This window comes from Microbacterium sp. KRD172 (genome assembly GCF_017168295.1).
GTDB classification, from domain to species: domain Bacteria; phylum Actinomycetota; class Actinomycetes; order Actinomycetales; family Microbacteriaceae; genus Microbacterium; species Microbacterium profundi.
Map to the genome: position 1 here is coordinate 820,788 of NZ_JABFAS010000002.1, position 55,756 is coordinate 876,543.

Sequence of the window (55,756 nt, forward strand, 5' to 3'; positions counted from 1 at the left end):
GGTGTCGTTTCGTGCCGCTGCGAGGGCGCGGATGCGGCACGGAGAGACACCGCCTCGGCGCGAAGCGACCCCTCCTCGGCGCGAGTCGACGGTGCGTCGGCGGGAGGTGTCGCTTCATGTCGGGTGGCGGAGGTTGGAGCGGCGCGAAGCGACCCCTCCGGCTGGGGAGGGGCCGGGGTCGCGCGCCGGAGCAGGTCGTGCGCGAGCAGAGTCGAGCCCGCGACCGCCGCCGGCATCGTCACGATCGCACCGAACGGGACCAGGAAGCACAGCTGGGTGGCGACGCCGAAGCCGATGACTCTGGCACGTCCGGCACCGAGCATCTCCGAGCGCATGGAGGGCGTGAGACCGCGGGCGTCGAAGGCACGACCGGTGAGTTCTCGGGCGAGCAGGCGACCGGTGAGGACGATGCCGGTCACCGATGCGAGCACACCGCCGACGAGGGGGAGCAAGCCGATCACGAGCGTGAGCAGCGCCACCAGGATGCCGAGCACGACCAGTCGCAGGCCCTCGCCGATCGTGGTCCACAACCCTGTCTTGCCGGTGGGTTCGTCGCCGCCGAGCGAACGCTCGACACCCTGCCAGATGCGCTGGTAGAACGGGTCGCCGATCGTGAGGGTGAGGGCGGTGAACACGGCGCCAGCGAGAGCGAGCGCGGCGATGAAGATGACGAGTCCGAGACCTATGCGCAGCGTCTCACGCCACGGGCTGCCCCAGCCGTCGGCGAAAGGGGTTATCCAGTCGGTGATCGGGCCCAGTGCGAAGCCCAGCGGGATGAGTGCGGCCAGCAGCACCGCCCACGCGATGAAGGCGGGGATGAGTCCCAGCGACATGAGCTTGGTGTGGGTCTTCCACATCCGGAAGCCCTTCAGCAGGGTGCCGACGCCGATCCCGAACTCACGCAACATGGCTAAAGCGTATCCATCTGGTCAGACCGCCTTGCTGATCAGATCACCTTGCGCAGGGTGAAGCCGCGCGGTGTCGGTACGAATCCTGCCTCTTGCAGCGCGGTGGCGAACAGGGTGCCGTAGATCGGCTCGCCGTTGATCTTCTCCACGGTGAGCGTCTCGAGCCTGCGTGCACGGGAGGTGGCTGCGAGATCGGATGCCGCAGCGCGCAGCACTTCCGGATCGTCGTCGAATGCCAGAACAGTGCGGCCTCCGCGTTCGAGGTACAGCACGAGCGCGCCGTCGACGAGCACGACGAGTCCGCCGGCCTTGCGGCCGGGTCGATGCGAGATTCCGTCGCGACGTGGCCAGCCGAGAGCTGCGCCGTAAGGGTTCGCGGGGTCGGTCGCAGCCAGCGTGATCGCCCGCAGCGGTGCGGGATCGGCGAGATTGGCGAACGTGCGAAGGCGATCGACGGTGGCGGATGCCGCGAACTGCGCAGCGCCCAGCTTCTCGATCACGTAGCCGCGGCGGCAGTGCCCCGCCTGCTCGAAACCGGCGAGGATCCGGTATGCCTGGGCGAAGCCGCCGGGCACGCCCTCCGCCTGCACGGCGCCGCGCGTGACGACGCCGTAGCGATCCAGCAGAAGTCCGGCGGTGACGGTGGCGCGACGGGCGGCTTCCGCAGCATCCGCCGCCGAACCCGTCTGTGGCAGCACCGACCAGCGTCCGCCGGTGATCGTCGGACGCTGGGGCGTCTGCCCGGCGAACGACACGCCACGGAACGTGCGCGTGCGCGGAGCGCGACGGACGGACTTGTGCGCCTGCGATCCGCCGGCGAGCAGCTGACGCACCGGTGAGAAGGTGTCGTTCGTGACGCGCCCCGCCCAGGTGAGCGTCCACAGGGCATCGAGCACTGACTGCTCGTTGTCTGCGCCCACGCGTTCGCGCAGATGGGCGGCGAACGAAGCGCCGCCGCTGCTGAGCGCCTCCAGCAGTCGCCCCTCGAGCGAGTCGGCGGCGATGTCCGTGCCGAGATCGGCGTCGGGCTGCGGCAGGGTGAACGGCGCCAGATCCACCGGATGCAGTGACACCCACCCGTCGCGACCCGGCAGAGTGCCGTGACCTGCCCACACCACTTCGCCGCTCGCGGTGAGTTCGTCCAGCAGTGCGGGGGAGTAGTCGCGCACGCGCGAGGGCAGTACCAGCGATTCCCACGCGCTCGCCGGGACCGGTACACCGGCGAACTGCTCGATCACCGCGAGCACGCCGTCCACGCCCTCCAGCGGCCGCGTCAGATGCTGCCAATCCGGCAGGAACCTCGCGTACGCCTCAGGAGCGACCGGCTCGACGCTGCCGCGGATCGCGGCGAGTGACCGCATCCGCAGCCGGCGGAGCACTTCGGTGTCGCACCACTCGATCTCCGACGAAGAACCGGACCCTGAGCCTGTCGAAGGGTCCGGCAGGAAGTATCCACTGGTGAGGCGCCCTGTGTTCTCCAGCCGCTGCAGCGTGTGACGGGCGACGGCTGAGCCGATCCCGAAGCGGAGCGAGACGGCATCCGTCGTGAACGGACCGTGAGTTCTCGCGAAACGGGCGACCAGGTCGCCGAGCGGATCGGCGAACGGTTCGAGGAACGCGACCGGGATGCCCGTGGGCAGCGCGACGCCCAGCGCATCGCGCAGGCGCCCGGCGTCTTCGATGGCTGCGACGCGGGCGGTGCCGGCGATCGTGACCGGGATGGCGCGGCGGGCGGCGACGAGGTCGTCGAGGTGCTGTTGCGCGATGGCACCTGAGGCGGATTCGGGGGAAGCTTCGTCTCGCTGCGCTCGCTCAGCCCGTTTCGTCTCGCTGCGCTCGCTCAACGACCCGTCGGCGCTGCCCGACTCCGCACTCGGATCCTGCAGCCGCTCCGCGACCTCAGCCGGATCGAGCGGTCCCAGCATCCGCAGCAGATCGGCGACGCCCTCGAGTCCTCGCACGTGTCGCTCGGGGTCGAGGCGCTGCGCCTCGCGCTCGAACTGCGTCAGCACGTCGGGGTCGAGCAGCTCTCGCAGCTCCACCGTGCCGAGCAGTTCGCCGAGCAGCGCCGGATCCACCGACAGCGCGGCGGCCCGGCGTTCGGCGAGCGGCGAATCGCCTTCGTACATGAACGCGCCGACGTACCCGAACAGCAGATCGCGCGCGTACGGCGATGGCTGCGCGGGTTCCGTCTCGACGAGTCTGACCTTGCGCTCGGCGATGGCGGTGGTGAGGCGGCGCAGCGACGGGAGGTCGTACACGTCCTGCAGCACTTCGCGCAGCGTCTCGAGGATCACCGGGAAGGTCGGATGCCTGCGAGCCACTTCCAGCAGCTGCGCAGAGCGCTGACGCTGCTGCCACAGCGGCGTGCGCTTGTTCGGATTCATCCGCGGCATGAGCAGCGCGCGCGCCGCGCATTCGCGGAAGCGTGAGGCGAACAGTGCGGATCCGCCGACTTCCGCCGTGACCAGATGCTCGATCTCGTCAGCGTCGAAGACGAACAGCTCGGCGCCGGGCGGTTCGGCCTCGGCATCCGGAATTCGAGCGATGATGCCGTCATCGCTCGCGACCGCCGATTCCTCCACACCGAGCCGCTCGCGGACGCGTGCGTTGACCGCCAGAGCCCAGGGCGCGTGCACCTTCATGCCGTATGGGGAATGCAGGATGATTCGCCAGTCGCCGACCTCATCACGCCCTCGCTCGACGGTGAGGGTGCGATCGGTCGGGAGGGTGCCGGTGGCTTCTCGCTGCTCGTGCAGATGGGCGAGGAGGTTCATGCGCGCCTGCTCGTCGAGACCCGCCTCGATGAGGCGCTGCGCCGCCTTCTCCGGCGTCGCCGCGGCCACCTCGCGCGAGAACGCGCCGAGTGCCTCGCCGAGTTCGTACGGCCGGCCGATGCCGTCGCCGTGCCAGAACGGCACCTTTCCCGGCTGCCCGTATGCGGGCAGCACGTTGACGCGGTCGTGCGTGATCTCGGCGATTCGCCAGCTCGTCGTGCCGAGTGTGAACACGTCTCCGACGCGCGACTCGTAGACCATCTCCTCATCGAGTTCGCCGACGCGTCGTCCCGCGCCTTCGCCGGCGACGAAGACGGCGAACAGTCCGCGGTCGGGGATCGTGCCGCCGCTGGTGACCGCGATCCGCTGCGCACCGGGCCTGCCGGTCAGCGTGCCGGCATCCCGATCCCAGACCAGGCGTGGCCGGAGCTCCGCGAACTCGTCGGAGGGGAATCGGCCGGCCAGCAGGTCGAGCGTGGCCTCGTAGGCGGAGCGGGGCAGGGATTGGAACGGCGCCGATCTTCGCACCGTCTCGAACCAGTCCTCGACTCCGATCGGTGCCAGCGCGCAGGCCGCGACGGTCTGCTGCGCGAGGATGTCGAGCGGATTGCGCGGCACGGCGATCGCCTCGATCTTGCCGGCCAGCATCCGCTCGGTGACGATCGCGGTGTGCAGCACGTCGCCGCGATGCTTGGGGAACAGCGCCGCGCGGCTGATCTCGCCGACCTGGTGACCTGCGCGGCCGACGCGCTGCAGGCCGGATGCCGCGGACGGCGGCGCTTCGACCTGGATGACGAGGTCGACCGCGCCCATATCTATGCCGAGTTCGAGGCTGCTCGTCGCGACGACGCAGCGCAGGATGCCGGATTTCAGTTCTTCTTCGACGAGCGCCCGCTGCTCCTTCGAGACCGAGCCGTGGTGCGCCTTGGCGAGCACTGCGTCCGCGCCTGCGGTCGATCCGGCCTGCGCCATCATCGCGGCGGGCGGGCCCGCCCGCTCTGGGACGGGCACGCTCGGTTCCTGAGCCTGTCGAAGGGTGCGCTCGGCGTAGATCTCGTTGAGCCGGCCGGTGAGGCGCTCGGCGAGGCGACGCGAGTTCGAGAAGACGATCGTGGACTTGTTCTCGAGGATGCGGTCGACGATCGCCTCTTCGACGTGCGGCCAGACGGATCCCGTCACTTCGGTGTACTCGGCCGGGTCGTCGCTCGCGGGCGGAGCGCCGGCTGTCTCTTATACACATCTCCTGTCTCATATACACATCTCCCAGCCCGGGTTGGTCATGTCGGCCATCGGCACGACGACCGAGAGGTCGAAGGTCTTGGATGCCTTCGGGGCGACGATCTCGACGGGCTCGGATCCGCCGAGGAAGCGGGCCACCTCGTCGATGGGGCGCACGGTGGCTGAGAGGCCGATGCGCTGCGCGGGGGAGGTGTCTTCGCGACCGGCTCGGCGGAGGGCATCCAGTCGCTCCAGGCTCACGGCCAGGTGCGCACCGCGCTTGGTCGCGGCGACCGCGTGCACCTCGTCGATGATGACGGTGTGCACGTCGCGCAGGGTCTCGCCCGCGCGACTGGTGAGCATCAGATACAGGGATTCGGGCGTGGTGATGAGGATGTCGGGTGGGTCGGAGACGAGCTTGCGGCGGTCGCTCGAGGTGGTGTCGCCCGAGCGGACGCCGACGCTCACAGACGGGGCCGCCAGCCCTAGCCGACGAGCGGATTGCCCGATGCCGACCAAGGGGGAGCGCAGGTTGCGCTCGACGTCGACGCCCAGCGCCTTCAGCGGTGAGATGTAGAGGATGCGCGTGCGCGCTGTGCCCTTCGCAGGGGCGGCATCGCCGGCATCCGTTCTCTCGCGGAAGACGCGGTCGATCGCCCACAGGAACGCCGACAGCGTCTTTCCCGATCCGGTCGGGGCGACGACGAGCGCGTGCCTGCCGGCTGAGATCGCGTCCCAGGCGCCGGCTTGCGCCGGGGTGGGCGCGCTGAAGGCGCCCCTGAACCAGTCCTGTGTGGCAGGGGTGAAGCGGTCGAGCACCCGGTGCGCTGAGCCTGTCGAAGCGTCGCTCATCACTCCATCATCGTCTGTGGGTGGGACATCGGGGCTGACTGCTCCCACCGCACGAGTGAGATTCGCGGTGGAGTCGAGGGCGAGCTCGGCATGCAGGCTGGTGGAAGTTGCCAGCCAGGTGCCGCGGCGGTGAAGCGCTGATTGGCTCAACTGCATCTGGGAATCGATATCGATTGTGGCTGATGGTAGCTTTCATCGCTCTCGGTCGGCATCATCGATGGATGGCGATGATGCGTCCTCGGAAGTTCGACGGGAAGGCGACGGCGCTGGTCTGGCCCAATCGACGGTGAGCAAACATCTCAGCTTCCTCCTTGAGTGTCGGCTCGTGTCCGTTCGTCCCTCTGGCAGGTCGTCATGGTATTCGCTTTCCGAGCCAGCGGCGATCTCCGCGTTGATCGGCGCTGCGGAGGAACTCTTGGACGCGACAGGTACTAGGGCCGAACTGTGCGCGCATCTGCGCGGTCTCGGTGAGAAACGAAGAGAAGAAATGGAGACCCTCTGATGGGTGCAGGACATAACCACGGGCCGGCTGTTGACGAGAAGGCGGGCCTTCCCGGCGACTACCGACGGAAGCTGTGGATCGCCTTCGGCATCACGGCGATGATCGCCGTCGCGCAGGCCGTTGGGTCAGTCGTGACTGGTAGCCTCGCGTTGCTGACCGATACGGCTCACGCGATCACGGACTCCTCGGGTCTCCTGGTGGCTCTTATCGCGGCAACTCTGATGCTGCGGCCCGCAAGCTCCAAGCGGACATGGGGATTCCGGCGCATCGAAGTCATCGCCGCGCTTGGTCAGGCCGCCCTGCTTCTCGTGGTGGGCTTCTACACCGCCATCGAGGGAGTCCGCCGCCTGTTCGAGCCCCCGGAGGTTCCGGCGACGGAGCTCCTGGTGTTCGGCGTCATCGGACTGACTGCCAACATCATCGCGATCCTCATCCTCTCCTCCAGCAGAGGAGCCAACTTCAACATGCGGGCCGCGTTCCTTGAGGCGCTCAACGACGCTCTAGGCTCACTCGGCGTCATCGTCGCCGCTATCGTGATCGCCACCACCGGGTTCATGCAGGCGGACGCTCTCGCGGGTCTGCTCATCGCCGCGCTGATCGTGCCACGCGCCTTCAAACTCATGCGCGAGACCGCCAGCGTCCTGATGGAGTTCACCCCGAAGGGGCTGGATCTGGATGCGGTACGAGAGCACATCTTGAAGCTTGACCACGTCAAGGACGTTCACGATGTGCACGCCTCTACCGTCGCAACCGGCTTGCCCACCCTCACGGCGCATGTGGTGGTCGAGGACGCCTGCTTCACGGACGGTCACGCCGCTGAAGTTCTCCAAGATGTGAAGGACTGCGTGGCTGACCACTTCGAAGTCTCCGTCTACCATTCGACATTCCAAATCGAGACCGAGCACATCAGCGAGCACGAATCGGAATCCGTCAAGCACGCATAGTCAATGCGCCCAGCCCGAACTTCCAAACACGGCGGACAAGACGTCCCGACGATACCCGGGCGTGTCGAACGATGCAACCGTCGGGCGTGTCGCGGTCGTCATCCGTTCACCGATCGGTCTTCAGAACGTCACGGTTCCCGGCTAGCCTGGCGCGCATGATCACGCATCGCCGCGTCCGCGCGGCCGCTCTCACAGCCCTCCTGGTCGTCGGCGTTGCCGTCATGACCGCCGTCCCTGCCGTCGCCGCACCGCCGGATCGTGCGCCGAGTGATTCCGACCTGCGCTTCGCCACTTTCAACGCCTCGCTCAATCGCGGCACCGAGGGCGCGCTCGTCGCCGATCTCGCCGCCCCTGGCAACCCTCAGGCGGATGCCGTCGCCGAGATCATCCAGCGCTCGAACCCCGACGTGCTGCTGATCAACGAGTTCGACTACGACGCAGGCGGTGAGGCGCTGCGGCTGTTCCAGGAGAACTACCTGTCGGTGCCGCACGACGATGCGAAGCCCGTCGAATACGCCTATCGGTACTCCGCCCCGGTCAACACGGGGGTGCCCAGTGGGTTCGACCTGAACAACGACGGCGCGATCTCCGGCGGCGACGACGCCTGGGGCTTCGGTCTCTTCCCCGGTCAGTACGGGATGGCGGTCTACTCGAAGTACCCGATCGATCAGGACGCCATCCGCACCTTCCAGAACCTCGTCTGGGCGGACATGCCTGGCGCGCTTCTCCCCGACGACCCCACGACGGCGGAGCCCGCCGACTTCTACTCCGCGGAGGAGCTCGCCCGATTCCCACTCTCGAGCAAATCTCACTGGGACGTGCCGATCGAGGTGTCGAAGAACAAGACCGTGCACTTCCTCGTCTCGCATCCGACTCCGCCGACGTTCGACGGTGCAGAGGATCGCAACGGCCGACGCAACCACGACGAGATCCGGCTGTGGGCCGACTACATCGCGGGCGGCAAGACGGCCTCGTACATCGTCGACGACCAGGGCGGGGAAGGCGGTCTCGGCCGCAACGAGCTCTTCGTGATCGCCGGCGACCAGAACGCCGACCCGAACGACGGCGACTCCACAGACGGTGCGATCGATCAGCTCCTGGATAGCCCTCGCGTCAACACGGCATCCGTGCCCACCAGCACAGGCGCACTGGAGGCGACCGAACTGCAGGGCGGAATCAACCTCGAGCACGTGGGCGACCCCGCGCAGGACACGGCCGACTTCTCCGAGCCTCCAGGAAACGTCCGCGTCGACTACGTGCTGCCCAGCCGCCAGATCCGGATCCTCGACTCGGGGGTCTTCTGGCCGGCATCGGATGATCCGCTCTCCCGCCTGACCGGCGTCTACCCGTTCCCCTCCAGCGACCACCGGCTCGTCTGGTCCGACGTGGACGTTCCAGGAGGCGGGCAGCGCTGACCCGCTCGAAGCGCGGCATCCGCCTCATGGGGGATGCCGCGCTGATCGACGCTGACTAGCGTGGAGTCATGCCTGATGACCGGATGAGCGGACAAGAGGCGCGACAGCGGATGAGCTGGGGCGCCGGCATCGCGCTGGGAATGGGCGTCGGCGTCGCCATGGGCTCAGCGCTCGACGACATGGGGCTCGGCATCTCGATCGGCATCGCCATCGGAGTGGCGTTCGCCATCGCGCTGGGCGCGGTTGGGCGACGCAAGCGTCCGCCAGAGGAACAGGAAGACGACGCCGACCCCGGCGGAGCGGATTCAGCCAGCTGAGGCGTCTCGCCACTTCTCGAGGAAGACGCGCACGTCGAGAAGCTCGTCTTCGGAGATGCTGTGGGTCAACCCGGGGTAGACGCGGCCGGTGAGCTCGGAGTGGTCAGGCAGCCACTGCGCGGTGTGGGCGATCAGCTGAGCCGGGATCACGTCGTCGTTCGTACCGCGGCCCCAGAAGACGCGGGGCCGCGCTTCGCGCAGCGCCTCGTCTTCCGGCAGATCACCGGGTGAGGCGTAGCCGCTGAGCGCGACCACGGCCCCGAAGCGCGCTGGATCGAGGCGCAGCGCCTGCAGTGCGACCGCGGCGCCCTGCGAGAACCCGAGCAGCGCCACAGTCGGCGCGTCGCCTGCCGCGACGTCGAGCCACCGCAGAAATGCGCGGGCGGCGATCGTCACAGCATCCGGATCCCGTCCGTTCAGACCGTCGATCGCGTACCACGACCTGCCAGGCATAGGCCACGGCGGGGCAAGGGGCGCGGCGACGGATGCCACGGCGACGCCTTCGGGAAGGAACGGCGCGAGCCCGAACAGGTCGTGCTCGTCGGCGCCGTACCCGTGCAGCAGCACGAGCAGCGGCAGACCTGCGCGTTCTTCGGGTGCCCAGCGCGTGGCAGCCGCGTCGATTCTGAGTTCCTCGCTCACGGCATCCATCCTGCCAGCCTGCACTGACATGCACCGCCGCAGAACTGCGCAGACGCAGACACTGGTAGAAATGAGACATGTCGGTGCGCACACCTGATCCTGACCCCGAGGGGGGCGACGACGACCTCTCCCGGTTCACTGAGCTGCCCGCAGACGCGAACAATCCGGCATGGCTGAGCGAGTTCGAGCTCGCAGAGGCTCGACGCCGACTGCCGATGCTCTACGTCGAGGCGATTCCCGTGCGCACTGACGGCACCGGACAGGTCGCCGAGCTCGGCATCCTGTTGCGTTCCACGCCGCTCGGCGAGATGACGCGCACGATCGTCTCCGGGCGGGTGCGCTACGGCGAGACAGTGCGCGACGCCCTCTTCCGACACCTCGAGAACGACCTCGGCCCGATGGCCTTCCCTCTGCTTCCCCCGCAACCGCTGCCGTTCACCGTGGCGGAGTACTTCCCGCTTCCCGGCGTCAGCGCGTACCACGACGATCGCCAGCACGCGGTCTCGCTCGCGTTCGTCGTCCCGGTCACCGGCACGTGCGAGCCCCGTCAGGACGCCCTCGAGATCACCTGGTTCTCTCCGGAGGAGGCGGCATCGGACGCGGTGGCCGCAGAGATGGAGGGCGGCCGCGGCACCCTCATCAGGATGGCCCTCGCCAGTCTCGGCCTGTTGCGCTGACGCAGACTACGCCGTGGTCAGTCGCCCGAGCTCCGCGATGAACGCGTCCACGTCCGACTCCTGCGTGTCGAAGCTGCACATCCAGCGCACTTCGTTGCGCGCGGCATCCCAGTCGTAGAAGCGGAACGACTCGCGCAGACGGTCGGCGACGCCGTCCGGAAGCGTCGCGAACACGCCGTTCGACTGCGTCGGCTGAGTGAAGCCGACGCCCCGGATGCTCCCGGCATCCAGCCCCGCCTCGATGCCGGCCCGCAGTCTGGCGGCCATCGCGTTGGAGTGCCGAGCATTGCGCAGCCACAGGTCGCCCTCGAGCAGCGCGATGAGCTGCGCGGAGACGAAGCGCATCTTCGACGAGAGCTGCATGTTGTACTTGCGGCCGTAGATCAGGCCTGCGGATGCTTCGGGATTCAGCACGACGATCGCCTCGCCGAGCATCGCGCCGTTCTTGGTGCCGCCGAAGCTGAGCACGTCCACACCGGCGTCGCGCGTGAACGCGCGCAGGGGCGCGTCGAGGGCGGCGGCGGCGTTGGAGATGCGTGCACCGTCCATGTGCAGATGCATGCCGTGCCCGTGCGCGTGATCGGCGAGGGCGCGGATCTCGTCGACGGAATAGAGCGTGCCGAGCTCGGTGGACTGCGTGATCGACACGACGAGCGGCTGTGCGCGGTGCTCGTCGCCCCAGCCCCAGGCCTCACGGTCGACGAGTTCAGGTGTGAGCTTGCCGTCGTCGGTGGGCACCGTGAGCAGCTTCATGCCGCCGATCCGCTCGGGCGCACCGCCCTCGTCGACATTGATGTGAGCGGTGGATGCCGTGATCACGGCGCCCCAGCGCGGCAACATCGACTGCAGGCCGACGACGTTCGCGCCGGTGCCGTTGAAGACGGGGAACGCCTGGATGCCGTCGCCGAGGTGGCCGCGGAAGACCTCCTGCAGGCGCTCGCTGTACTGGTCTTCGCCATACGCGATCTGGTGGCCGTCGTTCGCTGCGGCGATCGCCGCGAGGATCTCGGGGTGGATGCCGGAGTAGTTGTCCGACGCGAATCCCCGGATCGCGGGGTCATGCAGAGTGGTCACCGGATAAGCCTATGTCGGATGTCGGTGGTGAAGAATACGCTTTGACCCATGAAGCGCACGGCCGCAATCGGTGCTGGCCACCGGCATCATCGGCGGCGCCTACATGCTGTTCGTCGCGTTCTTCGCGATGGTGTTCGGCACGACCGGAAGCCCAGTGCGGGACCGCCACTCCTAGAGTTCGATCACCCGATCGTTGAGGTCGGCCGTATCCGATTCCCACAGCGCGACGACGGCGTCGGCGAGCGCCTCCGGTTCCAACGCCTTGGCGCGGAAGATGACGGATGCCGCGCGCAGAGGCTCCCCGGTATCCCGAGCGGTCTTCTCGAACCCGTGCGCGACGGCGCGCGCCCATGCCTCGCTCGCGGCCTTCACCGCCGCGTAGTTCGCCCCGCCCGCGAGCGGGCGCGCGACCGCTGTGGATGACACGATCGCGAAGCGCCCGGCATCCGACGCCTGCAGAGCACGATCGAAGGCGCGACTCGTCGCCCGCACGGCCTGCAGCGCAGGCAGCAGGGCATCGAAGTCCTTGTCGGACTGCCCGGCGAGGCCCCCGCCCCCTCTCCAGCCGCCGACGAGGGGGATGACGCCGTCGACCTGCCCGAGCCGCGCGGCCAGGTCCGTCATCGCGGCGAGCGATGTCGCATCCGCGACGACTACCTCGGCGCCGGCATCCGCTAACGCAGCCAGCCGATCCGTTGAGCGCCCAGTCGCGACAACCCGTGCGCCCGCCTCGACCAGAGCGCGGGTCACTGCCAGGCCGGCCGCACTCGTGGCGCCCGCAAGCACAATCGCATGCCTGTCCGCTGTCATCACGCTCTTCTTCCGATGCTCAAACTCACCGAGCCGTGCAACAACTTCGGAGAAGTGCACGTACTTCGGACGAATCGGCCCGAATTCTCCGAAGATGCTGCACTTCTCCGAAGAACGTGCACGCCGACGCTAAGCATCAGACGCTCGAATCCCCGCCGTCGACTCGATCACCGGTCGCATCTTCTTCTCGAGCGCCTCGAAGAACATCGACAGGGGGAACTCGTCGTCCAGCACCCGGTCGGTATAACCCTTCGGGAGCCCGGCGAGCACCTCATCGGGCAGTCCGCGCGCCCAGATCGACGCCGGATTCGGCGTCAGCACCGAGTTCACCAGGTCGTACGCGGCGAGCCAGTGCGCTGTCTTCGGGCGGTCGATCGAACGCCAGTACAGCTCATTCACCGCGTCGCTGAGCGCGATCACGGCATCCGGAACCTCGGCCCAGTCGAAGGCGAGCTGCGTGTCGGTCCAGTGCAGCACTCCGCGCTGATGCAGCCAGGCGAACAGCAGCTGCCCGCCGAGACCGTCGTAGTTTCGTACCCGCGAGCCGGTGATCGCGAAGCGGAAGATGCGGTCGAAGATCACCGCGTACTGCACGAGTCCGGCATGCTCGAGCATCTGCTGCTCGGTCTCGGACAGCGCATCCGACCCCTGAGCTTGTCGAAGGGCGAGAGAGCGCTCGATCGCGACCGACTCGCGGAATGCCGTCAGATCGCAGCGCAGCTCTTCCAGCGAGTACAGGAAGAACGGCATCCGCTGCTTGATCATGAACGGGTCGAACGGCAGATCTCCGCGCATGTGCGTGCGGTCGTGGATGATGTCCCACATCACGAATGTCTTCTCGGTGAGGTCCTGGTCATCCAGCATCCGCGCCGCCGGCTCCGGAAGGTCCAGCTTCGTGATCTCGGATGCCGCGCTCACCACGCGTCGATAACGGGCGGCCTCGCGGTCCTGGAAGATCGCGCCCCACGTGAACGTGGGGATCTCGCGCATCGCGACGGTCTCGGGGAAGAGCACGGCCGAGTTCGTGTCGTACCCGGGCGTGAAATCGATCAGCCGAAGCGAGACGAACAGCTTGTTGCCGTAGTCGCCGGCTTCCAGCTCGGCGATGAACTCCGGCCAGATCGCCTCGACGATGAGCGCCTCGACGAGTCGGTCTGGCGAACCGTTCTGCGTGTACATCGGGAACACGACGAGATGGCGGATGCCGTCGACGCGATGCCGTTGCGGCTGGAAGGCCACGAGCGAATCGAGGAAGTCCGGCACGCCGAAACCCTCGGATGCCCAGCGCTCGAAGTCACTGACGGATGCTGCGAGGTACTCCGCGTCGTGCGGGAAGGCCGGCGCGAGGGCGCGGATGCCGGCGATGATCGCTGCGACGTGCTCGCCTGCGGAGGCGTGTGCGGAGTCGTTCCCTGAGCTTGTCGAAGGGATCGAACCGTCCTTGACCTGCATCTCGCGGAGCGCGAGGGCGGCGTTCTTCAGCGTCCGCCAGGCGTCGCTCTTCTCGGCGCGGGCGGCGTCCTCGACGACCTCGGGCTCGCCGATGATGGCAGTGTTGTGAAGAGGAGTGGACATCGGGACCTCCGATCGATGGCTCAGCGGAAAATATCCGGCGAAATAGTGACTATGCAGATATTATTCCACCATGGAGGATGCTGTCGACCGTCAGATCATCACGGAGATCTCGCGCGATGCCCGAGCGACCCTGGCCCAGCTGTCCGACGCCGTCGGGCTCTCGAGCTCGGCCGTGCAGTCGCGGCTGCGCAGGCTGGAGTCGCGCGGTGTGATCAGCGGGTACCGTCCGATCCTCGATGCGGAAGCACTGGGCAAGCCGCTGTCGGCGTTCATCGAGATCACTCCGCTCGATCCTGGTCAGCCCGACAACGCCCCAGAGCTGCTCGAGTCGTTCACGGAGATCGAAGCGTGCCACTCGATAGCGGGCGATGCCAGCTACATGCTGTTCGTGCGGGTGGCGTCACCGCGCGCGCTGGAGAAGCTGGTGAACGAAGTGCGCCTCGCGGCGAACGTGCGCACCCACACCACCGTCGTGCTGCAGACGTACTACGAGAACCGCCCGATCGCAGTCGAGAGCGCCGACTGATCACGAGTACCACCAGGGCGACACCGATCCTCGAGCGGCTGAAGGCCGGCTGCGATCTCGGCCGCGGTCACGGCAAGGACAGCAACCCCCACCCGTAGGCGCATCGGGGCGCCGACTAAGATCTCGAGGGTGGCAGCATCCTCGAAGCGCAAGACATCGGCATCCAGACGGAAGCCGGTTCGCACCAGCGGCAACCCGGCTCGCCGGCCCATCGTCGAAGCGGCGCCGATCACGGCTCGCGACTGGATCGGCGCCGCACGCCTTCGCACACTGCCGCTCGCCGTCGCCCCGGTCGTCATCGGAACAGGTGCTGCGCAACTCGTGGATCGCGAGCTGCACTGGGTGATCGCTCTGGCGTGCCTTGCGGTGGCCGTGCTGATCCAGATCGGCGTGAACTTCACGAACGACTACAGCGACGGCATCCGGGGCACTGACGACCATCGCGTCGGTCCCGCTCGTCTCACCGCGTCTGGCCGTGTGCGTCCGCGCACCGTGCTGATCGTCGGTCTGGCGTTCTTCGCGCTCGCCGCCCTCGTCGGGCTGGGGATCGTCATCCGCACGGGTCAGTGGTGGATGCTGGCCGTCGGCGCCGTGTGCATCGTCGCGGCCTGGTTCTACACCGGCGGCAAACGACCGTACGGATACTTCGGGCTCGGCGAGGTGTTCGTGTTCGTGTTCTTCGGTCTGGTCGCGACGCTCGGCACCACGTGGGTGCAGGCGTTCCAGCTGCCCCAGGAGGCATGGCTCGGCGCCGTCGCGGCAGGGCTCTTCGCCTGCGCCGTGCTGCTCGCCAACAACCTGCGCGACATCGACCAGGACCGCGAGGTCGGAAAACGCACCCTCACCGTGCTCATCGGCCGCCGCGCGACGAAGATCGTGTACACGGTGTTCATTGTCGTTCCGTTCCTCATCGCCGCATTCATCGCGCTGCTTTATCCGATCGCCTGGCTCTCGCTGCTGGCGCTGCTCGCGGGCCTCCCGGCGATCATCATCGTGTGGACGTACCGTCAGTCACGTGAGCTCGTCGTCGCCCTCGCCCTCACGTCACTCACCGCGCTCCTGTACGCGGGCGCGCTGTACTGGGCTTTCGTCGGCTGAGAGGTCAGTCCTGCTTGGCGGAGGTGCCCGGGTTCGTGCCGGAGGCGGTGTCCGCGGCGTCGTCGAGCGCAGTATCCTCAGCGTCGGCATCCTCCGCGGCGGCGCTCGACCGACCCTGCGTCGTGCGCGACTCGCGGCGCTCATAGATCTTGGATGACGCGCCCGAGAGGGGTCCGCGCAGGAACAGGATCGAGATGCTCATGCCGATCAGCGCGGCGAAGATCACCGTGAGCCACCAGAGCTCTCGCATGATCGGGAAGAAGAACCACATCACCGCGAGTGGCACGAGGAACGCGAGCAACCGCAGCACGGAATAGACGAGGAGGGGTGGCAACTTCATCCCTCCAGTCTAGATCGCGGCGAAACGTGCCGTCATCGGGTGACTCATAGGGTTATCCCAGGCACGGTTCCTGGTCACAGATGTCACGGCCGGGTAACGTCGATGACATCGCGGCGATCCGGGTGGTCCCGGGCTCCAGTTCATACCTGAGAGCGTTGCGGGTTCGACTCCCGCCGTCGCGTCTACTTCAGACCGACCACAAAGTAGAGAATGGCGGCGGAAGGGTCAGCCTGGACGCAATCGCTAGACTTGATTCATGTCCAATCGACCCGTGAAGCAGTCAACGGGCCGGGTCGCGCTCGATCGGACCGCAGCCGAGGAACTCGCGCGCACGCTGCGTGCGGTAGCTGATCCTACGCGACTTCAGATCTTGAGCATTGTTCTCGGCTCGGCAGAAGGACGAGCTACTGTCGGACAACTCGCGGATACGCTGATGCTGAGCCAGCCGACCGTGACCCACCACGTGCGCATTCTCGTCAGCGACGGGTTTCTGAAGCGCGAGCAGGCAGGAAAACTGGGGTGGCTCTCGGTTGATCCCGGTCGACGCGCGGCGGTGGAAGACTTCTTAAGATGAACGAGCAGCCGCGGCATCGCGTCGGGCGGCCACTTGACCCGCAGGCAGCGCGCGAACGCGCCGCGCAGGTCGCGGTGCTGGGCAACCCTGACACGTTGCGGGTGCTCAGCGCAGTCGCATCCGGTGTCACCGCGGCCGAATTGGCTGACGCGCTCGATCTCGAGTTGGGCGTCGTGGAGGCCGCGATGGAGTCTCTGCGTCTGACGCGTCTTCTGCAGCGAGATGGCGACGAATGGGTTCCGTCTGCCGACGCATGGGTGCGCTTCGGTCGGTTGCTGTCTAATGACTCGGCCGACCTGCCCGAAGTGCGGCCCGCTGTGGCGCTGCCTCGAGGAGTCGCGACGGTGGTCTCCGATTTGGCCTACAGATTCAGCTCGACGTTCAGTCGCGAGACGGTGGCGAGTTATGTGGGGCAGAGCTATCTCGTGTTGGCACAGAGGACGCGAGTGCCCGAGCACCTGCTGACGATGACGGCTCGGTACGCCGCCGATCGTCTGGATGCCCTCGCCTCCGCACAGGGACTGGTCTTGCGCGATACGCCCGAAGTTCTGTTCGTGTGCGTGCAGAATGCTGGGAGGTCACAGATGGCAGGTGCGTTCCTGCGGCATCTTGCGGGCGATCGAGTCCATGTGCGCACTGCCGGTTCCGCACCCGCCGAAGCGGCTCACCCCCGCGTCGCAGCGGCGATGGAGGAAGCCGGAATCGAGCTGTGGGGCGAGTTCCCGAAGCCTCTCACTGATGAAGTCGTGCGTGCGGCCGACTACGTGATCACGATGGGGTGTGGGGACGCGTGCCCCGTCTTTCCTGGACGGCGCTATCTCGAGTGGGAACTGGCTGATCCGTTGGAACTCGACGACGCCGGCCTACGCGCGGTGCGCGATGACATCCGTGCACGGGTGCTCGACCTGATGACAGAGCTGGGAGTCGATGGTCAGGACGCGAGCCGGTAGCCTGCCACCCGCACGGTCTCGATGAGTGCTTGTGCGGGGGCGAACGCCGCCAGCCGTGCACGCAGTTTCGTCATCGCGACCCGTACCGAGGCATGGGGGTCTTCCAGGTCGGAGCCGAAGGCGAGGGCGAGGGCGTCGATGCTCACACTCTCCGGGTATGCACGAATGATCTGGTGCAGGAGCTCGAACTCCCGCGCGGGCAGGAGCAGCGCCTGGTCTCGCCATCGAAGGCTGCGGTGTGGGATGTCGAGAGTCAACTCGCCGATGGTGAGGATTCGCTCTATCGGGCCGGTCCGCGGGTGCAGCCGCGCGACGTCACGCAGTCGCTGTGGAGTCATCGGCAACCGCACAGTGCCGCGCACTCCCGCTTTCATCGCGCCGGCTATCGTCGCCGTCGCGGTGGTATCGGAAACACCGAGGAAGATAGATCCGCTGCACACAGGCTGGGCGATCTGCAGGATGGCGCTGAGCTGCGCGAAGGCTTCGCCGCCGGCGAGGATGAGCGAGGCGTCGTCATCGTGAGCGAGATCGGCGAGGGCGCCGACGATCTCTGGGTGGATTGTGATCGGCACTCCCGCGTGCCGGAATTCGGCGAAGCTGCCCCGGAGGATATCGGTGCTGTTGCCGTGTACGACGAAGCGGGCGTTGCCGGTCCGCGGGATGTCGCTCATCCGAACCGTCCACTGATGTAGTCCTCGGTGCGCTGATCCTGAGGCTGCTCGAAGATGTTCTTGGTGAGGTCGTACTCGACGAGGACCCCGGTGCGGTCGCCGGTGGTGTCATCGGCGAGGGCCGTGAAGAACGCAGTCCTGTCGGCCACGCGCGCCGCTTGCTGCATGTTGTGGGTGACGATGATGATCGTGTAGTCCTGGCGCAGGTCGTACATCAGATCTTCGATGCGGGATGTGGCGATGGGGTCGAGCGCGGAGCAGGGCTCGTCCATGAGGATCACGTCGGGGCGTACGGCGATGGTGCGAGCGATGCACAGTCGCTGCTGCTGACCTCCGGAGAGCCCGAACGCCGACTGCTTGAGTTTGTCCTTGACCTCTCCCCAGAGGGCCGAACGTGTCAGTGCTTCCTCGACGAGGTCGTCCATGTTGTCGACCTTCATTCCCGTGACCCTGGGGCCGTAGGCGATGTTGTCGTAGATCGACTTCGGGAACGGGTTCGGCTTCTGGAAGACCATGCCGATGCGTCGGCGCACTTCGATCGGATCGACGTCCTTTGCGTAGATGTTCTCCTCCTGGAAGAGGACGTTGCCTTCGACGTGGGCAGCGTCGATGAGGTCGTTCATGCGATTCAGGGAGCGCAGGAGGGTGGATTTGCCGCATCCGGAGGGACCGATGAGAGCGGTGATCTCGTTGCGGCCGAATTCGAGGTTCACGCCGGTGACGGCACGGAAGTCGCCGTAGTAGACGTTGACGTCCTCGCAGCGAATGAGTCCGCTGGGGGTTTCGGCGATGCGGCGTGAGTTGGCGGCGTGGAAGTGAGTGTGTGTTGCCGAGCTGTCTGTGGGGGTGCTCATGGTTACCACCGTTTCTGGAACTTGTTGCGGATGAAGATGGCGAGGGCGTTCATCAGGATGAGAACGGCGAGCAGAAGGATGCTGGTCGCGCCGGCGAGCTCGTGGAATCCCTCTTGTGGTCGCCCGGTCCAGTTGAAGATCTGAATCGGCAAGGTGGTGTATCCGCTGAGGAGCCCGTTCGGGTCGAAGGTGATGTAGACGAGAGCACCGAGTACGAGGAGTGGTGCGGCTTCGCCGAGGGCTCGGGACAGGGCGAGGATCGAGCCGGTGGCGATGCCGGGGACGGATGCGGGGAGCACCTGCCGCCAGGTTGTCTGCCATGGCGTCGCGCCCAGTGCTAGGGAGCCGTCGCGGATCTCGCGGGGCACGGCTCGAAGGGCTTCCCTGGTGGCGATGATGATGACCGGCAGGATGAGCAGGGTCAGTGCGAGTGCCCCGCCGATGACGATGTTCTTGTTGGTCACGCCCAGCATCGAAAGGAATGCGAGGGCGAGCAGGCCGTAGACGATGGACGGGACGGCGGCGAGGTTCTGCACGTTGAGTTCGACGAACTTGTTGAACCAGCGTTTCCGGTCGGCGAACTCTTCCAGGTGCACGGCGGCGGCGATGCCCAGGGGCAGGGTCATCACGGCGGTGGTGCCGATCGCCCAGACGGAGCCGAGGATGGCGGGGCGAGCTCCGGCTTCTTCAGGGTCGGCGGAGGGGAAGTTCGTTATGAGGTTCCAGGAGAGCTTGTTCTGTCCGGTGAGGAAGATGGTCACCAGCAGCGTGATGAGCACCGCGAACGCTACGAACAGCGAGAACCACAGCAGCAGGAGGAAGATCAGTGCGGTGGGGCGCATCTCGCCGTTTCGCCCGGTGGCCAGGGGCCGGGTCGCGTGGATCACGCGGGGCGGGGTGGTTGTCGGCGCGGACATCAGTAGGCCTCCCGGAATCGGCGCACGAAGCGGATGCTGATGAAGTTGATGAGCAGCGTGATGAGGAACAGCAGCAACCCGACAGCAAACAGCGTGTTGTATTCCAGGCTCCCGACGCGGGAGTCCCCGAGCGCGGCGTTCGCAATGAAGCCAGTCATCGTCTGTCCCTGCTCAAGCGGGTTGCTCACCATCTGTGCCTGACTGCCGGCGGCGATCGCAACGATCATCGTTTCCCCGACCGCGCGGGAGATCCCCAGAACGACGGCGGCGACGATGCCTGACAGCGCCGCGGGGAAGACAACACGGAGAGTGGTCTGCATACGGTTGGCGCCGAGAGCGGCGCTTCCCTGTCGGAGCGCGCTGGGAACGGCAGACATGGCATCCTCGGCGATCGAGGCGATGGTAGGGATGATCATGACGCCCATCACAAGGCCCGCGGCGAGCACGCTGAACGCACCCGTCGGCAATTGGAGCCAGTCGCGTAGAACCGTGCCCTGGACGAACTGGAGGGCGAAGAACCCGTAAACGACGGTAGGGATACCGGCGAGGATCTCCAGCAACGGCTTGAGGATCTTACGTACGCGGGGTTTGGCGTACTCCGCGAGCAGAATCGCGGCGCCGAGACCGAATGGCACGGCGACGAGGAGTGCGATCACGGTTGTCCATAAGGTGGCGGTCACCAGGGGCAGGACACCGAAGGAGGCGTCGGCGAATCTAGGAGCCCAGCGTGTGCCGAAGAGGAACTCGAGCACGGGCACTTCGGCGAAGAAGCTCAGGGACGGAATCAGCAGCGCGATGAGGATGCCGACCGTCGTGACGACAGTGATGCCGGCGGCCACGCGTAAACCGAGCTTGATGAGGAACTCACCGGGCCGGCGGCGCCCAGCGAATGATGCGGAGGGGGCGGGGGCCCGGCCAGTAGCCGGACCCCCTGTCCGCTCAGTGACGGTGACCATGGGAGGCGTCGTGAGCGGGCGGATCAGCCGAGTGACGCGAGCTCGTCGGCGGCCGTGGTGACCTGCTCCTCGGTGAGGGGGACGAACAGGGCGCGCTCGGCGATGTCGAGCGAGTTCGCGACGTAGAAGTCGACGAACGCCTTCACCTGTTCCTTCTCGACGTAGGAGGCGTTGTTGACGTAGATGAAGAGCGGACGACCCAGAGGAGTGTAGGTGCCGTCCTGAACGGTCTCCGTGCTCGGCATCACGCCGTCAATCATGGCGGCCTTGATGACGCCCTCGTTCTCTTCGACATAGCTCAAGCCGAGGAAGCCGATGGCGCCGACGTCGCCCGAGACGCCCTGGACGGTGATGTTGTCGTCTTCCGAAGGGCTGTAGTCGGCGCGGATCGCGCCTTCTTCACCGTTGACCGCGTCAGTGAAGTAGTCGAACGTGCCGGAGTCGGTGCCCGCACCGAACAGCGTGATGGCCTGGTCGGGGAAACTCGGGTCGACCTGGTTCCAGTTGGTGATCTCGCCCTCAGAGTCGGGAGACCAGATGGTGTTGAGCTGCTCGACAGTGAGGTCGTCAGCCCAGTCGTTCCCGGGATTGATGATGACTGAGAGCCCGTCGTTGGCGGCGACGATCTCGGTGTACTCAACACCCGCGGCTTCGCACTCCGCGGCCTCCTCGTCCTTGATCGGACGGGACGCGTTGGAGATGTCGGTCTCGTCGGCGCAGAAGGACTTGAACCCGCCGCCGGTGCCGGACGTGGCGACGGAGACGTTCACACCGGACTCCTCGTCACCAAACAGGTCGGCTGCCGCCTCGGTGAGCGGGGCAACGGTCGACGAACCGTCGGTGGTCACCGAACCGGACAATCCGCTTGCGGAGCCGCCCGATCCGCCGGAGTCGCCTTCCGCGGGTTGTCCCCCGCAGGCGCTCAGCGTGAGCGCGCCGATGACGACCAGCGCCGTGGACGCGAAGATCTTTGCTGTGGTCTTTCGCACGATTGCTTCCTTCATCTCAGATACGTGTCAGGCAGCCAGTGGACCGCCTCAAATAGATGGTTGTCTATCCGACGTATTCATAGAAGGCCATCTATGTGAACGTGAGGTGAACGAACGTGGAAGAACTCTCCTGAGTTACCGCGTCAGGAGAACCGGGCGAAGACGAGCGAGAGCGCAGCGAGGGCGACGGCGATGAGCGCCATGGCCGAGTAGGAGCCGGTCGCGACCGCGAGCAGCGGACCTATCGCGGGGCCGAATGCGCCGATGAGGGTGATTGGCGCGGCGAAGACACCGTTGATGGCGCCGTAGTTCTGAGTGCCCCATCGGTCTGCGACGGCTGAGCCCTGCACAAGGGTTTGTGCGCCGCGGACGGCACCGGCGGCGATGCCGATCGAGATGAGCAGCCACGGCGGTCCAGGGACGAGAGCGAGGAGAGCGAGGAACGCGACGCTGAGCCCGGCCGTGGCCGCAAGCGGGATCCAGGGGGCTGCGGTGTGCGGGATGGCGACATAGAGGAGGCGGCCGATCACCTGCCCTGCGCCGAGGAGGCCGAGTGCCCAGGCTGCGAGCTCATAGCTCAGGCCCTTCTCCATGAACAGCGGGATGAGGGCGAGCGTGACGCTGAACAGCGCTGCCGCCAGGGCGAGCATGGACAATTCCAGCATCCAGAAGCGCCGGGTCCGGATGACCGTGCTCACGGTATGCGCCTGGACGCCGTCGTCGTGCGCTATCGGTGTCCACGCGCGCTCGAGACCGAACCAGTGCAGTGGCACGGTGGTGACAAGCAGGACTCCGGCGAGAAGCAAGAACGTCGTTCGCCAATCCGTCACGGCGAGAAGACCGGCGACGATGGGGGCGAAGACCGTGGAGGCGAGACCGCCGGCCAGGGTCAGGATCGTCATCGCGCCACGTCGGCGCGCCCCGTACCTGCGGGCGATGACGGTGAAGGCCGCCTGATAGAGCACCGCTGATTGCGCGATGCCCGCGATGACCCACCCGATGGTGAACACGGCGAGATCCGGTGCCATCACGACGACGATGAGCCCGGCGGGACCGACGACGCTGCCGATGGTCATGATGAGTCGTGGGCCGCGCGCATCGAGCCACCGGCCGACGAACACCCCCGCGGCCGCGGATGCGATCAGGCCTGACGAGAATGACAGGGTCACCAGGGCGACGGGCCAACCTGTATCGGCTGCGATCGCAGGGGACGCGACGATGAGCGCATAGAACAGGATGCCCCAGCTGATGACCTGCCCTACGGAGAGCGCGGCCAGCCGACCACCAAGGCGGGGTGGCGCGTCCACTCCCGTCATGCGGAGCGGAGCGCGTCGGCGGCCGCTTCCAGAGCGCCGTCGTTGAGGGCGAAGTACGCCCACTTGCCACGTTGTTCCCGCGTGACGAGGCCGGCATCCGTGAGGAGCTTCATGTGATGGGAGACGGTCCCCTGCGAGAGGCCGACGGGCTCCGTGAGGTCGCAGATGCATGCCTCGCCGCCAGCGCCGGCCGCGATCAACGACAGCAGCCTGACCCGAGTGGGATCGCCGAGCGCCTTGAACACGCGTGACACCCGCTCCGCATCCTCAGCGGTGAGCGAGGATGTGATGCGCGGCACGCAGCAGGTGTTCGCTTCGATGGCGGTTGGCAAGCTCACGGGGCTAGTCTGACACGTATTGACATTCTTCGATAGATGCGGAACTCTTTTCGTATCGAAGAACTTCAATTTGAGGAGATGTGATGGATGAGCTTCCAGTTGTCGTGATCGGGGCGGGCCCGCAGGGGCTTGCCGCAGCGGCGCATCTTGCCGAACGCGGTGTGGACGTCGTTGTCCTCGAGCGTGGCGAGGGGCCCGCAGCGGCAGTATCGGAATGGGGCCATGTACGGCTCTTCTCGGCATGGCCGGAACTGACCGATGCGGCGGCACGACGTCTCCTCGAATCCACTGGCTGGAGTGCCCCAACGTCGGGGTGCCCGACCGGTGCGGAATGGGTGAACGAATACCTCGCGCCGCTCGCCGGCGTTCTGCGGGAGCAGGTGAGATACGCCACGACCGTGACGGGCATCGCTCGTCAAGGGCGCGACAAGGTCGTCGACGGCGGACGCAAGAGCCAGCCCTTCATCGTGCACGCGGTCGACCGAGACGGCAATGAATTCCGCCTGGGTGCCCGGGCCGTCATCGATGCAAGCGGCACGTGGGGTCTTCCCAACCCGGCGGGCAGCGATGGATTCCCGGCGCTCGGTGAGTCGACGGCGTCGGCCTCGATCTCGTACCGCATCCCTGACGACGTGTCCGAGCTCGCCGGGGCGCATGTCGTCGTCGTGGGCGCCGGGCACTCCGCCACGCACGCCGTGCTGCGCCTGGGGGAACTGACCAGGCGATCGCCCGGTACCCAGGTCACGTGGCTGCTGCGTCGCGGGAGCGCCACGAACGTCTTCGGTGGCGGGCTCGGCGATGAGCTCCCGGAGCGCGCCGCGCTCGGCTCTCGAGCCCGCAAGATGATCGATGAGGGTCTGGTGAACCTGGTCACCGGATTCCGGGTCGCGGAAATCAGTCAAGAGGATGAGGCGTTGACGGTCATCGCCGAGGACGGACGCGAGGTCGCGGGTGTCGCTCATGTGTTCGCTCTGACCGGGTTCCGACCGGACACCGAGATGCTGCGCGAGCTGCGTATCAGCCTTGACCCGGCTCTCGATGCCGTCGCCGGGATCGCCGCGGAGATCGACCCGAACATCCACTCATGCGGATCGGTGGGGGCCACCGGCGCCAGGGAGCTCGCCCAGCCGGAGCAGGGCTTCTTCATCGTCGGAGTGAAATCGTACGGCCGCGCGCCGACGTTCCTCGCGATGACGGGATACGAGCAGGTACGAAGCGTCACCGCGCAGATCGCGGGAGATCACGAGGCCGCCGCACGCAACGAACTCGTCCTTCCCGACACTGGCGTGTGCGGTGGATCCGGCGACTTCGACGACAACGCGGGAAGCTGCTGTGCAGCCCCGGCTCCGGCCTTGGTGCAGATCGGGTTGCGTCCCGTCACCGTCGGCTGATCGTCACGTCACGAAGGGCTGGGGTCCCCGGGGAGGAGGGCCCAGCCGTTCGTGTCCTCAGCCCGCGAGACGCGCAGCGAGCCCGCGCACGCTCTCATTGACAGCATCGCGCAGCTCGCGCACTCCGTCGGCTTCCCAGTTCGATGGATCAGGGAACGACCACTCGACGAGTTCTCCGCGCACCGGGCCTGGCAACGACAGGCCCGGCTTCATCAGTACCACGACATCAGCGGCGTCGAGATCTCCGGCCGTCACCGCACTCGGATGTGCGGCACTCGTGTCGATGCCGAGTTCCTGCAGCGATGCCGCGACCGCCGGGTTGATCACCTCGGCCGGGTTGATCCCCGCGCTTGTGGCCACCAGGTGCTTGTCTCCGACATGGGCGAGCAGGTGGGCGCCCAGCTGCGAACGCCCCGCGTTGTGAGTGCAGATGAACAGGACGGTCTTGGGCTGGGTCGTCATTTCGAGGCTTTCTCGGAGGAAGGAAGAGGGTGTGCTGCATTGGCATGATCCGCTCGTCGGGTGACGGGCAGGTGAACTCCTCTTCTGTATGGTTTGCTTTCGGTATCGACGAATGTCAATATAGACACATGTCGATTCAAGAGGTTGAGCTGGTCATCATCGGTTCCGGACCTGCCGGGTACACCGCTGCGGTCTATGCCGCTCGTGCGGGACTTGAGCCGGTCGTGCTCGCGGGTTCCGTGACTGCGGGTGGTGCACTGATGACGACGACCGAGGTGGAGAACTTCCCCGGGTTCGTCGACGGTGTGCAGGGGCCGGAGTTGATGGAGTCGATGCGAGCGCAGGCCGAGCGCTTCGGCGCACGCATCCTGCTCGAGGACGCCATCCGCGTCGATCTCGACGGCCCGATCAAGATCGTCGAGACCGGCGGCGGAGAGACGATCCACGCCCGCGCAGTCATCCTCACGATGGGGTCCGCCTATCGCAAGCTCGGACTGCCCGAAGAAGACCGGCTGACCGGCCACGGACTCTCGTGGTGTGCGACGTGTGACGGGTTCTTCTTCCGCGAGCAGGAGATCGTCGTCGTCGGCGGTGGCGACTCCGCGATGGAGGAAGCACTGTTCCTGACGCGCTTCGCATCGAAGGTCACCGTCGTGCACCGCCGCGAAGAGTTCCGCGCCTCGAAGATCATGGCGCAGCGGGTACTCGACCACCCGAAGATCGACGTCGCCCGGAACAGCGAGGTCGCAGGCATCATCGGCGCCGAGAAGGTGCACGCTGTCGCCCTCCGCGACACCGTCACCGGAGCAGAACGCGAGCTTTCGGCAACCGGGGTATTCGTGGCCATCGGGCACGACCCGCGCTCCGAACTGGTCACTGGGATCATCGACACGGACGCCGACGGATATGTGCTCGTCGAACATCCTTCCACCCGCACGAACCTTCCCGGAGTGTTCGCGGCTGGCGACCTGGTCGACCACACCTACCGTCAGGCCATCACCGCTGCGGGCACCGGATGCGCCGCCGCGCAGGACGCCCAGCACTACCTGTCCGCTCTGGACGAGAGCACCACGTTCGAACTCGAGACCGAGGAGGTGTTCGCATGAGAAGCCCCGCATCTGTCACCGACGCCACATTCCAGACCGAGGTCCTCGATGCGGATCTCCCCGTAGTCGTGGACATCTGGGCCACCTGGTGCGGCCCGTGCAAGCAGATCGCACCTCTGTTGGAGCAGCTCGCAGTCGAGTACGACGGCCGGATCAAGATCGTCAAGCTCGATGCCGACCAGAACCCGGCGGCGGTAGTGGCCGCCGGCGTCACCTCGATCCCCACCCTGAGTTTCTATAAGAACGGTGTCCGCAACGACATCCTCATCGGTGCACACCCGAAGACTGTTATCACCGAGAAGATGGAGGCGCTGCTCGCATGAGTGCTGTAACCGTTCCCGCGCCGACGTCGACGACGCGACGCCTGTCCACCCTGGACCGCTGGCTGCCGCTGTGGATCGGGCTCGCCATGGTCGGCGGCATCCTCCTCGGGCGCTTCGTTCCCGGCGTATCGCCGCTGCTCGCGAGCCTTGAAGTGGGCGGGATCTCTATCCCGATCGCTCTCGGCCTGCTGGTGATGATGTACCCCGTCCTGGCGAAGGTCCGCTACGACAAGGTCGCGGCGGTCACCGGCGATAAGAAGCTGCTCATCTCCTCGCTCGTGCTGAACTGGCTGATCGGCCCCGCGCTGATGTTCGCCCTCGCCTGGATGTTCCTGCCAGATCTGCCGGAATACCGGACGGGCCTGATCATCGTCGGGCTCGCCCGATGCATCGCGATGGTCGTCATCTGGAACGACCTCGCCTGCGGAGACCGCGAAGCCGCCGCCGTGCTCGTCGCGGTCAACTCGGTGTTCCAGGTCTTCGCGTTCTCACTGCTCGGCTGGTTCTACCTCACCGTCCTCCCCGGATGGCTGGGGCTGGACTCGCAGGGGCTGGACTTCTCCGTCGGGGCGATCGCGCTGAACGTGTTCGTCTTCCTCGGTATCCCGTTGCTGGCCGGATTCGCGTCCCGCTTCATCGGCGAGCGCCGAAAGGGCCGCGACTGGTATGAGGAGAAGTTCCTGCCGAAGATCGGCCCGTGGGCCCTCTACGGGCTGTTGTTCACCATCGTGCTGCTGTTCGCCCTGCAAGGCGAACAGGTCACCTCCCGCCCGCTCGACGTGGCGCGGATCGCACTGCCGCTGCTGGTGTACTTCGCAGTCATGTGGTTCGTCGGACTCTTCACCGGCAAGGCTCTCGGCCTCGGATACGCACGCTCATCGACGTTGGCGTTCACTGCAGCCGGCAACAACTTCGAACTCGCGATCGCGGTGGCCATCGGCACCTTCGGTGCCGCGTCCGGCCAGGCCCTCGCAGGCGTCGTCGGCCCGCTGATCGAAGTGCCTTTGCTCGTGGGGCTCGTCTACGTCTCGCTCTGGGCAGCCAGGCGCTGGTTCCACACCGATCCATACGCCGCAGCTCCATACGCCGACGTGAGGACGCCATCATGAACGTCACGTTGACCGTTGACGAGATCTGTAGTCCCGTCGCCTCGCATGCGATCGGCCAGGATGCCGCAGCCTCAGTTGCCTCCACTCTGAAGGCGCTGTCGGACCCCCTGCGTCTGAGGATGCTCTCCGCGATCGCTTCCGACCCGCGCGGTGAGTCCTGTGTGTGCGATCTCGCCGAGCTCGCCGAGGTGTCGCAGCCGACGGTGTCGCATCACCTCAAGGTTCTCAAGGATGTCGATGTGCTGACGTCCGAGCGTCGCGGCACCTGGGTCTGGTACAAGATCAACCCGAACCGGCGCCGCGCGGTCACCGCACTGCTCGAATCCTTCGCACCCGCCACCGTCGCCGCACCCTGGACGGACAACGCTGCCGATGAGGCACGCCGACCAGACTTCGACGCCCGCGTCACTCATCTCGCCGACGAGCTGGCCGCCGAGATCCCGGAACTTGACTCAGCGACTGTCCTGACCATCGTGCGGGAGTCATACACCGCCCTCGCCCGCACCGCGCGCGTGACCTCGGCGCTGATCCCGCTCACCGAGCGGTTCGCCCGTCAGCGGCTGAGTGACCTCACCCGAGACCGTGACACGGCAGTCCCGCAAGTGCTGTTCGTCTGCGTTGCCAACGCCGGCCGCTCACAACTCGCCGCCGCCCTCGTCAACCAGATCGCTGACGGCAAGGTCATCGCCCGCTCGGCAGGCTCCAGCCCCGCCGACGTCATCCACCCGCACGTGCGGTCGCTGCTCGCCGAGATCGAGGGCGATGAAGCCGCCGAGCGGTTCCCGAAGCCCCTCACCGACGATGCTGTCCGCGCGGCCGATGTCGTGATCACGATGGGCTGCGGCGATGTCTGCCCGATCATCCCCGGCGTCCGCTACGACGACTGGGCCGTCGGCGACCCAGCACTTGCGTCCCGCGAAGGCGTCGGAGCCATCCGCGACGACATCGCCGCCCGCGTCCGCACTCTCGTTGACGATCTTCTCAATTGACCACTTCTCACTACCTGGAGTCACTATGACCGACACCACTGCAAAGCCTTCCGTCCTGTTCGTCTGCGTCCACAACGCTGGCCGCTCGCAGATGGCCGCCGGATTCCTCCGCGACATCGCTGGCGACCGCATCGAGGTGCGCTCCGCCGGCTCCATGCCTGCCGACCAGATCAACCCCGTCGCGGTCGACGCGATGGCCGAAGTTGGCATCGACATCACCGCCGAAGCCCCCAAGGTGCTCACCACCGAAGCGGTGCAGGCCTCTGACGTCGTGATCACGATGGGCTGCGGCGATGCCTGCCCGTTCTTCCCCGGCAAGCGCTACGAGGACTGGGAACTCGACGACCCGGCAGGTCAGGGCATCGACTCGGTGCGCCCGATCCGCGATGAGATCAGGGCGCGCATCGAGACGCTCGTGGGTGAACTGGTCCCTTCCGGTCGGAACTGACAGCAGACAGGGCGCGAGGCCCGGAGATCACGTGGGTGACGCGACCTGACGGCAGATCCGTCCCGCGGGACACGTCAGGAGCGTTCCGTCCCGACGCGCTGCGCACCTGCCGGAAACGATCGTTTTCGGCAGACGTCTAATCAGATGGGACTTTGCATGGCGTAAGGTCCACAGTGCCTGCAGATCCGCAGGTCAGTGACATCCCCCATGTTCGGTCGCCTCGACAATTCACCATCTTGAACGCTGACCAGTCATAGCTCCCGAACTTGCCGGGCCATGCCCAGAAGATCACCGCGGAGTCTTCGAACTTCACCTCGATGCCGCTCTCGGCGAACCAGCTCCAAGTTGCAGGGCCCGAATACAGACCCCCTGTGTCGTCCCAGCAGATTCCCGAGTCGGTTCTCTCCCATTGGCCCTCCGGCATGTTCGCCAACTGGGCGTTGCCGCCGGAAGAGATCGTCAAAGACATTCTTGGCTCAGGCTCGATGGCAACCTCGTCGATTCGGCCACCGTCCCACGCCGCCGAGGGTTGTGGCCTGGATTCGGGCTCGCGCGCACCGCAGGCCACTAGTCCGATAGCCAGAAGCAGGGCGGCCGAGACAAGCGCGGCAGATCGTCGGAGCATCGCACCTTTTCTGTTCGCGGGCAGTGAGAACACCTTAAGGTGCCGATGCTGAACACACCAGAATGATCGTTTACGGCAGGACCGTGCCGAGTATCCCCGCCTCGTGTTGCGATACCCCTGAGCACCGACTTCCGGACTCGGTAGTCGAACTGCGAGACTGGCGACGTGGCGGGAATACACCATGTGGAGATCTGGATTGTCGATGCCCCCGCGCTCGCTGAATGGGGCTGGTTGCTTCGCGAGCTGAAATTTGCGCGGGAGAGCGAGTGGGAGGACGGTGAGTCCTGGGCGGCAGGTGGCGCTTACGTCACGTTGACGACGTCACCGAACCTGAGCGGGCCAACGCATGACCGGCGGGCTCCGGGCATGAATCATCTCGCGTTCAAGGCCGGCACGGCCGCCGTCGTGGATGCGATCATGGCAACCGCCACGTCACATGGGTGGCAGCCGTTGTATCACGATCGATATCCGCACGCGGGTGGAGCAGATCACTATGCAGGCTGGCTTGAGAACTCCGCGGGGTTCAAAGCAGAGGTCGTCGCGGACGAGTTCTAACTGTCGCCGAGAACCTCTGCACTGCTTCTTGAAGGCAGGTGTTGTTGCAGCCCCGGAGCCGGGGCCGCAACAAGCGGCTTGTACGTTGTCTATCGGCGGCGTGCGGTGTCCTGTTGCTGCAGCCAGCTCAGGATCGCATGGTTGAGTTCGGCCGGCTTTTCCTGCTGGATCCAATGCCCACACTCGAGAGTGACGACGTCGGCGTTGGGCACAAAGTCTGCAAGCGTCTCAGATTTCCGAATCATGTCTCGGTCACCGTAGATCATGAGGGTCGGCTGATGGACGATCGGGTCCACGTCGGCCAGCAAGTGCCAGTTGCGGTCGAGGTTTCTGTACCAGTTCACACCGCCGGTGAATCCGGAGGCTTCGAACGCGGAGACCAGAACGGCGAGTTCGTCGTCGCTCATCACCGGGTCACCGAGTGGCGTTTCAGCTCGAGCGAGATCGATGAACGCCATACCGGGCTGGGGCTGGCGAGGAGGCTCGTTCTTCCGGTACAGGTTGCGAAGGAACTGGTAGGTGTACTCATCGAAGACGGCGTCGGCGACGCCAGGCTGACGGTTGAAGTGGACGAAGTAGAAGTCGCCGCCGAGCACTGCTTCCATGAGCTCGATCCACGGCGTCTCCCCGCGTTCCTGGTAGGGCAGGCTCAAGTTGATGACCTTGTCCACACGGTCGGGATGCAACAGGGCCAGACCCCAGACGACGTTCGCGCCCCAGTCGTGACCGACGAAGGTGGCGTTGCTGTATCCGTAGTGATCGAGAAGCGCGGCGAGGTCACCTGACAGGTGCTCGATATCGTAGGCCGTCACATCGTCCGGCCGCGAAGAGTTGCCGTAGCCGCGTTGGTTCGGGACGATGACGTGGTACCCCGCGGCGACGAGGGCCGACACCTGATGGCGCCATACCGAGGCATGCCCCGGCCACCCGTGGCACAGCACAATGGGGTTTCCGGCGTTGTCTCGTCCTGCCTCGAACACTTCGAGTTCGATGCCGTTTACGGGGATGAGGGTGGGGTCGGGGAAGGCGGACAGGTTCACGGATACTCCTATGAGTTGGGTGCCAGATCGCGTTGCGGATCGGCTGCGCTCAGAACGTACGAGGCATTCTGGACACCGGACGTCCTAGATCCTCGGCAAGCTGAGATCATGCGAACGGATTCCACGGGCAGGGCCTTGCAACTGCTGTCCCTTCTGCAGACCCATCGCTTCTGGCCCTGTGCAGAACTCGCGGCTCGGCTCGGGGTGACCGAACGAACGGTGCGAAGAGACCTCGACCGCCTTCGCGAGCTCGGCTACCCGATCGATTCCATCTCGGGAAGGTACGGCGGCTACCGGCTCGCGACCGGAGCGCACGTGCCGCCTCTAATACTCGACGACGAGGAGGCCGTCGCGGTAGCGATCGGATTGCGTTACGGCGCGGAGGCCGCCGTCAGCGGGATCGAGGAGACGTCGCTCCGCGCGCTGGCAAAGATCGAAGCCCTGCTGCCCCACAGACTCCGTCGACGCGTATCCGCGCTGCACTCGAGCGTCGCATCACTGCGGCGAACAGCGAATGACGCGGTCATCCATCCTGAGTCGCTGAGCGTGTTCGCCGCCGCTTGCCGTGACCATGAGCTCGTGCGATTCGAGTACCGACAAAGCCAGGGCGAGAGCAGTAGGCGGTATGTCGAGCCGCATCAGCTCGTCACAGCCGGGCGTCGATGGTATCTCGTGGCATGGGACGGAGACCGTCGCGATTGGAGAACATTCCGACTCGACCGGATCCACGAGCCGCGACCGGTCGGCAGTCATTTCACGCCTCGCACGATTCCCGGTGGAGACGCGGCCGATTTTGTCGCGAGCTCGATCGGCCGCTCTGCCCGCGATCGCAATGCGACGCTCGCCATTCACAAACCGTTCGCAGAGATTGAGGGCGTCCTTCGGTGGACTGACCACACTCTGAGGGAGGAGCACGCAGAACACTGCGTCGTCCAGATCTGCAGCGAAGATCTCGGACGACTCGCGATGACGGTCGCCGAGATAGCGCTCACCGCTCCCGTGTCTGTCGTCGAGCCGCCCGAACTCGCGCGCGCCATCGAGCGGCTCGCCACTCACCTCACAGACCGCGAGCGCCTCGCATGATTGCTACGGAAGCCGCCCGGCCGCGGACCAGGTAGAGGGTTGGGCGTCATCCTCAGGCTAGGAGGCGACGTCGAGCCGAAGCTGTGTCAGGCCGATGAAAGGGCGAACCCGTGTGGCGACAGTTTCCGTACCGTTCTTCTTGCCCCTGTACGATGTGCGCCGCATGCAGTACGCCGTCATCCCGCGGCGGACATGCGGAATGAGGGAGTGAAGATGGCGAAGATCACCAAGGCCGTGAAGTCGGCGAACGCTGCATTGGATGCCGCGGCTGAGGCTGCGAAGGACGCCAAGCGGCTGAGCAAGACGCTCCCGAAGAAGGACGCGAAGAAGCTCCGCGCCCTCGCAGACGACGCCAAGGACGTCTCGAAGGCGAAGAAGAAGAAGGTCGAACGCAGCCCGCGCAAGGTCGAGAAGAAGGCGGTCGCCGCGATCGATCGCATCGAGAAGACCGCCGACAAGATCGAGAGCAAGCTGGCAGCGAAGGCCGAGGCCGCTAAGAAGCTGCAAGCCGAGGCTGCGAAGAAGGCGGCGAAGGCAAAGAAGGCCGAAAAAACGGAGAAGGCCGAGACGGTCGTGAAGCCCGTTTCCAAGCCCGCTGCGGAGAAGCCTGCGACTAAGCCGGCCGCGACAAAGCCTGCTGCGTCAAAGCCCGCTGCGGCAAAGCCTGCCGCTTCGAAGCCCGCTGCGACCAAGCCTGCCGCGGCGAAGCCTGCGACCAAGCCGGCCGCGACAAAGCCCGCTGCTGCAACCAAGCCCGCCGCCAAGCCTGCTGCGGCGCGCACCGCGGCACCGAAGGCCACCACTGCACCCGCAGCATCCGATCTGTCGACGCTCACCGTCGTGCAGCTGCGCGCACGCGCCGCCGCCGAGGGCCGCACCGGATTCTCCCGGCTCAACAAGGCGCAGCTGATCACCCTTCTGTCGGCTTGAACCCGCCGATGCAGGAGTATCTCGACCACTCCGGCGACGCGACCGCCTCGCGTACGTTGATCGACATCCTCCGAGCATCCGCCGAGCAGCATCCGCAGGCATCGGCACTGGAAGACGCCGACGGCGCCCTGAGCTACGCCGAATTGCTGGCGCTCGTCTGGCAGACCGCCGCACGCCTTCGCGAGAACGGCGTGGACAAGGGCGACCGGGTCGGCGTGCGAATGCCGTCTGGCGACCGCGAGCTCTACATCGCGATCCTCGGGATCATGGCCGCCGGTGCCGCCTACGTGCCCGTCGACGCCGACGACCCTCAGGAGCGGGCGGACCTCGTCTTCGGAGAGGCCGGCGTCGCCGGCGTGATCACCGGAGCAGGAGTCTACGAACCGCGGGCGTCCGCGGCATCTGAGACGACGAGAGCTCTCTTCGACGGCGACGCGCCTCACCCGAGCTCGAGCGCGATCAGCACCGCGCCCATGCCCACGGTCGACGACGACGCCTGGATCATCTTCACGTCCGGCTCGACCGGTGTGCCCAAGGGCGTCGCCGTCACGCATCGCTCCGCGGCGGCCTTCGTCGACGCAGAGGCGCGCCTCTTCCTGCAGGATGCACCGCTCGGTCCGGGTGACCGGGTGCTCGCGGGCCTCTCCGTCGCGTTCGACGCGTCGTGCGAGGAGATGTGGCTCGCGTGGCGCTACGGTGCCTGTCTCGTCCCCGCGCCCCGCGCGCTCGTCCGTTCGGGAGAAGACCTCGGGCCTTGGCTCCTCGGCCACGGGATCACCGTGGTCTCCACTGTTCCGACGCTGGCCGCACTGTGGCCTCAGGACGCCATCGAGAACGTCCGCCTCCTGATCTTCGGGGGAGAGGCCTGCCCGCCCGAACTCGTCGCTCGCCTCGTCTCCGAGGGCCGCGAGGTGTGGAACACCTATGGTCCGACCGAGGCGACGGTCGTGGCATGCGCTGCATTGCTCGACGGCGAAGGTCCCGTGCGCATCGGACTGCCGCTGGACGGATGGAGCCTCGCCGTCGTGGATGCGGACGGCAACCGCGTCGCAGACGGCGAGGTCGGCGAGCTGATCATCGGAGGTGTCGGTCTCGCCCGATACCTCGACCCCGCCAAGGACGCCGAGAAGTACGCGCCTATGCCGTCGCTCGGCTGGGAGCGCGCCTATCGGTCGGGCGACCTCGTGCGCGCCGATCCCGCAGGTCTGCTGTTCCAGGGCCGTGCCGACGACCAGGTGAAGGTCGGCGGACGCCGCATCGAACTCGGCGAGGTCGAATCGGCTCTGCAGGCGCTGTCTGCCGTCTCCGCCGCCACCGTGGTCGTGCAGCGCTCGGAAGGCGGCGTGCCGCTGCTCGTCGGCTACGTCGTCCCCGCCGAGGGCTTCGACCGTCAGACCGCCCGCGCCGAGCTCGCCGAGACGCTGCCGGCGCCGCTGATCCCGCTGCTCGCAGTGATGGATGACCTCCCGGTGCGCACGTCAGGCAAGGTCGACAAGGCCGCGCTGCCCTGGCCGCTCGAAGACACAACCGGCTCGGACTCCTCGCTGTCGGGCACCGCGGCGTGGCTCGCCGAGCAGTGGCTGGCCGTGCTCGGCATCCGGCCCGCCGACGAGAAGGCCGATTTCTTCCAGCTCGGCGGCGGCTCCCTCGCCGCCGCGCAGCTCGTCTCCCGCATCCGTGTCCGCGCTCCCGAGTTCACCATGGCCGACGTCTACGATCTGCCGAAGCTCAGGCAGATGGCGGATGCCGTCGAAGAGGAGGCCTCCGACGAGGACGACGCGGCCGCGACCTTCAGCACGGCGCATCCCACGCCGAGGATCATGCAGTGGGTGCAGAGCGTCGCGGGTGTGCCGCTGTTCATCCTCACCGGCATCCGCTGGACGCTGTGGCTGCTCACCGGCAGCTGGCTCCTGCAGCTCGTGCCGGGATTCGAGTTCCTGCCGGACGCCCCATGGTGGGTCATCGTCTTCGGTCTGCTGATCTTCGTGATCCCGTTCGGACGGATGGCGGTGTCGGCGGGCCTGTCCAGACTGCTGCTCGCGGGAGTGCGACCGGGCGACTACCCGCGTGGTGGAGGGGTGCATCTGCGCCTCTGGCTGGCCGAGCAGATCGCCCACCAGATCGATCCGGTGGGCCTTGCCGGAGCGCCGTGGGTCACCTACTACGCACGCGCTCTCGGTGCCAAGATCGGACCGAACGTCGATCTGCACGCGCTGCCGCCGGTGACGGGCATGCTCGTCGTCGCCGAGGGCGCGGCGATCGAGCCCGAGGTCGATCTCTCCGGGTACTGGATCGACGGCGACACCGTGCGCATCGGCGGCATCCGCATCGGTGCCGGTGCCACGATCGGCGCGCGGAGCACCCTTGCCCCCGGTACGAAGATCGGCCGCGATGCCGAGATCGCCCCTGGTTCGGCGGTGTTCGGCCGCGTCAGGGCCGGCCAGCGATGGGCGGGCTCTCCCGCGGTGCGCGTGGGGGGAACATCCAGCCCGCTGGCGCCGGAGCGTCCGCTCGCTCCGCGCAGATGGCTCTGGGTCTACGGCCTTTCCTCCGCGGGACTCGCCCTGCTTCCCTTCATCGCCTACGGCGTCGGCGTGCTCGTGATCGCACAGGCGATCCGGGGATCCGAATCCCTTCTCGCCGCCCTCCCTGTCGTCGCCGCATGGCTGGTTCCTGCGACGCTCGCAGCCGGTCTCACTCTTGCCGCGCTGGTGGTGCTGCTCACCCGGCTGCTGTCGATCGGTCTGAACGAGGGCATCCACGCCGTCCGCAGCCGCGTCGCATGGCAGGCCTGGTCGACCGAGAGGCTCCTCGACTCCGCCCGCACGATCCTGTTCCCGATCTACTCGAGCCTGTTCACGCCGATCTGGCTGAGGATGCTGGGCGCCAAGGTCGGCCGCGAGGTCGAGGCGTCCACGGTGCTGCTGATCCCGTCCATGACGACCATCGACGACGGCGCGTTCCTCGCCGACGACACGATGGTCGCGGCTTACGAGCTCAAGGGCGGATGGATGCGCATCGATCGTGCGCGCATCGGCAAGCGCGCCTTCCTGGGCAACTCCGGCATGGCCGGTCCCGGTCACCGGGTGCCGCGCGACGGTCTGGTCGCGGTGCTCTCGGTGGCGCCCGAGAAATCCAAGCCGGGATCATCGTGGCTCGGGTCGCCGGCGATGAGGCTGCGCCGCGTGGTCAACGACGCCGACCTCGAGCGCACGTACCGGCCGCGCGGCGCACTTCGCGTCGCCCGCGCCCTGTGGGAGCTGTGCCGCATCGTTCCCGTGGTCGTCAGCTGCGCTCTCGGCGTCGCCGTCCTGTTCGCGCTCGCCGCGATGATCGGGACATGGGGGCTGGTGGCGACCGTGGTGCTCTCCGGCGCCGCCATCATGCTCGCGGGCCTGCTCGCGGCGTTGATCAGCACGATCGCGAAGTGGGTCATCGTCGGGCGCATCCGTCCCGGCGAGCACCCGCTCTGGTCGAGTTTCGTCTGGCGCACCGAGGTCTCCGACACCTTCACGGAAATGCTCGCCGCACCCTGGTTCGCGAATGCGGCAGCGGGCACGCCGATCCTCGCGATGTGGCTGCGTTCACTCGGTGCCAAGGTCGGCCGCGGCGTCTGGACCGACAGCTACTGGCTTCCGGAGCCCGACCTCGTCACACTCGGCGACGGGGCGACCGTGAACCGGGGATGTGTGGTTCAGACGCATCTGTTCCATGATCGAGTGATGAGCACCGACACAGTGACACTCGAAGCGGGTGCGACCCTCGGACCGCACAGCGTGATCCTGCCGGCCGCCTCGATCGGCGCCGACGCGACCGTCGGACCCGCGTCCCTGGTGATGCGCGGTGAGACGGTTCCGGTCGGCAGCCGCTGGAGCGGGAACCCGATCGGACCGTGGCGAGCGGTCAAGGTCCGCGCGTACCAGGCTGCCGACCTGTGAGCGGCGACCCGTACGTCGCGCAGAGCGGCGACGCGAACATCAGCGTCGACCACTACGAGCTCGAGCTCGACTACAAGGTGACGACCAACCGCCTCAGCGGCACAGCGGTCGTGCGCGGGCACGTCCGCGCCGCGACCAGCGCGCTGTCCTTCGATCTCGTCGGGTTGCGCGCCTCTCGTGTGCGGCTCGGTTCCGGCAAGTCTGTGCCGTTCCGCCAGAGCGATCGGAAGCTCCGGGTCTCCCTCGGCACTCCGCTCGCCGCCGGAGACGCATTCGCGGTGACCATCGCCTATGCGGGTGCTCCGCGACCGCGCCGGTCCCGGTGGGGGACGATCGGCTGGGAAGAGCTGGAGGACGGCGTGATCATCGCCTCGCAGCCGACGGGGGCGCCGACCTGGTTCCCGTGCAACGATCTCCCGTCCGACAAGGCGACCTACCGGCTGACGTTCACCACCGATTCCGCGTACACGGTGGTTGCGGGCGGTACCACCTCGCGCTCGACCCGCGGCGGCAGGACGACGTGGATCTTCGATCGCGACATCCCCACGGCCACATATCTGGCGACCGTGCAGATCGGCCGATACGTCGCCACGCCGCTCGAATTCGCGGGTGTCGTGGGGGAACTCCATTACCCGCGGGCGCTGGAGAGCCGGGTCCTGGCGGATTTCGCCGACCTGCCGGAGATGATGAGGGTGTTCGAGGAGACGTTCGGCGGCTATCCGCTCCCCGACTACCGTGTCGTCGTCACCGAGGACGAACTGGAGATCCCGCTCGAAGCACAGGGTGTCGGCATCTTCGGGGCGAACCACGCCGACGGCGAAGGCGGTTCGGAGCGACTGGTCGCCCACGAGCTCGCGCACCAGTGGTTCGGCAACAGCGTCGGCCTCGCGCAGTGGCGCGACATCTGGCTGAACGAGGGGTTCGCCTGCTACGCGGAGTGGATCTGGTCCGAGCGTTCCGGCGGTGCCAGCACGCACGACGAGGCCGTGGCGCATCACCGGCGCCTCGCGAGCCTCGACCAGGACATCATCCTCGGCGAGCCCGGTCCCGATCTGATGTTCGACGACCGGATCTACAAGCGCGGCGCGCTCACCCTCCACGCCGTGCGGCTGACCGTCGGAGACGAGTCGTTCTTCCGGTTGCTGCGCACGTGGGCCGAGCGCTTCCGCTGGACGACCGCGACGACGGGCGACTTCATCGCGCTTGCGGAGGAGATCACCGGGGCGCCGCTCGCGGAGCTGTTCCATGCGTGGTTGGATGCCGCACCGCTTCCGGCGCTGCCTCGCTCGCAGCAGCGACGACCGCGACGCTGACGATGTGATCCGGAGGGCCCGGCGCAGGAGCGACCTCCATGCGCTCGAGCCGACCGGGAACGTGGACGACCCGACCGCCAGGGAGCATCGGGGAGCGCTCGCCGAATGCGACGTCCGCAGGCGGTACGCGCAGCCCCCGCCCATCTGCCTTGACGGCGGCCTCGATCTCGGTCCACTCGCGCAGCCCTGGCGGCTCGTGCGGTGCGAACAGGTGCGTGAGTTCGCGCATCGGCGAGTCGACATCCGACGTGCGGCGCTCGATGTCGATGCCGACGGCCGATGCCGCATCCAGACCCACGGCGGCGGCGACGACCATGTCGCCGGCGTAGCTGAGGCTCACGGCGAACGGCGCTCCCTCGATGCGGGGGCGGCCATGGTCGCCTCCGCATCGGTCGCACACGCTCTCGATTCGAACGGCCCCGGCCGACGGCCCGTGCACGAGCGCGGAGAGGAGTCGTCGCCCGGTGGCGAATCGGCGCGCCCGCACGGCATCCATGCTGTCGTGGCGGATCCTCTGCGACGGCCCCAGCACACGCACGGCGCCGAGAAGGTCGGCGTCGTCCACCGCGGAGGTCCAGGCGATCCGCACCGGACCCAGAGCGGCCTCCTCGATCTTCACGCCTTCAGCGTAGGCCGCCCCGAGCGCCCCGAGTCAGGAATCCACCAGCGGTTAACCCGCCTAGACTGGACCTGTGGCGAGACTATTGATCGTCGGGGGTTTTCTGGCCCTCGTCTTCTGGGTGTTCAGCATCGTCGATTGCGCAGTGCAGCCGGCGACGCGGCACCGTGGCGCGTCGAAGGCCGCCTGGATCGCCATCGTGGTGCTCATCCCCGTGCTCGGCGGAATCCTCTGGTTCGCCCTCGGGCGTCGGCGCCGCCGCGACCAGGAGAGCATTCACCAGACCGCGCCGGACGATGACCCGGAGTTCCTGCGCAGCCTCGGCAAGACAGAGCAGGACGAGCGCATCCGCCGCCTCGAAGAGGAACTCGCCCGCCTGGACGACGAGACAGACCCTCCGGCGGCTGAGCCGCGATCGTGACGGCGTCGCCGGCGTCGGATGCCGCGGCATCCCTCCTCGCTGAACTCATCGCGCGCGGCGTCCGCGACATCGTGATCGCGCCCGGCTCGCGATCGCAGGCACTCGCGCTCGCAGCCACCCGCCTCGCGAGGCAGGGCGCTGTGCGCGTGCACGTGCGCATCGACGAACGCGTCGCCGGTTTCACCGCGCTCGGCCTCTCACGCGAGACCCGGGGTCCCGCCGCCGTCATCTGCACATCCGGCACCGCGGCGGCGAATCTGCTGCCTGCCGCCATGGAGGCGTTCCACTCCGGCGTCCCGCTGCTGCTGCTCACCGCCGACCGCCCGCCTGAGCTGCGCGGCGTCGGAGCGAACCAGGCGACGATCCAGCCGGGACTGTTCGACCCGTTCGTCCGCCTGTCGCTCGATGCGCCGGTTCCCGGTGACGGCTCGTGGGACGGCCTCGGTGAGAAGGCGGTCACCGCCGCGATGGGGGCGGATGCTGCGCCCTCCGCCCTGCCGGGCGTCGCCGGGCCGGTGCACCTGAATCTCCCCTCGCGCGAGCCGTTGTCCGCCGGGCAGGGGGATGAGTCCGCGGTGATCCCTGGGCCACCGCCGAAGCGGGACTCGGGCGAACCCTTCCTGCTGACGAGGGGCCTGCGCACCGTCGTGATCGCAGGTGCGGATGCCGGAGCGGAGGCCGAGGAGATCGCCCACGCCGGCACCTGGCCGCTGATCGCCGAGATCGTGAGCGGCGCACGCTTCGGCCGTTTCGTCGTCCACGGCTACCGCGAGATGCTCCGCGACGACATCCTCGGCGGCCGTATCCAACGCGCGGTGGTGCTCGGGCATCCCACGCTCAGCCGTGAGGTCACCTCGCTGCTGCGCCGCGACGACGTCCAGGTCGTCGCGGTCCGCTCCGGTGGCGAGGAGCTGAACCTGAACGGTCGCACGGTGGCGGCGGCATCCGTCACGGTCGCCCCCGGCGAGGCCGATCGTTCCTGGATGGGGGCGTGGATGGAGGCATCCGCGGCATCCGTCGTCGACCTCAGCGAAGCCGCGCCGGATCAGGAGGGACTCGCATCGACCGACTTCGCCGAACGCCGAAACGCGGTGCGCGCCGAACTCGAGGCGGTGCGGCGTCCACTCGATCGCGAACTGCTCGTCGACGCCGTGTGGCGCGCGACGTGGCCGCACGATCGCCTGATGTTCGGATCCTCGCGGTTGGTGCGCGTCGCAGACGCGGTGCTCGGCGGTAAGAAGGTGCCGGTGCACGCCAATCGCGGCCTGGCCGGCATCGACGGCACGATCTCCACCGCCATGGGAATCGCTCTGGCCAGTCAAGCCGAAGGCGCAGCCGGTGTGACGAGGGTGCTGCTGGGTGACCTTGCATTCCTGCACGACGTCGGTGCGCTGCTCATGCCGCCCGACGAGACGGAGCTGCGCATCCAGGTCATCGTCGGCAACGACGGCGGTGGCACGATCTTCGATGCGCTCGAGGTCGCGTCATCCGCACCGCGCGAAGACCTCGACCGCGCCTTCTACACTCCGCACACCGTGCAGCTTGAGCAGCTCGCGCTCGCATACGGCTGGACCTATCAGCGGATCACGACGCGCGCCGCGCTCAACCAGGCACTCACGGCACCCGTCGGGGGCCGACAGCTCATCGAGGTGCCGCTGCCGCGCTGATCAGGGCAAGATGTACGCATGAGCACACGAGGCTGGTCAGGCGACGCATCCGAGATCCTGCGAGTGGGCGAAGGATTCCGCCTGGCAGACGTCGACCCTGACAGCCATCCCGGCTATGACGGCGACAAGAAGAGCGGCACGGCAGACCTCGCCGCCGGCATCGAGTCGCTGGGAGAGCTGCAGGAACGGCTGTACGCGGAGAGCCGCGCGGGCACCACGACCGACTCGGTGCTGCTGGTGCTGCAGGCGATGGACTCCGCAGGCAAGGGCGGGATCGTCAGGCACGTGGTCGGCGGCGTCGATCCGCAGGGGATCGCGCTCACGGCGTTCAAGGCGCCGACCGACGAAGAGCTGTCGCACGACTTCCTGTGGCGCGTCGAGCAGCGTCTGCCGGAGCCGGGCTTCATCGGGGTCTTCGACCGGTCGCACTACGAGGACGTGCTGATCGGAAAGGTGCGCGAGCTCGCATCAGCGGACGAGATCGAACGCCGATTCGGTGCGATCAATGATTTCGAGTCCAGGGTCGCGGCATCCGGTACCCGCATCGTCAAGGTGATGCTGCACATCTCGTCGGAGGAGCAGAAGGAGCGCCTGATGGAGCGCCTCGAGCGCCCGGACAAATACTGGAAGTACAACCCGGGCGACGTCGACGAGCGCCTCCGCTGGCCCGACTACATGGCGGCCTATCAGACGGTGTTCGATCGCACGTCGACCGAGGTCGCTCCGTGGCACGTCGTGCCGGCGAACAGCAAGTGGTATGCCCGGTTGGCTGTGCAGGAACTGCTGCTGGCCGCGCTGGAGGACATCGACCCGCAATGGCCGACCGCCGACTTCGACATCGAGGCGGAGAAGAAGCGCCTCGCGGCAAGCTGACCTCGTGCGGGACGAAGCCTCGCGGCAAGCTGACCTCGTGCGGGTCGTTGAGCGAGCGCAGCGAGACGAAACGGGTTGAGCGAGCGCAGCGAGACGAAGCCTCACGGCAAGCTGACTCAGGCCAGGGCGTCGACCAAGGGCCGGAACTTCACCCTGGTCTCGAGCAGCTCCGTCTCGGGGTCGCTCGCGGCCACGATGCCCGCACCAGCGTAGGCCGTGACGCCGAGAGTCTCGCCCTCGTCCGTACCGCGCAGGGATCCGACTTCGAACTGCGCGCAGCGCAGCGCGATCGCCCACTCGCCGTTGCCGTTGCCGTCGACCCAGCCCACAGGGCCCGCGTAGCGACCGCGGTCGAAGGGCTCGAGTTCGCGGATCGCGGCGATCGCAGCCTTCGTCGGGGTGCCGGCGACAGCGGCTGTCGGGTGCAGCGCCCCGACCAGGTCGAGTGCGGATGCGCCGTCGGACAGCTCGCCCTCCACATCGGTGGCGAGATGGAAGAGGTTCGGCAGCTTCAGCAGGAACGGCTGCTCGCTCGACGCCAGCGCCCTCGTGTGCGGGCGCAGCGAGACCAGCACGCTCTGCACCGCGTACTCGTGCTCGTCGATGTCTTTCACGCTGGACGACAGCGATGCGGACACGGCATTGTCCTCGTCGGCATCCGCTCCACGGCCGATCGTCCCGGCCAAGACGCGCGCGGTCACCGTGCCACCTTGCACGGTGACGAGAGTCTCGGGGCTCGCGCCGATCAGACCGTCGACGGCGAACGTCCACGTGTCGGGGTACCCCGCCGACAGCTCTCTCACGAGCCGGCGCAGGTCGCTGCCGCCTGGCACCGTCCCCGCGAGATCGCGCGCGAGCACGACCTTGCTGATCTCGCCAGCGCCGATCAGGCCGAGCGCGGCGCGGATGGACGCCTGATAGCCGTTCGGAGTCTGCTGCCCGGGGCCGAGAGTGCCCGCCCAGTGCGGTCCGTAGGGACGACGCTCGAGCGTGGCATCCGGCCGATCCTGCGGCAGATCGTCGCCCGCGGGCGCGATGCGCGTGATCCATCCTCGGCCCTTGCGCTTGCCGAGGATGACGGAGGGGACGATGAGGACGCTTTCGGAGGCGGAGTCCTCATCGAAGGTCAGCGCACCGAAGCCGACCAGCCCGGTACCGGGGAGGCTCATCGGGTCGTCGATCTCCGCCGCGGCAGCCAGATCGCGCCAGGCGTCGGCCATCATCGCCGAACGCATGGATGCCGTTCCCGCCGGGATGCGGATGAAGGTCGGCATCGCGTCGCCGGCGGCGACGATGCCGTCGCCGCGACGGAGCCAGGCCAGGGGAGCAGAGGGGTGGGCATACGCCAGAAGGTCTTCCACCGGATCGATCTCACGGGTCTGCACGACCAGGCTTCTGCTCACCGTTCCAGAATAGTTGTCCGATCCGGTGCATAGAGTGAACGCATGAGCGCGCGACCCGAACCCGGTGCCGAGATGATCTTCCAATGGCGCAAGTGGGACGGTCAGACGCACTGGCGGCACGAGTGCGTGTATCTGGGAGCAGATGATCGGGGTGACTGGATCGGCCAGCCGATCGGATGGCACAGCATCCGCCCCGGTGCGCAGTTCCATGCCGAAGCGCCGAACGTCACCCTCGTCCCGGCATCGGGCGACTTCGCTCTCACCGTGAACCGCGACCACCCCTTCGGCATGCGCGTCTACATCGACCTGGGCTGGGACATCCACTGGTCGAACGATCCGCTGCTCGCCACCGGCATAGACATGGATCTCGATGTCATCCGCCTCGAGCGGGATCGGGACCCTGCCGAAGGTCCGAGCGGCACATGGGTCGACGACCGGGACGAATGGGCCGAGCACAGCATCCGATACGGCTATCCGGCCGACGTCATGGCGCACCTCGAAGAACTCACCCTCGACCTCGAGGCGCGGGTGCGGGCACAGGTCGCCCCATTCGACGACGCGACTGCCGACGTATGGCTCGACCGCCTGGAAGCACTGCACCTCGACCGACCTAGACTGGACAAGTGACTCAGTCCAAGCGCGCCGACCTCGGCAAGGATCCCCAGCGCGTCAGCGGCATGTTCGACCAGGTCGCCGCAGGCTACGACCGCACGAACACCGTGATGACGTTCGGCAACGACGCGTTCTGGCGCGCGGCGACGACCCGGGCGGTCGCTCCGAAGCGCGGCGAGCGGATCCTCGATCTCGCCGCAGGTACGGCATCCTCATCCGCATCCCTCGCGATGAGCGGAGCCGACGTCGTCGCCGCAGACTTCTCGCCCGGCATGCTGGCCGAGGGGAAGCGTCGCCACGGCCATCTGCCGAATCTGTCGTTCGTCGAGGCCGACGCCATGAATCTGCCGTTCGCCGACCACGAGTTCGACGCCGTGACCATGTCGTACGGACTGCGCAATGTGCAGCAGCCGAAGAAGGCGCTCGCCGAACTGCTGCGCGTCACGAAGCCCGGTGGACGCCTCGTCATCAACGAGTTCTCGACGCCTCCGGGCAAGGCGTTCCGTGGCCTCTACCGCTTCTACAACGCGCAGGTGCTGCCAAGGGTCGCTCGAGTGGCCGGCACGAATGCAGATGCGTACGACTACCTGAACGAGTCGATCATGCACTGGCCGGACCAGAAGCAGCTTTCGGCCTGGATTCGGGAGGCCGGTTGGACGAACGTCGCCTACCGCAACCTCTCGTTCGGCATCGTCGCGCTGCACCGTGCGAGAAAGCCGGCGACCACGCAGGCGAAGGCCCCCGGATCGACCAAGACCTCCAAGCCGAAGAAGGCGTGAGCCCCAGGTAGGGTGGAACCGTGACTTCGAGCCCTGCCGCCCCGGGTTCGCGACTCGCGAGCCGTCTCGGCTTCAGCGACCGCGTATTCATCGGTCGCGCCGCCCGCCGTGTGGCCGACCAGATCGAACTGGGGCTCGACCTCGTCGAGAACGGCCTTGCCGAAGACCTGCGCGTAGCCGACTCCGTGGCGGATGCCGCGAGCCGGTACCTCTACGAAGCGGGAGGCAAGCGCATCCGTCCGGTGCTCACGCTGCTCACCGCGCAGCTGGGCGAAGGCAACATCCCCGCCGTGATCGACATCGCCAAGGCGCTGGAGATGACGCACCTCGGCTCGCTCTACCACGACGATGTCATGGATGGTGCCGACCGCCGACGCGGAGTCCCGGCGGCCCATGCAGTGTGGGGCAACAGCGTCGCCATCCTCACCGGTGACATCCTGTTCTCGCGTGCGAGTCAGCTGATGTCGCGCTATGGCGATCGTGCGATCCGTCTGCAGGCCGACACGTTCGAGCGCCTGGTGATGGGGCAGCTCCACGAGACCGTCGGCGCACAGCCGGGCGATGACCCGATCGAGTTCTACATCCAGGTGCTCGCCGACAAGACCGGTTCCCTGATCGCCGCGGCCACCCAGGGCGGGGCGATCTTCTCGAACGCTCCGGCCGAGTTCGTGGAGCCGCTTCGCCTCTACGGCGAGAAGGTCGGCGTCGCCTTCCAGTTGCTGGACGACGTGATCGATCTGTCAGCCAAGCCGGAGGAGACCGGAAAGGTCCCTGGTACCGACCTTCGCGCCGGAGTGCCGACCATGCCGTACCTGCTGCTCAAGGCCGAGACGGATGCCGCATCCGCTGCCCTCGCGGTGCAGATCGACGAGGGCGTCGCCCTCATCGCCGACGGTGCCGACCCCGCGATCCTCGACCAGCCGTTGGCAGAGCTCCGCGACCACGCCGTGACGCAGAAGACTCTCGAGCTCGCGCGCACCTGGACGCGCGACGCCATCGACGCACTGGCACCGCTGCCCAAGGGCACCGTGCGCGAAGCGCTGACCCGCTTCGCAGAATCACTCGCTGACCGCAGCAGCTGATCGTGAATCGATCGCCGCAGCATCCGAAAGGACACTCATGACCAAGCTTCGCCTGGCCATCGTCGGGGCGGGCCCCGCAGGCATCTACGCCGCCGACATCCTGCTGAAGACCGAGCGCTCCTTCGACGTGTCGATCGACCTGTTCGAGCGGCTGCCTGCGCCCTACGGTCTCGTCCGCTACGGCGTCGCCCCCGACCACCCGCGCATCAAGGGCGTCATCAACGCCCTCCGCGACGTGCTCGATCGCGGCGACATCCGCATCTTCGGCAACGTGCACTTCGGTGACGACATCACGCTCGCCGACCTCAAGAAGCACTACAACGCGGTGATCTTCGCCACCGGCGCCATCCGCGACACGAAGCTCGACATCCCGGGGATCGACGCCCGCGGATCGTTCGGAGCCGCCGACTTCGTGAGCTGGTTCGACGGTCACCCCGACGTGCCGCGCGATTGGACGCTGGATGCCGAATCCGTCGCCGTCCTCGGCAACGGCAACGTCGCACTCGACGTCGCCCGCATCCTCGCCAAGCATGCGGAGGACCTGCTCCCGACTGAGATCTCCGACAACGTCCACGCAGGGCTCGAGGCCTCGAAGGTCACCGACGTGCACGTGTTCGGCCGCCGCGGACCGGCGCAGGTGAAGTTCACCCCCCTCGAGCTGCGCGAACTCGGCGAGCTGCGCGACGTCGACACGGTCGTCTACGACGAGGACTTCGATTACGACGAGGCGTCGCTCGCGGCGATCTCCAGCAACAAGCAGGTCAAGGTCATCGATCGGGTGCTGCAGCAGTGGCGCACGCGTCCTTCCGTGAACAATTATTCTTCGAACCCTGAGCCTGTCGAAGGGCGAGCATCCCGCCGCCTGCACCTGCACTTCTGGGCCAAGCCCGTCGAGATCAGGACGGATGCCGAGGGCAAGGTCGCAGCGATCGTCTACGAGCGCACCGAGCCGGACGGCTCCGGCGGGCTGCGAAGCACCGGCGAACTGCGCGAGATCGCGATCGGCCAGCTCTATCGTGCGGTCGGCTACTTCGGCTCCCCGCTCAAGGACGTGCCGTTCGACAAGCGCCACGGCGTCATCCCGAACCACGAGGGTCAGGTGCTCGCGAAGGACTCGAACCAGCGGGTGCCCGGCGTGTACGCCACCGGCTGGATCAAGCGCGGACCGGTGGGGCTCATCGGCCACACCAAATCCGACGCCATGGAGACCGTGCAGCACCTCGTCAACGACCAGGGTGCGTGGTGGCAGCCGGAGGACCCGTCAGAGGCGGCGATCCCCGCACTGCTCGAGTCACGCGGCGTCAAGTGGACGGACCTCGAGGGCTGGCATCGACTCGACCAGTACGAGGTCGCCCTCGGCGCGCCGCACGAGCGTGCGCGTGTGAAGGTCGTTCCGCGCGACGAGATGGTGCGGATCTCGCGCGGCGAGTGAGGCTCTCTGCGCCCCACGGCGCCGAGGTCGTCACGAGCCACTGAGTATGGTGGCTTGCATGACCGAATGGGTGCCGGACGTGCTGGGCGACGAGTTCGCGCAGCGCACGCTTCCGCTCGGCGACGATGACGAGGGTGCTGTCGTCGCGACCCTCGTGCGAGCGCTGCCGACCGCCAACGACGCGCATCGGATGGGGCGATGGGAGCGGGCGGTGCGCAGTCTTCGCGGCCTGCCCGCACCGGCCGAAGCCGCGCCCCTGCTCGACGGCGTCGATGTGCTGTACGTGCACGGGTGGTCGGACTACTTCTTCCAGAAGCGTCTGGCACGTTTCTGGACGTCACGCGGCGCGCGGTTCTTCGCGCTCGATCTGCGCAAGTACGGTCGCAGCCTCCGCGACGGCCAGACGCCCGGATACATCGCCGACCTCGCGACCTACGATGAGGACATCGCCGCGGCGCTCGAGGTGATCGCGCAGGATGCGGATACCTCGCGCGGTCCGCGTCGTCTGGTGCTCATGGGCCACTCGACGGGCGGGCTCGTGCTGAGCCTGTGGGCATCTCGGCATCCGGATGCCGCATCCGCCGTCATCCTGAACTCGCCGTGGCTGGAGTTCCAGCTCGCTCCGCTGCGCGCCGCGCTCGCACCGGTGGTCGAGCTGCAGGCGCGGTTGCGGCCCCTCGACGTCGCGCCGCAGATCGATCTGGGCTTCTACGCCAGGGCGCAGGCTGAGTCCGCGGATCCGGATGATGCGTTCGAGACGAATCCGGCCTGGCGGCCGGTGCCTTCGATGCCGGTGCACGCCGGCTGGCTGCACGCGATCCTGCGGGGTCACCGCGCGGTCGGCGACGGCCTCTCGATCCAGTCGCCGGTGTGCGTGCTGCTCTCGGCGCGCTCGGTGATGCCGTCCCGCTGGTCGGAGGAGCTCACCTCGGCCGACTCGGTGCTGGTCGTCGACGACATCGCCCGGCGAGCTCTCAGACTCGGCTCATCGGTGACCATCGAACGCATCGACGGCGCTCTTCATGACGTGTTCCTCTCGCGCAAGGCTGCGCGAGACGATGCCTACGCGCGGCTGGAGCGATGGGTCACCGGGTGGGCTCGATCTAGCGGAAGTTGATGTACTGCAGATCGACGTCGAGGTCAGAACCCTTCAGCAGCGCGATGACCGCCTGCAGATCGTCACGGCTCTTGGACTGCACACGCAGCTCATCACCCTGGATCTGACTCTTCACGCTCTTGGGGCCCTCGTCGCGGATGATCTTGCTGATCTTCTTCGCGTTCTCGGAGGAGATGCCGTCCTTGAGCGTGGAGGCGATGCGGTACTCCTTGCCGCTGGCGAACGGATCGCCCGATTCGAGGCTCTTCAGTGAGATGCCGCGCTTGATGAGCTTCGACTGGAACACATCGAGCACGGCCTTCGCCCGCTCCTCGGTGTTCGCCTTGATCAGGACGGACTCGCCGCTCCATTCGACCGAGGCGCCGGTGCCCTTGAAGTCGTAGCGCTGCTCGATCTCCTTGCGCGCCTGGTTCAGGGCGTTCTCCGCCTCCTGGTGGTCGACCTTGCTGACGATGTCGAACGATGAGTCTGCCATGGGATCAGTCTACCGATGCGGCATCTCACCGTCGATCTTGGAAGCGCTTCCACGAAGGCCAGCATCGGCCCTCGAGTATCACGGCTTGATATCAGCGCACTCAGGCGTTGCATCCTTGGGGTGATTCGATGCATACTGTAAGCGCTTGCAGGTTTGCAGGCGCGAACGGCCTGCACCGGTGCATCCATCGGCAGTGCCGGTCGATCACGCACTGAGAGAGGCACACACCAATGAAGGTGAACATGAGGGGCATCGCCGCGTTCGGCGCGATTGCCGTCGTTTCGACGCTGACGCTGGCAGGTTGCGCCACCGGCGCCACTGACGACTCCGCAGACGCCGAAGGCGACGCGGGTTCGCTCGTCGTCTGGGTCGATGCCGAGCGCGTCGACGCTCTCAAGGGAGCGGCAGACGCGTACGAGGACAAGACCGGCGTCAAGGTCGAGGTCGTGGCGAAGGACGTCGACACGATCAAGGACGATTTCATCCAGCAGGTCCCGACCGGCAAGGGCCCCGACATCACGATGGGTGCGCACGACTGGCTGGGCGAGCTGTCCACCAACGGCGTCGTCGCACCGCTCGAGCTCGGCGACAGCGCCGAGGACTACCTGCCCGTCGCTCTGCAGGCCGCGACCTACGACGGCACCGTCTACATGCTTCCGTACGCGGTCGAGAACATCGCCGTGCTGCGCAACGCCGACCTGATCCCCGAGGCCGCGACCGGCTTCGACGACATGATCGCCAAGGGCCAGGCCGCCGGCCTCGCCCAGCCGTTCGTCGTCGAGCAGGGCGTCGAGGGCAACCCCTACCACCTGTACCCGTTCCAGACCGCGTTCGGCGCACCGGTGTTCGGCACAGACGACAGCGGATCGTACGACTCCACCGACTTGCAGCTCGGCAGCGACGGTGGCACCGCATTCGCCAGCTGGCTCGGCGCGCAGGGTGCCGCAGGCACGCTGAACACCGACATCGACGGCGAGATCGCGAAGCAGCAGTTCATCGACGGCAAGGCCGCATTCTGGCTGACCGGCCCGTGGAATGTCGGCGCCGCCGTCGACGCAGGCGTCAACGTCGCGATCGACCCGATCCCCAGCCCCACCGGTGAGGCGGCCTCGCCGTTCGCCGGCGTCAAGGGCTTCTTCGTGAGCAGCGAGTCCGAGAACAAGGTCGCCGCGAACGACTTCCTGGTGAACTACCTTGGCACTGAGGACGTCCAGCTCGCCCTGTTCGAGTCCGGCAACATCCTCCCCGCCCTCACCTCGGCAGCCGAGACCGCAGCAGCGGATCCGATCATCGACGGGTTCAAGACCGTCGGCGCAGACGCCGTCCCGATGCCGGCCATCCCAGCGATGGGGTCCGTCTGGGAGTTCTGGGGCGTCGCCGAGGCGGCTGCCATCAACGGTGCGGATCCTGCCGCGACGTGGCAGAAGCTCGTCGAAGACGTGACGGCAGCGATCAAGTAACACTGTTCCTTCTGCCGGGGTGAGGCGCACGCCTCACCCCGGCAGAACGACGATGGGCGAGAGATGACGGATACGACCACCACCACAGAGCCGCAGAAACCGCCGACCAGGCGGCAGCGGCAGGCGGCGAGCATCGCCGAGGCCGCTTCGCAGCGGATCGGATGGATGCTGCTGAAGATCCTGCTGCTCGCGGTCGTCGACGCCGTCGCGCTGTACGCGGCCTTCGTGCTCTTCACACACCAGGAATGGGTCGTGCTCGCCCTGGTGGTCGCGGTGGCGATCCTGGTCAACTACATCTACTTCTCGCGCAAGCGCGTCGCGGCGAAGTACCTCACACCCGGCATCATCTTCCTCATCCTCTTTCAGGTCTTCACGCTCCTCTACACGGGCTACATCGGCTTCACCAACTACGGCACCGGTCACAACGGCAGCAAGGATCAGGCGGTCTCCGCCCTCATGGCGTCCGCTCAGGAACGCGTCGAGGATTCGCCGACCTTCCCCGTCACCGTGGTCGAGCAGTTCGGCACGCTCGGGCTCCTCGTCACCGACCCCGAAGACGGCGACGTCTCGGTCGGCACGGTCGAGCAGCCGCTGCAGGAGGTCGACGGCGCCGAGATGGACGGCGACCGAGCGGTCTCGATCGAGGGCTGGGAATCGCTGAGCTTCGCACAGGTGATCGCACGCTCGAGCGAGGTCGAGAAGCTGTCTGTCGACTTCAGCGACGACCCCAACGACGGCGCGATCCGCACACCGGATGGCCAGAGCGGCTTCCTCTACGTCTCGACGCTCGAGTACGACGAACCAGCAGGAACCATGACCGACGTGCGCTCCGGCACCGTCTACAGCGACAACGGCACCGGTGCCTTCACCGCCGAGGACGGCGAGCAGCTGCTGCCCGGCTGGCAGATCACGGTCGGCTTCGACAACTTCGTGCGTGCGGTCACTGACAGCTCGATCCGCGGGCCCCTCATCTCCGTGACGATCTGGACGTTCGCGTTCGCTCTGATCTCGGTCGCGACGACGTTCTTCCTCGGCCTGCTTCTCGCCATCGTCTTCAACAACACCAGGATGCGCTTCCGCAACGGCTACCGCATCCTGCTCATCCTTCCGTACGCGTTCCCTGCATTCCTGTCGGCGCTGGTGTGGGCCGGGATGATGAACGAGAGCTTCGGCTTCCTCAACCAGGTGGTCTTCGGCGGAGCATCCATACCCTGGCTCACCGACCCCGTACTGGCGAAGGTGTCGGTGCTGATCGTGAACCTGTGGCTCGGGTTCCCGTACATGTTCCTCGTCTGCATGGGGGCGCTGCAGGGCATCCCGGAAGAGGTGAACGAAGCCGGCGTCATGGACGGCGCCAACCCATGGCAGGTCTTCCGTCAGATCAAGCTGCCGCTGCTGCTCGTGACCGTGGCGCCGCTGCTGATCTCGTCGTTCGCGTTCAACTTCAACAACTTCAACCTCATCTACATGCTCACCGGTGGTGGTCCGCGTTTCGCCGATGTGTCGATTCCGGTCGGGCACACCGACATCCTGATCTCGATGGTGTACAAGGTGGCCTTCACCGGTCAGACCCGTGACTACGGGCTCGCCTCCGCGTTCACGATCCTGATCTTCATCGTGGTCGCGGCGATCTCGATCATCAGCTTCCGCAAGACCAAGGCTCTCGAGGAGTTGAACTGAGATGACCGTCGCTCCCGCTCCGCTCACGCGCCGGCGTCGCCGCTCGTTCGGCGCATGGTTCGCCGACACCGGATGGCGCCATCTGGTCGCCGTCGTGGCCAGCCTGTTCGCGATCTTCCCGCTGCTGTACGTGCTCTCGGCCTCGCTGAACCCCCGCGGCACGCTGACCGGCTCCAACCAGCTGTTCTCCGCGATCGGCATCGACAGCTACGTGCGCATCCTCACCGACCCGCAGAACCCCTACGGGCTGTGGTTCCTGAACACGCTCGTGATCGCGCTCGTCACCGGATTCACGACCGTGTTCATCGGCGCATGCGCGGCATATGCCTTCTCGCGCATGCGATTCGCAGGACGCCGGGTCGGCCTCGTCACGATCGTCGTGGTGCAGATGTTCCCGCAGCTTCTGGCAGTGGTCGCGATCTTCCTGCTGATGACGACGCTGGGGGACTGGTTCCCGGCGATCGGACTCAATACGCACACGGGCCTGATCCTCGTCTACCTCGGTGGTGCGCTCGGGGTGAACACGTATCTGATGTACGGCTTCTTCAACACCATCCCGAAGGAGCTCGACGAGGCTGCGCGCATCGACGGCGCCGGTCACGCGCGCATCTTCTTCACGATCATCCTCCGCCTGGTCGCGCCGATCCTCGCCGTCGTCGGACTGCTCTCATTCATCGGCACGGTCAATGAGTACGTCGTGGCGAGCGTCATCCTGATCGATCCGGAGCAGCAGACGCTCGTCGTCGGACTCACCAAGCTCGTCTCCAATCCGCGCTACGCGGACTGGTCGGCGTTCTCGGCCGGTGCCGTGATGGCTGCGATCCCGGTGATGATCCTGTTCCTGTTCCTGCAGAAGTACATCGTCGGCGGCCTGACGGCGGGCGCCACGAAGGGCTGATCGCGCGCCGAGGCCGCGCGCCGAGGCCGCGACTGCACGAGCGCCCGAGCGTGTCATCTGCGCGCACGCGCGCGGCAGTCGTAGCGTGGAGCCATGGCACGAGTGGGCGGTCGCAATCCGGTGATGAGCTGGATCGCAGGGATCTTCTGCGCCGGCGTCATCGCGGCGCTTCTCTGGCTGGCGCTCCCGATGGGGCCGATGCTCGTCGGGTACGTCGGCGACACCCTGCGCGCGGTCGCTCCCGGCGTGGGCTGAGCCGACGCCGCCGGTCACGCGACACGTCGGCACGCCTCCGCGGAGGCGGTACCGGACGGCGATAACCTCTCACTGCACATATCCGACGAGAGGCGCCCCCATGAGTGACCCCGAGGTTCCCCAGCCCGAGCGGCCGAAAGACGTCGACGACGTCGTCGACAGCGCGAACGCGGGACTTGCCGACGCCGCTGCGGCTGGCGCCGAGGTCCCTGGTGAGCGCGACTCGGCTGAGCGCGATGCCGCAGACCGGAATGCCGTCGACCCCGACCTCGCAGCCTTCGAAGAGGCCGAGAAATCTCACCCCGGAACCTTCGCGACTCCCGAGCTCAATGAGCCGTCCGAATCCTTCGACCAGCGCGCTGACCACCGCGCGGACGCCGAAGACCGCGGCGCAGGACCTGCGGCTGCGACGGGCATGTTCGCAGGAGACCGCGCGTCGACATCCGACGCCGATGCTCGACGCGAAGACTCCATCGCCGACACCGCATACCTGCCGCCGGTAGCAGACGACTCCGAGACGCGCGTCGTCCCCTCGGAGCCGACCATCGTCGCCGCGCCGGTCACACAGCAGCAGCAGCCGATCTTCGTGCAGGCACCCGAGCCGCCCCGCGACCGCGGCAACCGTGGCACGGCAGCCGGAATCGGGCTGCTCGCGACGATCGTGTTCGCGATCCTGTACCTCGCCACCGCGATCGGGCTCGGAGCACTCGCCGGCGATGTCACCGGCGAGAACATCGGCGAAGCCGCCCTCGCCCCGCTCACCACGTGGGGCTTCTGGGTTCCGGTCGTCGTGTTCTTCATCGGCTTCTGGCTGCTCGGCGCCGTCATCAACCGCGGCCGATGGGGACTCTGGGTCGTCTTCGGGATCATCGTCGGTCTGTTCGCGTACGCCGGGCACATCCTCGGCCAGCTGTTCGAGGCGCCGTTCTGGCTGATCTCGACGTCGGAGGGCAACGAGCTCGTCGGCAGCCAGCTCCTCGCACCCCTCGCGATCGCAGCATTCGTGTTCGGCCGCGAGCTCACCATCTGGTTCGGCGCTTGGGTCGCTCGCAGCGGTGCACGCAAGACCGAGCTCAACATCGAGGCTCAGCGCGAGTACGAGCGCACGCTCGAAGCCGGCCCCACACTCTCGAGGTAATCACGGAGACCACTTCGCCAGACCCCCGCAGGCCCGTGCCTGCGGGGGTCTCGGCCGTCCTGGCGACGGCGATGACGACGATCGGCTTCTTCGCGATCGCCGTCTTCGGCCTCGGGGTGCTGAGCATCGTGACGGATGCCGAGATCATCGACGTCCCCGAGGCGGGGCAGGCACCAGGCATCGTCGGCATGATCATCGCGGTCGCCGTGTTCGCCGCCGTTCTGTACCTCGCGGTACGGATCGCTCACCCGAAGTTCCGCTCCGTCTGGGCGATCTCGGTCGCCACGGCGTTCGCGCATCTGATCGCAGCGGGAGTCGGCGCCCTGGTCGTGACCGGCGACTTCGTGAACGCGCTCGCGGTGATGGGCGCGCTGATCACCGGCGGCGCGAGTCTCGTGATCCTCGTGACCGCGGCGATCGCCGGCTGGGCCGGTGTCGCGTTGCGGCGCACACGCGCGAAGCGCCCGCGGTGGCCGTGGGAACGCGACGATCTCGATGAGAACTGATCGGCAGACGCGATTATCGTGCGGATGACCCTATTCTGGAAAACGTGCAGCGGTCGCTAGAGACGCAGGTCGACCAGGCCGTCGAGGCCTGGCTGCGCTGGGTGCCGCGTTGGGAGCCCGCCACGCATCGCGGGCGCATAGCACCGTGCCGGCGGTGTCTCGGCTCGCCCATCCTCTCTGCCGCCGGCATCGGCGCGAACGTGCCGCACGGTGTGCAGCACGGCCTCTCCACCCGCATCAAGACGATCGTGGATCACGCGGTCGCCGAGTACACTGCGCGCAATCTTCCGATGCTTCAGCAGGAGCTCGATCAGCAGGCTGCGCGCAATCGCGCGCGCAGCTATCGTCCGTCCGAAGACCTCGAGCCGGAGTTCGAGGGGCTGCCGCTCGACCCTGATCCGGTGCCTGGCGCGCCTTTCCTGTTCACGATCGCCGGCCTCGCCGATGAGGAGAGCGTCGAGCTGCCGCCGCTGCCTCCGCTGACCGACGAGGCCAAAGCCGCACTCCGTCAGGAGGTCGCCCTCGCCGACGAGTACGCGAACATGGTCGGCCGTGAGATCTGCGGCATCCTGCTGCGACACCGCCTCAACGTTCAGGCTGCGATCTCCCAGCACGTCGAACCGCAGATCGAAGCGCTGCTGGAGGAGTTGACGTCTTCGCTGGACTCGCCCTTCGACCCCGAATCTCCGTAGTCCCGCCCTCAGCCCGGTGAGACCGCGTCTGCGGCGTGAGACCGAGGCGCGCACGGTCGGTCTCATGCCGCAACGTCGGTCTCGCGCCGCACGCT

The 55,756-nt window shown here is 67.1% G+C and carries 55 protein-coding genes and 1 tRNA gene; 36 read left to right on the forward strand and 20 right to left on the reverse strand.

What is annotated here, in order from left to right; translation table 11 throughout:
* The 3 genes from J1M43_RS04200 to J1M43_RS17155 all read right to left on the reverse strand — a co-directional run.
* Positions 1–908: EI24 domain-containing protein (locus tag J1M43_RS04200; protein ID WP_206475973.1), on the reverse strand; the 908-nt coding region annotated here is incomplete at its 3' end.
* 38 nt (positions 909–946) lie between these two features.
* Positions 947–4,864 carry a helicase-related protein gene (locus J1M43_RS04205; protein ID WP_374058510.1) on the reverse strand — a complete coding sequence of 1,306 codons (3,918 nt, stop codon included), beginning with the start codon at positions 4,862–4,864 and terminating at the stop codon, positions 947–949.
* 69 nt (positions 4,865–4,933) lie between these two features.
* Positions 4,934–5,755: a DEAD/DEAH box helicase gene (locus J1M43_RS17155; RefSeq protein WP_374058511.1), complete on the reverse strand. Its 822-nt coding sequence runs from the start codon at positions 5,753–5,755 to the stop codon at positions 4,934–4,936.
* 217 nt (positions 5,756–5,972) lie between these two features.
* Between J1M43_RS17155 and J1M43_RS04210 the strand changes: the two genes are divergently transcribed.
* The 4 genes from J1M43_RS04210 to J1M43_RS04225 all read left to right on the forward strand — a co-directional run bounded on the left by J1M43_RS04210 (position 5,973) and on the right by J1M43_RS04225 (position 8,933).
* Positions 5,973–6,257 (forward strand): helix-turn-helix transcriptional regulator, encoded by a 285-nt coding sequence (locus J1M43_RS04210; protein ID WP_084595740.1) that lies wholly within the window; start codon positions 5,973–5,975, stop codon positions 6,255–6,257.
* Positions 6,257–7,201: a cation diffusion facilitator family transporter gene (locus J1M43_RS04215; RefSeq protein WP_206475975.1), complete on the forward strand. Its 945-nt coding sequence runs from the start codon at positions 6,257–6,259 to the stop codon at positions 7,199–7,201. Before J1M43_RS04210 ends, J1M43_RS04215 begins: the two co-directional genes overlap by 1 nt.
* Before the next feature lie 155 nt (positions 7,202–7,356).
* The gene (locus J1M43_RS04220; RefSeq protein ID WP_206475977.1) at positions 7,357–8,616 is read left to right on the forward strand and encodes an endonuclease/exonuclease/phosphatase family protein; all 1,260 of its coding nucleotides are present in this window, start codon (positions 7,357–7,359) and stop codon (positions 8,614–8,616) included.
* Between the two features lie 68 nt (positions 8,617–8,684).
* Positions 8,685–8,933, forward strand: coding sequence for a hypothetical protein (locus J1M43_RS04225; RefSeq protein WP_206475979.1), 249 nt, complete (start codon positions 8,685–8,687; stop codon positions 8,931–8,933).
* On the opposite strand, the gene J1M43_RS04230 is transcribed toward J1M43_RS04225, so the two are convergent.
* Positions 8,922–9,575, reverse strand: a complete 654-nt coding sequence (locus tag J1M43_RS04230) for an alpha/beta hydrolase (protein WP_234001299.1) — start codon at positions 9,573–9,575, stop codon at positions 8,922–8,924. The two genes, J1M43_RS04225 and J1M43_RS04230, sit on opposite strands and share 12 nt — an antisense overlap.
* A gap of 77 nt (positions 9,576–9,652) precedes the next feature.
* Between J1M43_RS04230 and J1M43_RS04235 the strand changes: the two genes are divergently transcribed.
* Positions 9,653–10,252: an NUDIX hydrolase family protein gene (locus J1M43_RS04235; protein WP_206475983.1), complete on the forward strand. Its 600-nt coding sequence runs from the start codon at positions 9,653–9,655 to the stop codon at positions 10,250–10,252.
* Between the two features lie 6 nt (positions 10,253–10,258).
* Here the strand turns inward: J1M43_RS04235 and J1M43_RS04240 are convergent, their stop codons facing one another.
* From J1M43_RS04240 to J1M43_RS04250, 3 genes are all read right to left on the reverse strand, one after another.
* The gene (locus tag J1M43_RS04240; protein WP_206475985.1) at positions 10,259–11,326 is read right to left on the reverse strand and encodes a low specificity L-threonine aldolase; all 1,068 of its coding nucleotides are present in this window, start codon (positions 11,324–11,326) and stop codon (positions 10,259–10,261) included.
* A 171-nt stretch (positions 11,327–11,497) separates the two neighbouring features.
* Positions 11,498–12,136 carry an SDR family oxidoreductase gene (locus J1M43_RS04245; protein WP_033106004.1) on the reverse strand — a complete coding sequence of 213 codons (639 nt, stop codon included), beginning with the start codon at positions 12,134–12,136 and terminating at the stop codon, positions 11,498–11,500.
* Positions 12,137–12,265: 129 nt separating this feature from the next.
* Entirely contained in the window at positions 12,266–13,711 is a 1,446-nt protein-coding gene (locus J1M43_RS04250; protein WP_206475987.1) for a DUF6421 family protein, read from the reverse strand.
* A gap of 70 nt (positions 13,712–13,781) precedes the next feature.
* Here J1M43_RS04250 and J1M43_RS04255 point away from each other — a divergent pair, with 70 nt between their 5' ends.
* Both J1M43_RS04255 and J1M43_RS04260 read left to right on the forward strand, forming a co-directional pair.
* Positions 13,782–14,237, forward strand: a complete 456-nt coding sequence (locus J1M43_RS04255) for an Lrp/AsnC family transcriptional regulator (protein ID WP_206475989.1) — start codon at positions 13,782–13,784, stop codon at positions 14,235–14,237.
* A gap of 129 nt (positions 14,238–14,366) precedes the next feature.
* On the forward strand, positions 14,367–15,335 hold the full coding sequence (locus J1M43_RS04260) for a 1,4-dihydroxy-2-naphthoate polyprenyltransferase (RefSeq protein ID WP_206475990.1): 969 nt from the start codon (positions 14,367–14,369) through the stop codon (positions 15,333–15,335).
* Between the two features lie 4 nt (positions 15,336–15,339).
* Here J1M43_RS04260 and J1M43_RS04265 read toward each other — a convergent pair whose 3' ends face one another.
* Complete coding sequence (locus tag J1M43_RS04265; RefSeq protein WP_206475992.1) at positions 15,340–15,675, reverse strand: DUF4229 domain-containing protein; 336 nt, start codon at positions 15,673–15,675, stop codon at positions 15,340–15,342.
* Positions 15,676–15,784: 109 nt separating this feature from the next.
* Between J1M43_RS04265 and J1M43_RS04270 the strand changes: the two genes are divergently transcribed.
* The 3 genes from J1M43_RS04270 to J1M43_RS04280 all read left to right on the forward strand — a co-directional run bounded on the left by J1M43_RS04270 (position 15,785) and on the right by J1M43_RS04280 (position 17,199).
* Positions 15,785–15,857 (forward strand) — tRNA-Met (locus J1M43_RS04270).
* Between the two features lie 74 nt (positions 15,858–15,931).
* The gene (locus J1M43_RS04275; protein ID WP_033106009.1) at positions 15,932–16,249 is read left to right on the forward strand and encodes a helix-turn-helix transcriptional regulator; all 318 of its coding nucleotides are present in this window, start codon (positions 15,932–15,934) and stop codon (positions 16,247–16,249) included.
* The gene (locus tag J1M43_RS04280; protein WP_234001304.1) at positions 16,246–17,199 is read left to right on the forward strand and encodes an arsenate reductase ArsC; all 954 of its coding nucleotides are present in this window, start codon (positions 16,246–16,248) and stop codon (positions 17,197–17,199) included. Before J1M43_RS04275 ends, J1M43_RS04280 begins: the two co-directional genes overlap by 4 nt.
* Here J1M43_RS04280 and J1M43_RS04285 read toward each other — a convergent pair.
* From J1M43_RS04285 to J1M43_RS04315, 7 genes are all read right to left on the reverse strand, one after another.
* Entirely contained in the window at positions 17,181–17,870 is a 690-nt protein-coding gene (locus tag J1M43_RS04285) for a winged helix-turn-helix domain-containing protein (protein WP_052166875.1), read from the reverse strand. The two genes, J1M43_RS04280 and J1M43_RS04285, sit on opposite strands and share 19 nt — an antisense overlap.
* The gene (gene pstB, locus J1M43_RS04290) at positions 17,867–18,724 is read right to left on the reverse strand and encodes a phosphate ABC transporter ATP-binding protein PstB (RefSeq protein ID WP_241245190.1); all 858 of its coding nucleotides are present in this window, start codon (positions 18,722–18,724) and stop codon (positions 17,867–17,869) included. Before pstB ends, J1M43_RS04285 begins: the two co-directional genes overlap by 4 nt.
* 2 nt (positions 18,725–18,726) lie before the next feature.
* A complete protein-coding gene (pstA, locus tag J1M43_RS04295) occupies positions 18,727–19,641 on the reverse strand; it encodes a phosphate ABC transporter permease PstA (protein WP_206475994.1) in 915 nt (304 codons plus the stop codon).
* Positions 19,641–20,597, reverse strand: a complete 957-nt coding sequence (gene pstC / locus J1M43_RS04300; protein WP_206475996.1) for a phosphate ABC transporter permease subunit PstC — start codon at positions 20,595–20,597, stop codon at positions 19,641–19,643. The genes pstA and pstC overlap by 1 nt, the downstream gene beginning before the upstream one ends.
* Positions 20,598–20,620: 23 nt before the next feature.
* Positions 20,621–21,586, reverse strand: a complete 966-nt coding sequence (locus J1M43_RS04305; RefSeq protein WP_307823245.1) for a PstS family phosphate ABC transporter substrate-binding protein — start codon at positions 21,584–21,586, stop codon at positions 20,621–20,623.
* 143 nt (positions 21,587–21,729) lie between these two features.
* The gene (locus J1M43_RS04310; protein WP_206476000.1) at positions 21,730–22,902 is read right to left on the reverse strand and encodes an MFS transporter; all 1,173 of its coding nucleotides are present in this window, start codon (positions 22,900–22,902) and stop codon (positions 21,730–21,732) included.
* Positions 22,899–23,240, reverse strand: coding sequence for a helix-turn-helix transcriptional regulator (locus J1M43_RS04315; protein ID WP_206476002.1), 342 nt, complete (start codon positions 23,238–23,240; stop codon positions 22,899–22,901). The genes J1M43_RS04310 and J1M43_RS04315 overlap by 4 nt, the downstream gene beginning before the upstream one ends.
* An 83-nt stretch (positions 23,241–23,323) precedes the next feature.
* Here J1M43_RS04315 and J1M43_RS04320 point away from each other — a divergent pair, with 83 nt between their 5' ends.
* On the forward strand, positions 23,324–24,631 hold the full coding sequence (locus J1M43_RS04320; protein WP_152594855.1) for an FAD-dependent oxidoreductase: 1,308 nt from the start codon (positions 23,324–23,326) through the stop codon (positions 24,629–24,631).
* A gap of 57 nt (positions 24,632–24,688) precedes the next feature.
* Here the strand turns inward: J1M43_RS04320 and J1M43_RS04325 are convergent, their stop codons facing one another.
* Positions 24,689–25,093: a low molecular weight phosphatase family protein gene (locus J1M43_RS04325; protein ID WP_206476003.1), complete on the reverse strand. Its 405-nt coding sequence runs from the start codon at positions 25,091–25,093 to the stop codon at positions 24,689–24,691.
* A 128-nt stretch (positions 25,094–25,221) separates the two neighbouring features.
* Here J1M43_RS04325 and trxB point away from each other — a divergent pair, with 128 nt between their 5' ends.
* The 6 genes from trxB (at position 25,222) to J1M43_RS04355 (ending at position 30,248) form a co-directional block, all read left to right on the forward strand.
* A complete protein-coding gene (gene trxB / locus J1M43_RS04330; RefSeq protein ID WP_206476005.1) occupies positions 25,222–26,199 on the forward strand; it encodes a thioredoxin-disulfide reductase in 978 nt (325 codons plus the stop codon).
* Positions 26,196–26,522 (forward strand): thioredoxin, encoded by a 327-nt coding sequence (gene trxA / locus J1M43_RS04335; protein ID WP_033106017.1) that lies wholly within the window; start codon positions 26,196–26,198, stop codon positions 26,520–26,522. Before trxB ends, trxA begins: the two co-directional genes overlap by 4 nt.
* Positions 26,519–27,631 (forward strand): ACR3 family arsenite efflux transporter, encoded by a 1,113-nt coding sequence (gene arsB, locus J1M43_RS04340; RefSeq protein WP_033106018.1) that lies wholly within the window; start codon positions 26,519–26,521, stop codon positions 27,629–27,631. The genes trxA and arsB overlap by 4 nt, the downstream gene beginning before the upstream one ends.
* Positions 27,628–28,620, forward strand: a complete 993-nt coding sequence (locus J1M43_RS04345) for a metalloregulator ArsR/SmtB family transcription factor (RefSeq protein WP_206476006.1) — start codon at positions 27,628–27,630, stop codon at positions 28,618–28,620. The genes arsB and J1M43_RS04345 overlap by 4 nt, the downstream gene beginning before the upstream one ends.
* Before the next feature lie 25 nt (positions 28,621–28,645).
* Positions 28,646–29,068, forward strand: a complete 423-nt coding sequence (locus J1M43_RS04350) for an arsenate reductase ArsC (RefSeq protein ID WP_206476008.1) — start codon at positions 28,646–28,648, stop codon at positions 29,066–29,068.
* Between the two features lie 790 nt (positions 29,069–29,858).
* Entirely contained in the window at positions 29,859–30,248 is a 390-nt protein-coding gene (locus tag J1M43_RS04355; RefSeq protein WP_206476010.1) for a VOC family protein, read from the forward strand.
* Between the two features lie 89 nt (positions 30,249–30,337).
* Here J1M43_RS04355 and J1M43_RS04360 read toward each other — a convergent pair whose 3' ends face one another.
* A complete protein-coding gene (locus J1M43_RS04360) occupies positions 30,338–31,288 on the reverse strand; it encodes an alpha/beta fold hydrolase (RefSeq protein WP_052166876.1) in 951 nt (316 codons plus the stop codon).
* 108 nt (positions 31,289–31,396) lie between these two features.
* Here J1M43_RS04360 and J1M43_RS04365 point away from each other — a divergent pair, with 108 nt between their 5' ends.
* The 4 genes from J1M43_RS04365 (at position 31,397) to J1M43_RS04380 (ending at position 38,552) form a co-directional block, all read left to right on the forward strand.
* A complete protein-coding gene (locus J1M43_RS04365; protein ID WP_033106024.1) occupies positions 31,397–32,371 on the forward strand; it encodes a YafY family protein in 975 nt (324 codons plus the stop codon).
* A gap of 213 nt (positions 32,372–32,584) precedes the next feature.
* Positions 32,585–33,301, forward strand: a complete 717-nt coding sequence (locus J1M43_RS04370) for a hypothetical protein (protein ID WP_206476012.1) — start codon at positions 32,585–32,587, stop codon at positions 33,299–33,301.
* Positions 33,302–33,309: 8 nt separating this feature from the next.
* On the forward strand, positions 33,310–37,239 hold the full coding sequence (locus J1M43_RS04375; protein WP_206476014.1) for a Pls/PosA family non-ribosomal peptide synthetase: 3,930 nt from the start codon (positions 33,310–33,312) through the stop codon (positions 37,237–37,239).
* Positions 37,236–38,552, forward strand: a complete 1,317-nt coding sequence (locus tag J1M43_RS04380) for a M1 family metallopeptidase (protein WP_033106026.1) — start codon at positions 37,236–37,238, stop codon at positions 38,550–38,552. The genes J1M43_RS04375 and J1M43_RS04380 overlap by 4 nt, the downstream gene beginning before the upstream one ends.
* Here J1M43_RS04380 and J1M43_RS04385 read toward each other — a convergent pair.
* Positions 38,455–39,171, reverse strand: a complete 717-nt coding sequence (locus J1M43_RS04385; protein WP_206476016.1) for a 4'-phosphopantetheinyl transferase superfamily protein — start codon at positions 39,169–39,171, stop codon at positions 38,455–38,457. The genes J1M43_RS04380 and J1M43_RS04385 overlap by 98 nt on opposite strands.
* A 73-nt stretch (positions 39,172–39,244) precedes the next feature.
* Between J1M43_RS04385 and J1M43_RS04390 the strand changes: the two genes are divergently transcribed.
* The 3 genes from J1M43_RS04390 to J1M43_RS04400 are packed head-to-tail and all read left to right on the forward strand — an operon-like array spanning position 39,245 to position 42,132.
* Complete coding sequence (locus J1M43_RS04390; RefSeq protein ID WP_033106027.1) at positions 39,245–39,592, forward strand: PLD nuclease N-terminal domain-containing protein; 348 nt, start codon at positions 39,245–39,247, stop codon at positions 39,590–39,592.
* On the forward strand, positions 39,589–41,259 hold the full coding sequence (menD, locus tag J1M43_RS04395) for a 2-succinyl-5-enolpyruvyl-6-hydroxy-3-cyclohexene-1-carboxylic-acid synthase (protein ID WP_206476018.1): 1,671 nt from the start codon (positions 39,589–39,591) through the stop codon (positions 41,257–41,259). Before J1M43_RS04390 ends, menD begins: the two co-directional genes overlap by 4 nt.
* A gap of 18 nt (positions 41,260–41,277) precedes the next feature.
* Positions 41,278–42,132 carry a polyphosphate kinase 2 family protein gene (locus tag J1M43_RS04400; protein ID WP_033106029.1) on the forward strand — a complete coding sequence of 285 codons (855 nt, stop codon included), beginning with the start codon at positions 41,278–41,280 and terminating at the stop codon, positions 42,130–42,132.
* A gap of 116 nt (positions 42,133–42,248) precedes the next feature.
* On the opposite strand, the gene J1M43_RS04405 is transcribed toward J1M43_RS04400, so the two are convergent.
* On the reverse strand, positions 42,249–43,535 hold the full coding sequence (locus J1M43_RS04405) for an isochorismate synthase MenF (RefSeq protein WP_033106030.1): 1,287 nt from the start codon (positions 43,533–43,535) through the stop codon (positions 42,249–42,251).
* A 42-nt stretch (positions 43,536–43,577) separates the two neighbouring features.
* On the opposite strand from J1M43_RS04405, the gene J1M43_RS04410 reads away from it, so the two are divergent.
* From J1M43_RS04410 to J1M43_RS04430, 5 genes are read left to right on the forward strand one after another with little or no spacing between them, the layout of a single operon-like run.
* Entirely contained in the window at positions 43,578–44,162 is a 585-nt protein-coding gene (locus tag J1M43_RS04410; protein ID WP_033106032.1) for a hypothetical protein, read from the forward strand.
* A 50-nt stretch (positions 44,163–44,212) separates the two neighbouring features.
* Positions 44,213–44,926 (forward strand): ubiquinone/menaquinone biosynthesis methyltransferase, encoded by a 714-nt coding sequence (locus J1M43_RS04415; RefSeq protein ID WP_206477319.1) that lies wholly within the window; start codon positions 44,213–44,215, stop codon positions 44,924–44,926.
* A gap of 20 nt (positions 44,927–44,946) precedes the next feature.
* Positions 44,947–46,008, forward strand: a complete 1,062-nt coding sequence (locus tag J1M43_RS04420; protein ID WP_033106033.1) for a polyprenyl synthetase family protein — start codon at positions 44,947–44,949, stop codon at positions 46,006–46,008.
* A 37-nt stretch (positions 46,009–46,045) separates the two neighbouring features.
* Positions 46,046–47,440 (forward strand): FAD-dependent oxidoreductase, encoded by a 1,395-nt coding sequence (locus J1M43_RS04425; RefSeq protein WP_206476020.1) that lies wholly within the window; start codon positions 46,046–46,048, stop codon positions 47,438–47,440.
* Between the two features lie 58 nt (positions 47,441–47,498).
* On the forward strand, positions 47,499–48,557 hold the full coding sequence (locus J1M43_RS04430; protein ID WP_206476022.1) for an alpha/beta hydrolase: 1,059 nt from the start codon (positions 47,499–47,501) through the stop codon (positions 48,555–48,557).
* Here J1M43_RS04430 and J1M43_RS04435 read toward each other — a convergent pair.
* Positions 48,544–49,032: a YajQ family cyclic di-GMP-binding protein gene (locus tag J1M43_RS04435; RefSeq protein WP_033106037.1), complete on the reverse strand. Its 489-nt coding sequence runs from the start codon at positions 49,030–49,032 to the stop codon at positions 48,544–48,546. The genes J1M43_RS04430 and J1M43_RS04435 overlap by 14 nt on opposite strands.
* A 230-nt stretch (positions 49,033–49,262) precedes the next feature.
* Here J1M43_RS04435 and J1M43_RS04440 point away from each other — a divergent pair, with 230 nt between their 5' ends.
* The 7 genes from J1M43_RS04440 (at position 49,263) to J1M43_RS04470 (ending at position 55,661) form a co-directional block, all read left to right on the forward strand.
* Entirely contained in the window at positions 49,263–50,492 is a 1,230-nt protein-coding gene (locus J1M43_RS04440; RefSeq protein WP_033106038.1) for a maltose ABC transporter substrate-binding protein, read from the forward strand.
* Between the two features lie 63 nt (positions 50,493–50,555).
* Positions 50,556–52,172 (forward strand): ABC transporter permease subunit, encoded by a 1,617-nt coding sequence (locus J1M43_RS04445; protein ID WP_033106039.1) that lies wholly within the window; start codon positions 50,556–50,558, stop codon positions 52,170–52,172.
* Position 52,173: 1 nt separating this feature from the next.
* On the forward strand, positions 52,174–53,070 hold the full coding sequence (locus J1M43_RS04450; RefSeq protein WP_033106040.1) for a sugar ABC transporter permease: 897 nt from the start codon (positions 52,174–52,176) through the stop codon (positions 53,068–53,070).
* 93 nt (positions 53,071–53,163) lie between these two features.
* A complete protein-coding gene (locus J1M43_RS04455) occupies positions 53,164–53,325 on the forward strand; it encodes a hypothetical protein (protein ID WP_200880986.1) in 162 nt (53 codons plus the stop codon).
* Positions 53,326–53,425: 100 nt separating this feature from the next.
* On the forward strand, positions 53,426–54,463 hold the full coding sequence (locus J1M43_RS04460; protein ID WP_033106041.1) for an ABC transporter: 1,038 nt from the start codon (positions 53,426–53,428) through the stop codon (positions 54,461–54,463).
* Between the two features lie 71 nt (positions 54,464–54,534).
* Positions 54,535–54,969, forward strand: a complete 435-nt coding sequence (locus J1M43_RS04465) for a hypothetical protein (RefSeq protein ID WP_052166968.1) — start codon at positions 54,535–54,537, stop codon at positions 54,967–54,969.
* Between the two features lie 44 nt (positions 54,970–55,013).
* The gene (locus tag J1M43_RS04470) at positions 55,014–55,661 is read left to right on the forward strand and encodes a spermidine/putrescine ABC transporter substrate-binding protein (RefSeq protein WP_206476024.1); all 648 of its coding nucleotides are present in this window, start codon (positions 55,014–55,016) and stop codon (positions 55,659–55,661) included.
* Positions 55,662–55,756 lie beyond the last annotated feature (95 nt).

What these genes read in the sequence shown, in the direction of transcription:
- J1M43_RS04430 (WP_206476022.1), top strand. Translation starts at nt 47,499, where the DNA reads ATGACCGAATGGGTGCCGGACGTGCTGGGCGACGAGTTCGCGCAGCGC.
- J1M43_RS04445 (WP_033106039.1), top strand. Translation starts at nt 50,556, where the DNA reads ATGACGGATACGACCACCACCACAGAGCCGCAGAAACCGCCGACCAGG.
- J1M43_RS04310 (WP_206476000.1), bottom strand. Translation starts at nt 22,902, where the DNA reads ATGACGGGAGTGGACGCGCCACCCCGCCTTGGTGGTCGGCTGGCCGCG.
- J1M43_RS04400 (WP_033106029.1), top strand. Translation starts at nt 41,278, where the DNA reads ATGAGCACACGAGGCTGGTCAGGCGACGCATCCGAGATCCTGCGAGTG.
- arsB (WP_033106018.1), top strand. Translation starts at nt 26,519, where the DNA reads ATGAGTGCTGTAACCGTTCCCGCGCCGACGTCGACGACGCGACGCCTG.
- J1M43_RS04215 (WP_206475975.1), top strand. Translation starts at nt 6,257, where the DNA reads ATGGGTGCAGGACATAACCACGGGCCGGCTGTTGACGAGAAGGCGGGC.
- J1M43_RS04440 (WP_033106038.1), top strand. Translation starts at nt 49,263, where the DNA reads ATGAAGGTGAACATGAGGGGCATCGCCGCGTTCGGCGCGATTGCCGTC.
- J1M43_RS04425 (WP_206476020.1), top strand. Translation starts at nt 46,046, where the DNA reads ATGACCAAGCTTCGCCTGGCCATCGTCGGGGCGGGCCCCGCAGGCATC.
- J1M43_RS04370 (WP_206476012.1), top strand. Translation starts at nt 32,585, where the DNA reads ATGGCGAAGATCACCAAGGCCGTGAAGTCGGCGAACGCTGCATTGGAT.
- pstB (WP_241245190.1), bottom strand. Translation starts at nt 18,724, where the DNA reads ATGAGCACCCCCACAGACAGCTCGGCAACACACACTCACTTCCACGCC.
- J1M43_RS04280 (WP_234001304.1), top strand. Translation starts at nt 16,246, where the DNA reads ATGAACGAGCAGCCGCGGCATCGCGTCGGGCGGCCACTTGACCCGCAG.
- J1M43_RS04365 (WP_033106024.1), top strand. Translation starts at nt 31,397, where the DNA reads ATGCGAACGGATTCCACGGGCAGGGCCTTGCAACTGCTGTCCCTTCTG.
- J1M43_RS04245 (WP_033106004.1), bottom strand. Translation starts at nt 12,136, where the DNA reads ATGACAGCGGACAGGCATGCGATTGTGCTTGCGGGCGCCACGAGTGCG.
- J1M43_RS04320 (WP_152594855.1), top strand. Translation starts at nt 23,324, where the DNA reads ATGGATGAGCTTCCAGTTGTCGTGATCGGGGCGGGCCCGCAGGGGCTT.
- J1M43_RS04250 (WP_206475987.1), bottom strand. Translation starts at nt 13,711, where the DNA reads ATGTCCACTCCTCTTCACAACACTGCCATCATCGGCGAGCCCGAGGTC.
- J1M43_RS04235 (WP_206475983.1), top strand. Translation starts at nt 9,653, where the DNA reads ATGTCGGTGCGCACACCTGATCCTGACCCCGAGGGGGGCGACGACGAC.
- J1M43_RS04465 (WP_052166968.1), top strand. Translation starts at nt 54,535, where the DNA reads ATGACGACGATCGGCTTCTTCGCGATCGCCGTCTTCGGCCTCGGGGTG.
- pstC (WP_206475996.1), bottom strand. Translation starts at nt 20,597, where the DNA reads ATGGTCACCGTCACTGAGCGGACAGGGGGTCCGGCTACTGGCCGGGCC.
- J1M43_RS04225 (WP_206475979.1), top strand. Translation starts at nt 8,685, where the DNA reads ATGCCTGATGACCGGATGAGCGGACAAGAGGCGCGACAGCGGATGAGC.
- J1M43_RS04455 (WP_200880986.1), top strand. Translation starts at nt 53,164, where the DNA reads ATGGCACGAGTGGGCGGTCGCAATCCGGTGATGAGCTGGATCGCAGGG.
- J1M43_RS04275 (WP_033106009.1), top strand. Translation starts at nt 15,932, where the DNA reads ATGTCCAATCGACCCGTGAAGCAGTCAACGGGCCGGGTCGCGCTCGAT.
- trxA (WP_033106017.1), top strand. Translation starts at nt 26,196, where the DNA reads ATGAGAAGCCCCGCATCTGTCACCGACGCCACATTCCAGACCGAGGTC.
- J1M43_RS04325 (WP_206476003.1), bottom strand. Translation starts at nt 25,093, where the DNA reads ATGACGACCCAGCCCAAGACCGTCCTGTTCATCTGCACTCACAACGCG.
- trxB (WP_206476005.1), top strand. Translation starts at nt 25,222, where the DNA reads ATGTCGATTCAAGAGGTTGAGCTGGTCATCATCGGTTCCGGACCTGCC.
- J1M43_RS17155 (WP_374058511.1), bottom strand. Translation starts at nt 5,755, where the DNA reads ATGAGCGACGCTTCGACAGGCTCAGCGCACCGGGTGCTCGACCGCTTC.
- J1M43_RS04410 (WP_033106032.1), top strand. Translation starts at nt 43,578, where the DNA reads ATGAGCGCGCGACCCGAACCCGGTGCCGAGATGATCTTCCAATGGCGC.
- J1M43_RS04350 (WP_206476008.1), top strand. Translation starts at nt 28,646, where the DNA reads ATGACCGACACCACTGCAAAGCCTTCCGTCCTGTTCGTCTGCGTCCAC.
- J1M43_RS04460 (WP_033106041.1), top strand. Translation starts at nt 53,426, where the DNA reads ATGAGTGACCCCGAGGTTCCCCAGCCCGAGCGGCCGAAAGACGTCGAC.
- J1M43_RS04450 (WP_033106040.1), top strand. Translation starts at nt 52,174, where the DNA reads ATGACCGTCGCTCCCGCTCCGCTCACGCGCCGGCGTCGCCGCTCGTTC.
- J1M43_RS04345 (WP_206476006.1), top strand. Translation starts at nt 27,628, where the DNA reads ATGAACGTCACGTTGACCGTTGACGAGATCTGTAGTCCCGTCGCCTCG.
- J1M43_RS04210 (WP_084595740.1), top strand. Translation starts at nt 5,973, where the DNA reads ATGGATGGCGATGATGCGTCCTCGGAAGTTCGACGGGAAGGCGACGGC.
- J1M43_RS04285 (WP_052166875.1), bottom strand. Translation starts at nt 17,870, where the DNA reads ATGAGCGACATCCCGCGGACCGGCAACGCCCGCTTCGTCGTACACGGC.
- J1M43_RS04375 (WP_206476014.1), top strand. Translation starts at nt 33,310, where the DNA reads ATGCAGGAGTATCTCGACCACTCCGGCGACGCGACCGCCTCGCGTACG.
- J1M43_RS04415 (WP_206477319.1), top strand. Translation starts at nt 44,213, where the DNA reads ATGTTCGACCAGGTCGCCGCAGGCTACGACCGCACGAACACCGTGATG.
- pstA (WP_206475994.1), bottom strand. Translation starts at nt 19,641, where the DNA reads ATGTCCGCGCCGACAACCACCCCGCCCCGCGTGATCCACGCGACCCGG.
- J1M43_RS04435 (WP_033106037.1), bottom strand. Translation starts at nt 49,032, where the DNA reads ATGGCAGACTCATCGTTCGACATCGTCAGCAAGGTCGACCACCAGGAG.
- J1M43_RS04255 (WP_206475989.1), top strand. Translation starts at nt 13,782, where the DNA reads ATGGAGGATGCTGTCGACCGTCAGATCATCACGGAGATCTCGCGCGAT.
- J1M43_RS04265 (WP_206475992.1), bottom strand. Translation starts at nt 15,675, where the DNA reads ATGAAGTTGCCACCCCTCCTCGTCTATTCCGTGCTGCGGTTGCTCGCG.
- J1M43_RS04220 (WP_206475977.1), top strand. Translation starts at nt 7,357, where the DNA reads ATGATCACGCATCGCCGCGTCCGCGCGGCCGCTCTCACAGCCCTCCTG.